Annotated in this window: 48 protein-coding genes (2 of these 48 cut by a window edge); 3 read left to right on the forward strand and 45 right to left on the reverse strand. The window is 48.9% G+C overall.

The window, feature by feature from the left end:
* From tssE to M2403_RS19920, 42 genes are all read right to left on the reverse strand, one after another.
* A protein-coding gene (gene tssE / locus M2403_RS19720) for a type VI secretion system baseplate subunit TssE (RefSeq protein ID WP_165062102.1) crosses the window boundary here: on the reverse strand, positions 1-383 show its 5' portion. The gene continues 43 nt to the left of window position 1, outside the view; the window shows 383 of its 426 coding nt (coding positions 1-383); its start codon is at positions 381-383; its stop codon lies beyond the left edge, outside the window.
* Positions 384-385: 2 nt separating this feature from the next.
* Complete coding sequence (gene tssJ, locus M2403_RS19725; RefSeq protein WP_254302895.1) at positions 386-922, reverse strand: type VI secretion system lipoprotein TssJ; 537 nt, start codon at positions 920-922, stop codon at positions 386-388.
* Positions 903-2,000 carry a type VI secretion system baseplate subunit TssG gene (tssG, locus tag M2403_RS19730; protein WP_217152331.1) on the reverse strand — a complete coding sequence of 366 codons (1,098 nt, stop codon included), beginning with the start codon at positions 1,998-2,000 and terminating at the stop codon, positions 903-905. Before tssG ends, tssJ begins: the two co-directional genes overlap by 20 nt.
* Positions 1,964-3,727: a type VI secretion system baseplate subunit TssF gene (tssF, locus tag M2403_RS19735; RefSeq protein ID WP_217152332.1), complete on the reverse strand. Its 1,764-nt coding sequence runs from the start codon at positions 3,725-3,727 to the stop codon at positions 1,964-1,966. Before tssF ends, tssG begins: the two co-directional genes overlap by 37 nt.
* Positions 3,728-4,163: 436 nt before the next feature.
* Positions 4,164-4,613, reverse strand: coding sequence for a DUF6396 domain-containing protein (locus tag M2403_RS19740; RefSeq protein ID WP_405047842.1), 450 nt, complete (start codon positions 4,611-4,613; stop codon positions 4,164-4,166).
* Between the two features lie 41 nt (positions 4,614-4,654).
* A complete protein-coding gene (locus M2403_RS19745) occupies positions 4,655-5,299 on the reverse strand; it encodes a DUF2931 family protein (RefSeq protein ID WP_259230620.1) in 645 nt (214 codons plus the stop codon).
* Between the two features lie 41 nt (positions 5,300-5,340).
* The gene (locus tag M2403_RS19750; RefSeq protein ID WP_259230621.1) at positions 5,341-6,003 is read right to left on the reverse strand and encodes a DUF2931 family protein; all 663 of its coding nucleotides are present in this window, start codon (positions 6,001-6,003) and stop codon (positions 5,341-5,343) included.
* A gap of 41 nt (positions 6,004-6,044) precedes the next feature.
* Positions 6,045-6,689: a DUF2931 family protein gene (locus tag M2403_RS19755; RefSeq protein WP_259230622.1), complete on the reverse strand. Its 645-nt coding sequence runs from the start codon at positions 6,687-6,689 to the stop codon at positions 6,045-6,047.
* A 41-nt stretch (positions 6,690-6,730) separates the two neighbouring features.
* Positions 6,731-7,375: a DUF2931 family protein gene (locus M2403_RS19760; RefSeq protein WP_259230623.1), complete on the reverse strand. Its 645-nt coding sequence runs from the start codon at positions 7,373-7,375 to the stop codon at positions 6,731-6,733.
* A complete protein-coding gene (locus M2403_RS19765; RefSeq protein ID WP_259230625.1) occupies positions 7,372-7,956 on the reverse strand; it encodes a hypothetical protein in 585 nt (194 codons plus the stop codon). The genes M2403_RS19760 and M2403_RS19765 overlap by 4 nt, the downstream gene beginning before the upstream one ends.
* A 66-nt stretch (positions 7,957-8,022) precedes the next feature.
* Positions 8,023-8,955: a DUF2235 domain-containing protein gene (locus M2403_RS19770; protein WP_259230626.1), complete on the reverse strand. Its 933-nt coding sequence runs from the start codon at positions 8,953-8,955 to the stop codon at positions 8,023-8,025.
* 29 nt (positions 8,956-8,984) lie between these two features.
* Positions 8,985-10,025, reverse strand: coding sequence for a DUF2345 domain-containing protein (locus tag M2403_RS19775; RefSeq protein WP_405047843.1), 1,041 nt, complete (start codon positions 10,023-10,025; stop codon positions 8,985-8,987).
* Positions 10,026-10,172: 147 nt separating this feature from the next.
* Entirely contained in the window at positions 10,173-10,709 is a 537-nt protein-coding gene (locus M2403_RS24960; RefSeq protein WP_405047844.1) for a hypothetical protein, read from the reverse strand.
* A 63-nt stretch (positions 10,710-10,772) separates the two neighbouring features.
* Positions 10,773-11,972, reverse strand: a complete 1,200-nt coding sequence (locus M2403_RS19785) for a sel1 repeat family protein (protein ID WP_259230627.1) — start codon at positions 11,970-11,972, stop codon at positions 10,773-10,775.
* An 89-nt stretch (positions 11,973-12,061) separates the two neighbouring features.
* Complete coding sequence (locus tag M2403_RS19790; RefSeq protein ID WP_259230628.1) at positions 12,062-13,948, reverse strand: phospholipase D-like domain-containing protein; 1,887 nt, start codon at positions 13,946-13,948, stop codon at positions 12,062-12,064.
* Positions 13,945-16,677 (reverse strand): type VI secretion system Vgr family protein, encoded by a 2,733-nt coding sequence (locus tag M2403_RS19795; RefSeq protein ID WP_259230629.1) that lies wholly within the window; start codon positions 16,675-16,677, stop codon positions 13,945-13,947. The genes M2403_RS19790 and M2403_RS19795 overlap by 4 nt, the downstream gene beginning before the upstream one ends.
* Positions 16,678-16,703: 26 nt before the next feature.
* On the reverse strand, positions 16,704-18,305 hold the full coding sequence (gene tssA / locus M2403_RS19800) for a type VI secretion system protein TssA (protein ID WP_259230630.1): 1,602 nt from the start codon (positions 18,303-18,305) through the stop codon (positions 16,704-16,706).
* Positions 18,305-21,718, reverse strand: a complete 3,414-nt coding sequence (locus tag M2403_RS19805; RefSeq protein WP_405047845.1) for an ImcF-related family protein — start codon at positions 21,716-21,718, stop codon at positions 18,305-18,307. Before M2403_RS19805 ends, tssA begins: the two co-directional genes overlap by 1 nt.
* Positions 21,702-22,862: a hypothetical protein gene (locus tag M2403_RS19810; protein ID WP_259230633.1), complete on the reverse strand. Its 1,161-nt coding sequence runs from the start codon at positions 22,860-22,862 to the stop codon at positions 21,702-21,704. Before M2403_RS19810 ends, M2403_RS19805 begins: the two co-directional genes overlap by 17 nt.
* A 3-nt stretch (positions 22,863-22,865) precedes the next feature.
* Entirely contained in the window at positions 22,866-23,132 is a 267-nt protein-coding gene (locus tag M2403_RS19815) for a PAAR domain-containing protein (protein WP_217152346.1), read from the reverse strand.
* Between the two features lie 165 nt (positions 23,133-23,297).
* A complete protein-coding gene (locus M2403_RS19820) occupies positions 23,298-24,278 on the reverse strand; it encodes a formylglycine-generating enzyme family protein (RefSeq protein WP_259230634.1) in 981 nt (326 codons plus the stop codon).
* 33 nt (positions 24,279-24,311) lie between these two features.
* Complete coding sequence (locus M2403_RS19825; RefSeq protein ID WP_259230635.1) at positions 24,312-25,292, reverse strand: formylglycine-generating enzyme family protein; 981 nt, start codon at positions 25,290-25,292, stop codon at positions 24,312-24,314.
* 34 nt (positions 25,293-25,326) lie between these two features.
* Positions 25,327-26,310, reverse strand: a complete 984-nt coding sequence (locus M2403_RS19830; RefSeq protein WP_259230636.1) for a formylglycine-generating enzyme family protein — start codon at positions 26,308-26,310, stop codon at positions 25,327-25,329.
* Between the two features lie 479 nt (positions 26,311-26,789).
* Positions 26,790-27,470: a DUF2931 family protein gene (locus tag M2403_RS19835; RefSeq protein ID WP_259230637.1), complete on the reverse strand. Its 681-nt coding sequence runs from the start codon at positions 27,468-27,470 to the stop codon at positions 26,790-26,792.
* Entirely contained in the window at positions 27,467-29,032 is a 1,566-nt protein-coding gene (locus M2403_RS19840) for a DUF2235 domain-containing protein (protein WP_259230638.1), read from the reverse strand. Before M2403_RS19840 ends, M2403_RS19835 begins: the two co-directional genes overlap by 4 nt.
* Before the next feature lie 156 nt (positions 29,033-29,188).
* A complete protein-coding gene (locus M2403_RS19845; RefSeq protein ID WP_259230639.1) occupies positions 29,189-31,549 on the reverse strand; it encodes a type VI secretion system Vgr family protein in 2,361 nt (786 codons plus the stop codon).
* A 296-nt stretch (positions 31,550-31,845) separates the two neighbouring features.
* Complete coding sequence (locus tag M2403_RS24965) at positions 31,846-32,079, reverse strand: contractile injection system protein, VgrG/Pvc8 family (RefSeq protein ID WP_405047849.1); 234 nt, start codon at positions 32,077-32,079, stop codon at positions 31,846-31,848.
* A gap of 505 nt (positions 32,080-32,584) precedes the next feature.
* On the reverse strand, positions 32,585-33,346 hold the full coding sequence (locus M2403_RS19850; protein WP_259230640.1) for a hypothetical protein: 762 nt from the start codon (positions 33,344-33,346) through the stop codon (positions 32,585-32,587).
* Entirely contained in the window at positions 33,339-33,632 is a 294-nt protein-coding gene (locus tag M2403_RS19855; protein ID WP_259230641.1) for a hypothetical protein, read from the reverse strand. Before M2403_RS19855 ends, M2403_RS19850 begins: the two co-directional genes overlap by 8 nt.
* 85 nt (positions 33,633-33,717) lie before the next feature.
* Positions 33,718-34,077 (reverse strand): hypothetical protein, encoded by a 360-nt coding sequence (locus M2403_RS19860; protein WP_259230642.1) that lies wholly within the window; start codon positions 34,075-34,077, stop codon positions 33,718-33,720.
* Positions 34,078-34,196: 119 nt separating this feature from the next.
* Entirely contained in the window at positions 34,197-35,177 is a 981-nt protein-coding gene (locus M2403_RS19865) for a formylglycine-generating enzyme family protein (protein WP_259230644.1), read from the reverse strand.
* A gap of 18 nt (positions 35,178-35,195) precedes the next feature.
* A complete protein-coding gene (locus M2403_RS19870; protein WP_259230646.1) occupies positions 35,196-37,337 on the reverse strand; it encodes a hypothetical protein in 2,142 nt (713 codons plus the stop codon).
* A 122-nt stretch (positions 37,338-37,459) separates the two neighbouring features.
* On the reverse strand, positions 37,460-37,801 hold the full coding sequence (locus M2403_RS19875; RefSeq protein WP_259230648.1) for a DUF2345 domain-containing protein: 342 nt from the start codon (positions 37,799-37,801) through the stop codon (positions 37,460-37,462).
* Between the two features lie 967 nt (positions 37,802-38,768).
* Complete coding sequence (locus M2403_RS19880; RefSeq protein WP_259230651.1) at positions 38,769-39,410, reverse strand: hypothetical protein; 642 nt, start codon at positions 39,408-39,410, stop codon at positions 38,769-38,771.
* A 28-nt stretch (positions 39,411-39,438) separates the two neighbouring features.
* Entirely contained in the window at positions 39,439-42,081 is a 2,643-nt protein-coding gene (gene tssH, locus M2403_RS19885; RefSeq protein WP_259230653.1) for a type VI secretion system ATPase TssH, read from the reverse strand.
* 168 nt (positions 42,082-42,249) lie between these two features.
* Positions 42,250-42,741, reverse strand: a complete 492-nt coding sequence (locus M2403_RS19890) for an Hcp family type VI secretion system effector (protein ID WP_165061641.1) — start codon at positions 42,739-42,741, stop codon at positions 42,250-42,252.
* Between the two features lie 32 nt (positions 42,742-42,773).
* Positions 42,774-44,468 carry an OmpA family protein gene (locus M2403_RS19895; RefSeq protein WP_259230654.1) on the reverse strand — a complete coding sequence of 565 codons (1,695 nt, stop codon included), beginning with the start codon at positions 44,466-44,468 and terminating at the stop codon, positions 42,774-42,776.
* A gap of 3 nt (positions 44,469-44,471) precedes the next feature.
* Positions 44,472-45,125, reverse strand: a complete 654-nt coding sequence (gene tssL, locus M2403_RS19900; protein WP_165061647.1) for a type VI secretion system protein TssL, short form — start codon at positions 45,123-45,125, stop codon at positions 44,472-44,474.
* Positions 45,122-46,459 (reverse strand): type VI secretion system baseplate subunit TssK, encoded by a 1,338-nt coding sequence (gene tssK / locus M2403_RS19905; protein WP_217152284.1) that lies wholly within the window; start codon positions 46,457-46,459, stop codon positions 45,122-45,124. Before tssK ends, tssL begins: the two co-directional genes overlap by 4 nt.
* A gap of 10 nt (positions 46,460-46,469) precedes the next feature.
* Positions 46,470-48,017, reverse strand: coding sequence for a type VI secretion system contractile sheath large subunit (gene tssC / locus M2403_RS19910; protein ID WP_152325390.1), 1,548 nt, complete (start codon positions 48,015-48,017; stop codon positions 46,470-46,472).
* A gap of 31 nt (positions 48,018-48,048) precedes the next feature.
* Positions 48,049-48,543, reverse strand: coding sequence for a type VI secretion system contractile sheath small subunit (gene tssB / locus M2403_RS19915; RefSeq protein WP_152325391.1), 495 nt, complete (start codon positions 48,541-48,543; stop codon positions 48,049-48,051).
* An 899-nt stretch (positions 48,544-49,442) separates the two neighbouring features.
* Positions 49,443-49,919, reverse strand: a complete 477-nt coding sequence (locus tag M2403_RS19920; RefSeq protein WP_152325392.1) for an Lrp/AsnC family transcriptional regulator — start codon at positions 49,917-49,919, stop codon at positions 49,443-49,445.
* A gap of 131 nt (positions 49,920-50,050) precedes the next feature.
* On the opposite strand from M2403_RS19920, the gene M2403_RS19925 reads away from it, so the two are divergent.
* A complete protein-coding gene (locus M2403_RS19925) occupies positions 50,051-50,467 on the forward strand; it encodes a DUF2000 domain-containing protein (RefSeq protein ID WP_152325393.1) in 417 nt (138 codons plus the stop codon).
* 60 nt (positions 50,468-50,527) lie between these two features.
* Here M2403_RS19925 and M2403_RS19930 read toward each other — a convergent pair whose 3' ends face one another.
* From M2403_RS19930 to M2403_RS19940, 3 genes are all read right to left on the reverse strand, one after another.
* The gene (locus M2403_RS19930) at positions 50,528-51,712 is read right to left on the reverse strand and encodes a sugar transporter (protein ID WP_259230657.1); all 1,185 of its coding nucleotides are present in this window, start codon (positions 51,710-51,712) and stop codon (positions 50,528-50,530) included.
* A 166-nt stretch (positions 51,713-51,878) separates the two neighbouring features.
* Positions 51,879-52,427 (reverse strand): D-alanyl-D-alanine carboxypeptidase family protein, encoded by a 549-nt coding sequence (locus tag M2403_RS19935; RefSeq protein WP_259230658.1) that lies wholly within the window; start codon positions 52,425-52,427, stop codon positions 51,879-51,881.
* On the reverse strand, positions 52,424-53,254 hold the full coding sequence (locus tag M2403_RS19940) for a gamma-glutamyl-gamma-aminobutyrate hydrolase family protein (RefSeq protein ID WP_152325396.1): 831 nt from the start codon (positions 53,252-53,254) through the stop codon (positions 52,424-52,426). Before M2403_RS19940 ends, M2403_RS19935 begins: the two co-directional genes overlap by 4 nt.
* A 482-nt stretch (positions 53,255-53,736) precedes the next feature.
* On the opposite strand from M2403_RS19940, the gene M2403_RS19945 reads away from it, so the two are divergent.
* Both M2403_RS19945 and M2403_RS19950 read left to right on the forward strand, forming a co-directional pair.
* On the forward strand, positions 53,737-55,071 hold the full coding sequence (locus M2403_RS19945; RefSeq protein WP_165061679.1) for an MdtA/MuxA family multidrug efflux RND transporter periplasmic adaptor subunit: 1,335 nt from the start codon (positions 53,737-53,739) through the stop codon (positions 55,069-55,071).
* On the forward strand, positions 55,068-57,671 hold the 5' portion of the coding sequence (locus tag M2403_RS19950) for an efflux RND transporter permease subunit (protein WP_165061682.1). Its footprint extends 591 nt past the window's final position; 2,604 of the gene's 3,195 nt are visible here — the first part of the coding sequence; its start codon is at positions 55,068-55,070; its stop codon lies beyond the right edge, outside the window. Before M2403_RS19945 ends, M2403_RS19950 begins: the two co-directional genes overlap by 4 nt.

Here is a 57,671-nt window from a genome sequence, read left to right on the forward strand (position 1 = left end):
CCTTCCGGCATAAATTCTGTACCAAATCGAATTAAACCGAACTCTTTAAGCTCTGCGTCAATGGCATATTCCAACTGACCTGGCCGGGATTGGGGCAATAATATGACGTTAATTCTCTTTACCCGAGGTTCGTATTTCAGCAGTGTTTCTGACAGAACGTTCATCAGGGAATGTGCTGTGCCGGGCATTCCCTGCAAAATCTTACTCATGTCCGGTAAGCCGTAGTCGGGTAAATGACTGAGCGTGCCTGCGCGGCAGTTAAGGATGCGCTGCATATTGTCGAGAACCGAGAGAATCACCTGATTCTTTTCGCTCACATGGTGAAGATCGAGGCCGCCGGCGAAATTGCCCAGCAGCATTTCGTAAAGAGAAGGTTGAGACATAGTTAGTCATCCTTGAGAGGGAGAAGCGTGAGTCCATGATTGTTCAGCTCAATATCACGAGCTTTATCCGGATCAAGATCTTCACGGCTCAGCACCACGCGCCAGGTATTGTTAGCAATATCGGGTGCCAGGAAAAGTCCGGCGATGGCGACGAACTCAGTTTTTTCATCCATTGGAACATCAATCGTAACGGCAGCGCCGGGACGAATTCGGATATCTTTTTCAGAGATCAGATCGGCTTTGATTGCCTGGCTGTCTTCAGCGAACAGAGAAGGATAATCCGTGCCGTCGAAGACTTTTCTGTCCTTTAACTGATAAATACGCACCACAGTTGCCAGCGGAGCACCGCTGTCATTGTTGTTGATGGCATCCCGTGCCCTGATATCCAGGTGCAGAGTTTTTATCTGTTTGTAGAAAATAGATTTGGTCATGGACACAGTGCCATCGCTGATTTTTTGTGTCAGCCCGCACCCGCTCAGCATTGAAATTGTTGCAAGTGTCAGTAACGCTAAGCGGGTTTTACCAGCGGTAATCGCCATGTTCATCGGTCTCCCTTCGGTGAATATTTTCCTGAATGCGCTGATAGCGGCCAAGATTAATTGTGATCATTTCGGTTTTGATTTGCAGCGCTGAACGAGTTCGCAGCGAACGCATCACTGCGGTTCTGCCAAGCAAAATGCCAGAACTTTTGGGCTGGCAAGAAAGCCGGGCATCAGGTAATAAAGTTCGCAAAACGGACAACTGTAAACGTACATGTAACCGTGATCCCAGATACACCTGCAATAAAGCCAGTAAGTCGGTATGCAATTGCCCGCCAGGCAACCACTCTCTTGATTCATCGGGGTTATCAGTTTTCAGTTGTAGTAATACCTGACTGTTAACATCTGTCGCATGATTGCCCATCACCGGACTGTTGCTCATATTTACCGGTTGACGCGCGCACATAGTCAGCGGTTTATGCAGGGGAATACGGCAGTGGTCATGGGGTATGACTTTGGCCTCTGTATCCGGTGCCAGCAACTGCACCAGCGCGATAATGCCTTCGCTGGTTCGGGTGGGCAGCCTCATCATGCTGGTCAGCGCCAGAAAACGTGAGACGGGTGTAGCAATGTTATGCGCACAACCCTCAATACCCAGGCCACAAAGGCTGAGCAGGTATTTCGACGTTTTGTCCGTACCGCCAGTGGTGAAACTCGCCGGGTAAGAATACTTTCGCCAAATGCGGTAGTACTGGGTGATCAGACGGTGGTTAAAAATATCTAAAAAATCGCTGACGGCCTCATACCCTTCGCGGCGCTGAGTTATATCGTCGATATACGATGTCGGAAGCGGCGATTCCACACCATACAGCCCCATAAATGTGGTCCGGATAGTGGGGGGAAGATGCGGTTGATCGGGTATTTCGACCCGTTTGAATTCACTGGCGGGAAATCCCATTCCCGGATGCGGACGAAAACGGATCGGATCATGCCGGACCTGCCAGTGGCTGCCCAATGCGGGTGCTTCTGGCTGACTTTGCTCAATCAACTGGCAGAAGCGATAAAATTGAGTGTAAGGGAGCGAATCTTTCAGTTGTTCGATCAGCCTGGCAGGCGCTGATTGTGGTTCTCTTTCCATCGGATACATTTCCCGGCAGGCTGGACAATGAGGGTTAACTGATTGAATAAATGAATATCAGCATAAAGAGCGAAGAAACGGTTGAGCATTTCGCCGAACAGATGGATATCGCCATCGCCGGTAAAACCATTTCCGTCCAATGTGATTTCGATATCGATACCGCGCAGCAGAAAACCTTTTTCAAAACGTTGGATCTGGTGATGCTGCACATGCTGGATGCCATCCAGGCGGCGGTTATTCATTTCGTCGCCTTGCCAGTTATACAGTTCAAGTGTCCCTCGCAATACTTCCGCGCTGCTCATCAGATTGAGATAACTGGAACCGAGGTGACTCAGTACACGCCACTGGAAATGATCTTCGGCGGGCGGGTACGAGGGCAGTGTTGGCTTGCAGAGATTGCGCACTTTTAAGGGAGTCTGGAGCACCATTTCACACCGGTCGAGCAGGGTGCTTTGCAATGCTTTACGGGGTAACTGACCGTTGGTGCCCGTAATTTTGAGCGAAACCGCCTCACGTGCAAAGAGTCTGTCAGCTTCCCATTGCTGCCCGCCCAAAATCAGCCAGGTATCGTGCAATCCTGTTACGCCACGCTTCACGCGGGTATGAAAAAAGCGCTCGGGTGCATGGCGTCTTTGCATGCCGCCGCGGTGACGGAAACTGGTAAATGGGACATAAGTAGCGTCTGCCGTACGTTGCGATCCGATTACTGAGTCTACGGAATAGATTTCGGTGTGGCCGTCCTGCAAACGGCGCGGGCGAAGCAGATACTCATTTTCCAACCCGTTTACAATCAGCGGATCAGCTTCCAGCGTGAACAGGTTTACGACCGGTACGCAGTGCAGCTGAAGGGCATCGTCAGTCACCGGTAAATCGCTTTGCCACTGATTGTTCAACACAACTTCGACATCAAAATAAGGGATGCCGGCAGGCAACGTTATGTCTTCCAGCCCGTTAAGGTGTACAAACATAAACTTTTCGCGGAAGGTGAAATATTCCAGCAGTAACTGATAGCCGCTGAATGCACTATCACCTTTTGGCCACAGCAGATCCTCGTCGGCAAAACCGCCGGGAGCGAACCAGCCATCCAGTTTTATCCGGTCATCCTGATTGGGGAGGCGCAGATAAAGTGCCGCCTGGGAGCGGGTGAGCGCCAGATGCAGCGCACTGCTGACCGGCGCATCACTTGCCAGATAAAAACACAGGTGTCGCAAATCGACCTGTGACCAGTCGGCCTGTGAACTGCACGTCAGACGCAGACGGAGTACAGAACGCCCATCAGGTTCCGTTGCCATCGTTACTTTAGAAACAACCAGCGGATTAAGTACGACGTCGCGTGTCGTTCGATACTGACAGACAGTGTTTTTGGGCCCGACAGGGCGGGAGTAAACCTCCATGCCGACGGGAACAATCTCGTCCATTTTCATTGCGGGGACATCAGGCGTAAGTGCCACGATAGAAAGTGAGGGAATGGTGCGCAGATAGTGCGGCCACAACATGCTCACCAGTCCTTCGGTAAACTCCGGCAAGTCGTCATCAATTTTTTCGCGTAGTCTGCCCATCGAAAAGGCAAAACCTTCGAAGAGACGTTCTACGTAAGGATCAGGGATTCCGGGTTTATCGAGATCGAGCATCGCCGCCCGGTCAGGATGAGTTTGTGCAAACTCTTTAGCTGCATCACGCAAATAGCGCATTTCAGCATCGTAATAACGCAGGGTTTGATCTTTCATTTTATTCCAGAATAAATTGATTTCTGTTGCGACTGATAAGTAAATGGCCAAAGTCGCATCGGATTACTGAATGATTAAATAGGCTAATGGTCTTATAAAAAATTATGTGTGGAAGTGGGTTTTATTTTAACTTGAATAAATGAAATCTTTTCAAATTATCATTAATTCATTGAGTAAATTACCTGTCGTGCAATTCGCTGTTTATCTATTTTCTGAATTGCTTATTGCTCCTTGAGTGAAATGGGTCATTGGTTTTTCTATTACCTATGTTAGGAGGTTCTTTTATGATATGGACCGCGCAATGATGTCTTTTTATTCCGAAATATTTCTCCCGTTAGTCAATGAATGAGTGATTTTTTTTATTTATTCATCATCTGCTATTATTTTTTTTGGGCGATAATTAAGTTCTCGATATTTATATATGCTCGCCATTGTTTTACCCAATATTGAGGAGGTCATACCCGCTGAAGGCAGGAATGGCGTTCTGGCTGAGTCCTTCACGCGGCAGCCATGCAATCTGCCAGTAGCCGCTTTTCGGGCAGGGTTCACCGGTTTTACACAGCAAATGTAAGGCAGCGGTTTTATTAAAATCCGATGAGGTCGTCAGCGGCCTGCCGGTTTCAGGGTTGAGCTGTTTATCTTTAGCCAGTTGCTCAATCAGGGCTTCGCCGGGTTTAGTGGGCGGTACATTGGCTTCACGGGCTTCGACCCATTTCAGCTTACCGTCCCAGGCGGGCAACGGGGCAGGTGGCAACGGGACGATATCGTTGATTTCAGGCACTTTGGGGTGAGCGTAGGAGTAACGACTCAGGGTAAGTGTCTGCGTCTGTGCATGACCGCTGTAGCCTGCCAGCAACAGCGATAACAGACCTGTTATTATGTTCATGCCTCTTCTCCCTGCATAATCTGTATACATTCGATAATGACTCACCAGCTTCCGTAGGGATATTTTTTGTCTTTTATAAATGATTTCATACCCTCACTATACTCATACCCATCAGGAAAATTTGTTTCGCCTTTACACATATCCAAATCTTTACCTGAAACGGTGGTTATTTTTGTATTGCTCTGCAATAAATTAGGTCTGCCATTATTCTGCAACCACACCCGAACTTTCCCTTCTGGTGCCAGACCAATTACCATATAACGGAAATAATAAATTTCTTTCGCGTTATACCAGTCCGGCTCTGTACTGATCATTTTATTCTGTGTGTCAGGTGAGAAGAATAATGTTGTTTCATAGACCTTCTTATCGATAATTGAATCCCAGCAAAATTTTATCATTTGCGGTGGCGCTTTTGCCTTATTAAACGGAGAGAAACCCTTCCCAATGTATTTGCTCCAGGCTCCTACGCTTTTCCCCTGCGGCTGGTCTATGGTCTGGAAAACATAGCCATAGCCATCAGTATCCAGCAGTTTCACCAGTGTGACCTGGGCAGGCAGAGCCTTGGGGGTTGAAAATGTGAAATACCATTCATCCCAGGGGGCTTTAAAATTCCCTTTCTGCGTCTGTGCATGGCTGCTGCAACCTGCCAGCAGCAACAGCGATAACAGACCTGCTATTATGTTCATGCTTCTTCTCCCTGTGTAATCTGTATACATACGATAGTGACTCACCAACTTCCGTAGGGATATTTTTTGTCTTTTATAAATGACTTTATACCCTCACTATACTCATATCCATCAGGAAAATTTGTTTCGCCTTTACACATATCCAGATCTTTACCTGAAACGGTGGTTATTTTTGTACTGCTTTGTAATAAATCAGGATTACCATTATTCTTCAGCCACACCCGAACTTTCCCTTCTGGTGCCAGACCAATCACCATATAACGAAAATAATAAGTTTCTTTCGCGTTATACCAGTCTGGCTCTGAACTGCTCATTTTATTCTGTGTGTCAGGCGAGAAGAATAATGTTGTTTCATAGATCTTTTTATCGATAATTGAATCCCAGCAAAATTTAATCATTTGCGGTGGTGCTTTTGCTTTGTTGAATGGTGAAAAACCCAGGCCATTATGTGAGTCCCATTTGCCCACGCTATCACCTTGCGGCTGATCGATGGTCTGGAAAACATAGCCATAGCCATCAGTATCCAGCAGTTTCACCAGTGTGACCTGGGCAGGCAGGGCCTTGGGGGTTGAAAATGTGAAATACCATTCATCCCAGGGGGCTTTAAAATTCCCTTTCTGCGTCTGTGCATGGCTGCTGCAGTCTGCCAGCAGCAACAGCAGCAACAGCAGCAACAGCGATAACAGACCTGTTATTATTTTCATGCTTCTTCTTCCTGCGTAATCTGTATACATACGATAATGACTCACCAGCTTCCATATGGATATTCTTTATCTTTTATAAAATCGGGCGTATCGCCGTAGTAAATATACCCGTCCGGGTGTTTAGTCACTCCTTTACACATATCCAGATCTTTACCTGAAACAGTGGTTATTTTTGTATTGCTTTGCAATAAATTAGGTCTGCCATTATTCTGCAACCACACCCGAACTTTCCCTTCTGGTGCCAGACCAATTACCATATAACGGAAATAATAAGTTTCTTTCGCGTTATACCAGTCCGGCTCTGTACTGATCATTTTATTCTGTGTGTCAGGTGAGAAGAATAATGTTGTTTCATAGACCTTCTTATCGATAATTGAATCCCAGCAAAATTTTATCATTTGCGGTGGCGCTTTTGCCTTATTAAACGGAGAGAAACCCTTCCCAATGTATTTGCTCCAGGCTCCTACGCTTTTCCCCTGCGGCTGGTCTATGGTCTGGAAAACATAGCCATAGCCATCAGTATCCAGCAGTTTCACCAGTGTGACCTGGGCAGGCAGAGCCTTGGGGGTTGAAAATGTGAAATACCATTCATCCCAGGGGGCTTTAAAATTCCCTTTCTGCGTCTGTGCATGGCTGCTGCAGCCTGCCAGCAGCAACAGCGATAACAGACCTGTTATTATTTTCATGCTTCTTCTTCCTGCGTAATCTGTATACATACGATAATGACTCACCAGCTTCCGTAGGGATATTTTTTGTCTTTTATGAAGGCTTTGATATCGTCATCGTAATCATAGCTAAAATCACTTTTAGTCACTCCTTTACACATGTCCAAATCTTTACCAGAAACGGTGGTTATTTTTGTACTGCTTTGCAATAAGTTAGGTTTGCCATTGTTCTGCAACCACACCCGAACTTTCCCTTCTGGTGCCAGACCAATCACCATATAACGGAAATAATAAGTTTCTTTCGCGTTATACCAGTCCGGCTCTTTACTAATCATTTTATTCTGTATGCCAGGTGGGAAGAATAATGTTGTTTCATAGACCTTTTTATCGATAATTGAATCCCAGCAAAATTTTATCATTTGCGGTGGCGCTTTTGCCTTATTAAACGTAGAAAAACCCTTCCCAATGTATTTGCTCCAGGCTCCTACGCTTTTCCCCTGCGGCTGGTCTATGGTCTGGAAAACATATCCATAGCCATCAGTATCCAGCAGTTTCACCAGTGTGACCTGGGCAGGCAGAGCCTTGGGGGTTGAAAATGTGAAATACCATTCATCCCAGGGGGCTTTAAAATTCCCTTTCTGCGTCTGTGCATTGCTGCTGCAGCCTGCCAGCAGCAACAGCGATAACAGACCTGTTATTATTTTCATGCTACTTCTCCCTGCATATTCCATACGGCACGAACCCACCCCGGATTGGGGCGATTGACAAAGCCAAACAGCTCAGTGGTTTTTGCCGCGCCATATATGACTTTTACGTTGTTCCCGTCGAGCCAGACATCTTTAAATGCCACCGCATTCCAGTTGGCTGAACAATGTAGGTATTTACCAATCAGTTTCATTTCATCCGGGGAAAAAGGAGCGGGCGTTCCTCCAACTACAACCTTTTTTGCCTGGATAACGGCTTTTTGGCAAAGAGGTTCCAATTCTGGTGGCAATTTCAAATCTGTATTCGTATTACGAATAGGATCAAACGCACATCCAGCGTCCTGCGCAGTATCAAACATTACCCGTAAGGTGATTTTTGACCAGTCATTCGTGACCACCCGTTCCAGAGTGACCGCTGCACCAACACGCTTTTCAGTAATGCCGGCCCGTTTCTTATCCGGATTAACCAGGTAGTCATACCATGTTTCGACCTTTACCACTCCCGAAGGAATAACAGAGCCCAGATTTGATAATTTCTGTAAATCCGGAACTTCAGCTTCGCAATGACGGTAAATATCCGTCATCTCAGCAGGAATATTTTCACTGACGGTTTCAAATTCAGGTTTGGTGAGAAACAGATATTCTTTTTCTTACGGGTTATAGCCACCGCCAATATCGGAATGCACGCCGGGCAGGGGAAGCTCAGGCCAGGATTCTTTAACACTGTTAAGACTAAAGTTATAACGGCATTCGTTCATTGCCGTAATCTGAAACACGTTTTGTGCAATATCCTTCGGCAGTGCCAGCTCAATACCGGGATTTACTCCACCGTGGATGTCCAGCATGTTTTTTACACCGCCAACTGCACACACAGTATCGAATAGCCCAAGGAAACGAACTTCTCCTGCGGGTTTTCCATGCTGATTTCTACCATCAAGCCCTTTCGTTATTGCTTCCTGAATGGCCTGATCGCCGTTTCTGACGCGGTTTGCGAAGTGACGGGCAGCAGCAGCACCGCGGCTAAAGCCGAAGATATCAAACTGAATTTTTTCTATAGCGCATGTAATACCGTCACTTTTTTTAAGCAATAAACTAATTTCATTTGCTATTTGTGCAATACCTTCATCCGTTTTATCTACGACCCCTTCAAACAATACCCCTAAACCCATACCTATAGGGCTGTCATCCTTATCCTTTTGGGTGCCTATTCCCTGGATGTAAACTGCTCGTTGATATAATAACTGCTCTTCAACTATTTCATCATCAATCGAATAAAGAGTATTCAACCAATGAATATTCGAATAATACCCAAGATAACTCCCTGCACCATTACCGCTTTTACCCAGTTTTTGGGCACAGGATGCCGCGTCTTCAGTATTCATTCCCACATCCATATGGGTGCAGGTCTCAAGGAGGCGCTTGTCTATATTGAAAACATTATTACCAGTGCCATCAAAAAACATGCCGATGGTGAGCGTGATGCCGGGCACTTCTTTACGCTTACAAATCACGATTTTTTCTGAAACTTTTACGTCAGAGGTATGCTGACCATCACTGGCTTCCCATGTATTACGTTGTGCCATTCTGCAATTTCCTTGAATTTAATATCGTCCTATTTAGTGCCCAGAATTTCTATATTCATCCTGTCCGGAGCCGCGGTATAGACTGGCGCTGTCTTACCGTTTTTATCAGAAACGCCTGTATAAATTGTTCCTTCTGCCGTTGTTATGCGGTATTCAGTGAGTGGAATAGCTTTTCCTTCTTCATCCTGCAACACATAAACTGCACCGTAGCCTTCCGGCAACGTCACCGGAGGAGTATTCAGACTCGCCGGCCCCATCTTTTGCCAGTTGGCCGACTTAAACAGGATGTTTTGCGGATCGGCAATCTCGATATTCCCGCCGCTGAGTTTGATGTAGCCGCCGCCGCAGGTCAGGATCAGCTCTTCCGAGGCGGTGACCGTGATTTTTCCTTCTGCGCTGGTGACGGTGATGTCGTTTTTCGCCAGTGCGGACAGTTCGTCGTCCTGCGCCTGAATTTCCACTTTCCCTTTACCGGCAATGAGTTTCATCCCGGCTTTTTGTGCCAGCAGGCTGACGCTTTCGCCCGCCGCGGCGGTGAAGGATTTGCCGCTGCTGATATCGGTATTGCTGCACGACATCATCCCGACGCTTTCGCTGCCTGACGCCACGCGCACGGCTTTCGGGCTGACGATGCCGATGCCCTGCGGCGCGGACATCAGAATGCCCGCCGCTTTCAGTTTTGCCAGCGAGGCGTTCAGCGCTTTCTGGCTGCCGGTATCGCCCGGCGTCGCTTTGGCAATCTGCGCCGCTTTCGCCAGCGTGCGTGCCAGCGTCAGCGCCTGTTCAAGCTGCGCAATAGCGTCATCCATTTCCAGCTGTTTGCCGCTGGCGGCGGGCAGCGGGGCAGGTGGCAACGGGACGATATCGTTGATTTCTGGGACTTTGGGACTTGCATAAGAGGCACTCGATAATACTTTCCAGATTGCCTTGTAGCGCCGAACTCGCTCAAGATCTTTCTGCTGACCCAAATAATACAAACCATTGGTCGGCTCAGAGTCGTCAAACCCATGCTCTAAGAAACTGGAAGCGCTTTCATTACCTGCCGCTACGCCCAGTTGAAATGCCTCCATCGCCTCCTTATATAATCCATCAATTTGAAGATCGATCCCAAGAGCCTGTGCAGCTTCACCATTACCCTGTTCAGCTGCACAACGGCGCATCTGACGAGCAATTTCCGGTGACATTTTAACTGGAGCAAGCCTATGACCTACATAAGCTTATGCTTGAGGGTTTCCTTCATCCGCCGCTTTGCGGTAGTAGCGCAGTGCCATGTCCGGATTTTGCTGTAATCCGGCCGCACCGCGTTCAAGATATATAGCGATAAAGTAGTAACCGGTCGCCACTTTCGCTTCAATCAGTTTCTGGCTCATTCGCAGACGTTCGTCTGAACTAAGATTGAACTGGCCTCGTATCGCGCCATTTTGCAGGTTGATACTGGCTTTAACATGCCCGTTTGACGCTGAAATGCGGTATAAACGCTCGGTTTGTGCATCTGTCGCTTTGTCTTGCTTAAGCAGATTGTTTTTCTGTAACCAGCGGGCGTATTTAAACAACACGTCGGCATCAGCGGAAGCCTCCGGGATGGTTTCGTGTTTGCAGTTAAAGGCCAGACGGGCGTTGATAGTGGAAAGCGGATCCATCGCCGGACTTTTATTGACTGATGCCGGGGCTTTTCCCTGATCACAGCCTGCCAGCAGCAAGCAGAAGAGCAGCAGGAGGCGGTGCATCCGTGGGGTGGCTTTGTAGATATTCATTATCTGCATTCCTTGCTTTATATCCGTTGAGGGGAACTGCTGCTGACCTGTCACGAAGGGAAATTACACCTCGCCTACGAACCGCCACTCGACGTGCTGGTCCTGCTGGACATGTTTGTCGCTAAGCGGCCACATGCGTGGGCGGTAAAAATCCACCCGATCAGTGGGCATAATGTCACCTTCGCGGAACGCGATAATGGCGCTCTGGCTGAGCCCTTCACGCGGTAGCCAGGCAATCTGCCAGTAACCGCTTTTCGGGCAGGGTTCACCGGTTTTACACAGCAAATGTACGGCAGCGGTTTGATTAAAATCTGGCGAGGTCGGCAGCGGCCTGCCGGTTTCAGGGTTGAGCTGTTTATCTTTAGCCAGTTGCTCAATCAGGGCTCCGCTGGGTCTTGGTGGCGCTATATTGGCATCATCTGCTTCGACCCATTTCAGCTTACCGTCCCAGGCGGGCAGCGAGGCAGGTGGGAGCGGGACGATATCGTTGATTTCAGGGACTTTAGGGCTGGCATAAGAGGCATTCGATAATACTTTCCAGATTGCTTTATAGCGCCGGGCGCGCTCAGGGTCTTTTTTCAGCGCTAAATAGTCTAGTGTATTGGTCGGTTCGGGGCCGGAAAATGCAGCACTTAACCAACCTGCAGATGTTTCATCACCTGCGGCAACGCCTAATTGAAATGCTTCAAGAGCTTCCTGGTATCGCCGCAAACCTTTTAAATTAACGCCCAGAGAACCTGCAGCCTCCCCATTGCCTTGAACAGCGGCACAATGGCGCATCTGTCGACCAACTTCTGGAGCTATACCTAATCCTCCAGCCATCTTCTCACCGACAAAGGCCTGACCTTCTGGATTACCTTCATCTGCTGCTTTGCGGTAGTAACGTAAAGCCAGTTCCTGGTCTTCCTGTAATCCGGCTGTGCCATGTTGAAGGTAGATGGCGAGAAAGTAATAACCAGTCGCAACTTTTGCATTAACCAATTGCTGGCTAAAACGTAGACGTTCATCTGCGGTTAGGGAATATTGTCCACGCATTGAGCCATTTTGCAGGTTGATGCTGGCTTTATAATGACTGTTTTCAGCTGCAATTCGGTACAAGCGTTCGATTTCTTCATCTACGACTTTGTCTTGTTTCAGAAGATTATTTTTTTGCAGCCAGCGGGCATATTTAAACAACACGTCGGCATCAGCGGATGCCTCCGGGATGGTTTCATGCTTGCAGGTAAACGCCAATTTAGAATCGTTATCGGAAAGTTGGGCCATAGGGACTTCCTTGGTTCCTGAATTTTGGGAAGGAATACTTTGATCACAGGCTGCAAGTAGAAGAAAAGAAAACAATAAAAACCGGGGCATCAGTCCTGATCCTTTAGCGTTGGTTCGTTATATAAGAACTTAACCAATGAAGCCTCAGGGGCTGCTTTGGTTGCAGGTTGTTGGTTATCTTCGTTCTGTTTGAGGATCCTTTCCCACGACAAAAAAGCTTCAGCAGGGTCATCCTGCATTCCCACCCCGTTAGTATGTAATTTCCATAATCGCTGTCTCAAAGATTTAGTCACATCACCCCAATCGTGAGCGATGTTCATTTCGCTGTCGGTTTCCATACTGCGGGTATTGATATTGGCCGAGCCATGCGTGGTAAATACATCATTGATAATCATTATTTTTGAGTGAACATATACTGGCATCCATTTATCTGCCGGAGAGTCCGGGGCTACCAACGAGCAAATATGCGTTTTTAGGCCTGGGATGGATATTGGTATGATCTGACTGTCTTTTATTTCCTTAATTTTTTCATTATTTTCAGATTGCTGTTTAAGCATGTCCTGAAGGTATTTATTCGTATCAGTCGGATAATCGCTACTGCCTCCCATTTGAAGGTTAACTTGTTCAATTTTACGCTGTTTCGTCACTTCGGGGATTGTATCTGCACGGCCAAGGCTTTCGAGCATACGTTGAGTATTTATGGTACCTGCCCCGATACCTTCATCCGTAACGTTTGACACCACAAACAGATACAAAGGGTCATATTTTTTTGGATCACGCCCGGCCTCAATCTGCGCGGAAACCGTCTTTTTAATCGCTTCAGCCAGCGGTGGCCAGCGAAAGTACTGGTTCTCAATGTAGATATACTGCGTTGCGTTATTCACCGTTTTCAGATAAAGCTTTTCGATATCGCGCTTACCTTCCCGCAACTGCGTACGAAGGAGCTGGGCCATCACCGGAGTACCGTTGTCCGCCCGTGGTTTGAGCTTTTTAGCGGCGGCTTTGGCATCACGTGACAGAAGCAGATTTTCCTCGGTTTCCCTGTTCCAGGCGCGGGCAAAATTTTGATGAAGGTGTTCGAGGATCGGGCCAGTCACCCTGCAGGACATATCCTGCCGTGGCCATTTACCACGCGGCCCTTTATCAGGCTCGCATGTGTCTTCATCCTTTAGCCATTTACCTGTATCTGATGGACGACGCTTCGCTGAGTGCGCATCTGTATCCCAGTATTCGTCCAGCATGTTATGTCCCATCACGAAACCAACAGCATCTTCCGGTAATTCATAATCTACCAGCACGGTCTTCTGATGATGGGTAGGGGCGACTGTCATAGCAGCCGCTGACAAAAAGGAGAGGCCACTGTCAACGCTGAGCAACATTTCCCGGTAAGCAATTTCGGCGCGCTCAAGTAAGTCAAACCCGCGCCCGACAAATACAGGGGTGAGGGTTGGGGAATTTCGTGCAGGTTCGCTGGGGCTAACGATGGGGCCATTAATTGCTTTTTTCAATTCACCAGAATTTGAAAACATTTTGAACCACTCCCGGTCATAAGCATGTTGTTTATCGGTAGCGGTTTGGCCCTCCCTGTCACCAATCCTGATGATATCCTTACCGGGTACATTAGACTCACCCGCAGCTGCCCCGCCGGAGTTGAAAGGTGATTCCCACCCCAGAATACGGACCTGAATGTTTTTATCACGGGCAATGTTGATGAGTAATTCACCAATGCAGGGTTCTTTGCCGTCACGGATAAAGTACATCGAGGGCTGAAACCCCCAGCAGATGATATCGACGGTCTTCTTTGCATTAGCGATGGCTTCATGCACCGCCCGGAAGGCTTCTTCACCGTTGACCAGCGGCAGGTAAGTGGCTTGCGTGGGATGATATTCAGTTTCTTCAACAAACCACGGGGGAATGATTGTGCACTGGTCCGTATCAGACAGGGCAATGGGAGACACTATGTCATGTTGGCTCATTCGCTTTCTTCCTTATCGCTGAGGCCTTTCAGAAGTTCGTCATACACATTACGGAGTTCAGTGTGTGAGGCCGGTTGGTTCACGTCCGGGCTGGTGTCCGGGCTATGATTCTGCAGACCGCGGTTCGCCATCTTCCCTTGCTCCGCGTTGCGGTAAGCACCGACGACGGGGATCTGATAGCTGATACCGTTTGCCATTTCCATACGGTAGTTTTTGGTGGTTGTCTGGTGCTCAATGTCCAGATGGCCGGTTTTGTCCAGCACCCCTTTCTGGAACAGTGCACCATCGGCATACAGGGTGTAAGGCATGCCAGCCCAACTGGAGTCCGGTGCGTTCGGCGCTTGCGGAACACTGATGCGCAATGGCTGCGGGGTAACGTCAGGATCGGCGATAAACATCTCACTGTTCGGCATTGGAGGCGTAGATGGGTTTAAACTCGCCGGCCCCATCTTTTGCCAGTTGGCTGACTTAAATAAGATGTTTTGCGGATCGGCAATCTCGATATTCCCGCCGCTGAGTTTGATGTAACCGCCGCCGCAGGTCAGGAGCAGCTCTTCCGAGGCGGTGACCGTGATTTTTCCTTCTGCGCTGGTGACGGTGATATCGTTTTTCGCCAGTGCGGACAGTTCGTCGTCCTGCGCCTGAATATCCACTTTCCCTTTACCGGCAATGAGTTTCATCCCGGCTTTCTGTGCCAGCAGGCTGACGCTTTCGCCCGCCGCGGCGGTGAAGGATTTGCCGCTGCTGATATCGGTATTGCTGCCCGACATCATCCCGACGCTTTCGCTGCCTGACGCCACGCGTACGGCTTTCGGGCTGACGATGCCGATGCCCTGCGGCGCGGACATCAGAATGCCCGCCGCTTTCAGTTTTGCCAGCGAGGCGTTCAGCGCTTTCTGGCTGCCGGTATCGCCCGGCGTCGCTTTGGCAATCTGCGCCGCTTTCGCCAGCGTGCGTGCCAGCGTCAGCGCCTGTTCAAGCTGCGCAATAGCGTCATCCATTTCCAGCTGTTTGCCGCTGGCGGCGGGCTGCGCATCGGCGCTGATGAAAATGCCTTTTCCGGCACGCAGTGCGCCCCATTGGTCGGTGCGCAGTTCGAAACCCTCACCGCGCTTTGCCTGCGTGGCATCCACGTTGTGGCCGAGGTTGAGCTGCGTTTTGCCGCCGTATTCGGTGCTGAGTTTGATATGTTCTTCACCGCGCCTGTCTTCCATCCGCAGTTTGTTATTTGCCGGTGTGCGGATGACGTTGCGGGTATTATTCGTTTCGGTCACGTGGTCGACGTGACGTGAATCGTGAAGGGCATGGGCAATGTATGGGCGGTCAGGATCGCCGTCGTGGAAGGCAATGGCGACTTCCGTGCCCTGAATCAGCGGGAAGTGAATGCCGTATTCGTCGCCACCGTACGGCTTCGCGAAGCGCACCGGCATGCTTTCCTGACCCTGCGCTTTATCGTCCTGGTCGGCATCGAATTTCACGCGATATAAACCTGACGCATCCTGCCAGGCATAGATATCGTTCGGTTTTGCACTGGTTACGCGGGCCATCATCGTGCCGCTGACTTTCGGACGCGGCATGAGCGCGGGGCGCCAGCACAGCGTTTCGCTGAAGGGCACGGCGGCGAAGGTGACGCTCAGTGCCTCTTTGCGGCTGGCGGTAAATCCGGTGCGCAAAATCACCATCGGCAGCGATAACTGTTCGGGCAGCGTGGACGGAATGCGGCCGTCGGTCACCGTGAGCACCTGCGCCGTGTGCAGCGTTGCGTCGGTGCTGTTGCCGGTAATCAGCGTCTGTGCGGCCAGAAAACGCTCATGGTCGAGTTGCGCCATGAAGTTACCCGTTTCGGCGGCCGCGTTGGTCTTCGCACCGGACTCCAGATGGCGGGGTTTATAGTGATAGACGTCACCATAATGCATCCCTTCACCGTCGCCGTGCGTCATGTCGGCTTTGGCGGACTGATTGACCTTTTGCGCTTCGCGGAAGTTATAGTCTTTGGCGGTGACGCTGGCCTGCACGACGTTGTGCTGGATGCTCAGCCCCCAGACCGACTCCGCACCGCTGTCGCTCATGCCAGACGGACTGTTCAGCGGCAATGTTTTCCCGAATTCATAGGCGCTTTGCTTATCGGCAAAGTGCACGACTTCAGTTTGTGTGTCCGGTTGCAGGCTGAAGAAATAGAAAATTCCGACTTCCGAGAGCAGGCGTTCGATAAAGGCCAGGTCACTCTCCTGATACTGGTTTATCTGCTCACGCACCGGGTAAGTCTGCCTGAGATTAAATTCATATTCCCAGCCTTTGAGGGCATGCTCCTGAAGCACCTGTTCGACCACGTCCCGCACGGATTTATTGACGAAAAAGCGATGGGTGCGGAACTGGTTACCCAGCATTGCCAGGAAAGGCTCAAGGGTAATCTGAAATCGCGTCTGGTCGGCAGAGCCTGAAATACGCTGGAAATCCGTGATAACGCCGTGGACAACTTTTTGGGCGGTCAGGTTTTGCAGCAGTCCGGTGCCCATCGTCAGCGTGACCGGTTTACGCAACATTTGAGCGGCGTCGATATCGCGGTCGGTGCTGGTGAATGTGATGGAGTAGCGATATGTCCGGCTTATGCCCTCGTCACCGCGCAAGCTTTCAACGTCGAGCGGTGACGTACAGGAGGGAATATCAAGGCGGTAACGGTTCGGCGTTGTGGCGCTCAGGGCCGCCACCGCATTTTGAAGAATATCCATGGTTTGGGCATGTCCTTATGTATGATTTAACCGCACAACACCGCAGCACGTGCCGGATCGAGGGCGATAAGTCCGGCGAGTAAACTTTCCATTTCACCGTATAAACGAGGTTTATCTGTATCCGCGCGGCTGGCTTTCATGCGCAGCAGTTTCAGACGGCGGGCTTTCACTTCAAACAGCAGTTCGGGTTCCCATTGCGCGAGCGTCAGCAGGGCTCCGTTGCCATCCAGTTCACCGAGAAGATGCAGCGCCATATCGTTCTTGCCGTACTGTTCGGCGACGCGTGCCATCAACAGGCGGATTAGCCATTGATGACGTGGTGTTCGGGTGCCGGGGCGGTTTTGCAGCCAGTTCAGTGCCGCTTCGATCCCATCGCTGTCGGCCTGAGCCAGTGCTTCCGGCTCCAGTTGCAGAATGTCGTCATCACCTGCTGCATTGGCAGAAGCTGAAGGTTCGTTACTCCAGTTTTCAGACGAGGTCATCACCTGCTGGTGAATCCAGTTCACCGTGACTTCATCGGCGAATGGAGTGCCGTCGCTGAAAGCCAGCCCTTCGAGGCCCGGTAGTCGGGTTAACAAGCCGTTCAGGTCCTGTTGAATAATGTCTGCCCAGCGTTCATAAGGCGCGCCGGCTTTCAGCAACGCCTGATGGGTATACCACTGTAAATCCAGCCAGAGATGGTTCACGCCCTGTGAGAAAAGGCTGTCGGCTTGTTCTAACAACTCCAGCCAGCTTTGTTGCAGATAAAGACGTTTGAGCAGCGCACGGTTTTCCGGTTTTGGCGGAGCGAGTCGGGTGCGCGAATCGGCAGCCAGCGGTGGCAATTCATGCAACGTATCCAGACGAATGCTTTTCATCAGGTGATGGCCTGAGAGCCAGCCGTCTGGCTGGTCGCGCAGGTATTTCGCCAGAAGTTTGGCCTGTTCAAGTAAATCGCGTCCGGAAGAGACAGGTTTAAGCGTGGGTGAGTCTGCTGACGTGTTTCCCGTCGGATAGCTTGCCGAAGTGCTGTTTTGCGGGACAACGGCGTCAAAGCCACCGGACTGCGCGAGACGGTTTTCCAGCACAGCGTATAGTGCACCCAACTGCGGTCTGGAAGACTCTTCCCAAGTGCTTAACCTCTGTTCGATGAGTGTCAGCGCGCCCACGATGCGGGAAAAATCAGCGCTGTTAACCTCCGGGAACAGTGACAAGCTATCCAGAACGCGCGATCCCGAAAGCCATTCAAGTGCCGTTTTTCGGCTGTTTGCGCGCTGTGGGTGCAGGGTTTCACCAAAACGGGTAATCAGCCCGGCCAGCAGGGAAAGTGCGTCCGCCAGCCCGGTTTCGCCGTCGCGATGCAGGCGTGCCCAGATGTAGTAAGTGGCAACGCGCACATCTTTGCAGTGCGACGTGAGCAGTTTTTCGGCCAGTTCACAGGTCAGTGTGGTATCTGCGCCAGAGAGTTTATTGACTTCTTCACGCATCTGCTGGAAGTCATCATCGTAGCCGGGGTCTTCGCCAGCAGGCATTTCTGTGGTTACCGGCTGAAGCCAGTTTTCCCAAAGAGCGGTCTGTTGTTGTGCCTTCTCAAGCAGTGACTCCGGGTTTGCAGAACAAGCGTTTTGCAATGTGATTAATGTGGCCATTACTGTTCCTCAGCGATTGCGTCGGGATCAAAAGGTTTTTCAGCCGGTTCCAGCGCTACCGCCTTTACCTGAAAAATTTGTGGAGGCAGTTTGAAGTTACGCAGTTTCAGCAAGGCCAGCGGGCCTTCTCCGGCTTCGGTGCGCAAGGTGTAATTTAATGGCCTGCCATCGGGTGCTTTCCAGGTAATGTTAAAACTACTGCTCACACCCTGATATGGCGTAACAGACGCTTTATCGAGCAGGCGGATTAACCCCCATGCACCCGGCAGGTCAGCAAACTGGCGTGTCCCTGCCTGCGTACTGATCCAGCTCAGACTGGCGCCCGGCGCTTCGGTATCATTTGGCCAGGTGAAGCGTTTCCATACGGGCAGTTGGTTGTAATAACTGAGCTTCTGGTTATCGATAACCAAATCCGTTTGCATGACATCTTTGGCTGTGCCGGGACGCAACTCAAAGTGCATACCCGCTTCACCGTTGGTGAACACCACATCAGACAGGGAGCTCAGCGTATCCATGGCATCCAGGAATGTCTGGCTGAAGCTCAGACCCTGCGCATTGATGCTGTCCGGAACCCAATGACTTCCTTCTTTATGCAGAACACCGTTCAGGCGGGTTTGCAGGAAGAGGGCAATGCGCCCGCTGTCGTTGTTGAGGTAGCGTGCCATCAGCGGCAGTGAGACTTCACTGCCGGTATCTTTTAACGGGTAGCGACTTCCAAATGCACTGTTCCAGTCATTGACAATCGCCGTCTGCCATTGTGCGTTCAGGCTCTCAGCGGCCGGTGCCAGAACCTGTTGCCACGCCTGTTCCATGGGTTGAACAAATATCGTTTGTCCGAACCCGCTCCATTCCTGACCCAGACTTGCCGCCACCAGACTGCCGTAATCACGTGTTTCAGTCAGATCCACGGCTTTGCCCTGGAATACGGTCTGCGCTAGGGTTTGCGTCATAGCCTGCGGGTCGGCGGCATTAACGACCTGCTGGAGTTTCAGGCGAACCTGCGTGACACGGGTCAGGAAAGTTTGCAGACTCAGAGTGGTATTCCCACCTGACTTACTGTCTGTCAGGGCAATCACCGGGCCGAAAGTCGCATCAAGTGGCCCACGCGCACCAGCCTGCTGATCGATAACCGGTTGTTCATCGCGGTTTAACAGATTTTTGGCCGATTTCACCAGTGAGTCTGAGAGCGCCTCATTGGTTTGCCCGGTTTTGCCCTGAATGCTCAGGGTATTCATTAACGCCACCAGCGGTGACTGACGCACGTCCGCCATCAGGGTCAGTTGATCGATAGCATCTGATAATGTTTGCGCCGGTTGCCAGTGCAGACTGTTCAGGAAGTCCAGCCAGCTGGAAGAGAAATCTGCGAAGTAACGTTCTTTCAACCGCGCCTGCAGAGCTTCCGGAGAGTTCTGCTCCAGCACAGCCGTTTTGCTGTCACTCAGAACCCAGTCCATTTCTTCACGGCGGTCACTGACCACTTTTTCAATTGCCGGTTTTACCGATTCTTCCCAGGCTTTGCGGGTGAACATACCCGGCACAACTTCTTCGGTGGTGAAAATACGTGATGAATCGGTGTCGCCGGTCATATCTGACAGGCTCATGTCGGCATACTGATGCGCAACCTGACTCAGCATCTTCTGATAAAGCGACGATTCGCTGTTGCGCGCGCCCATCATGCGGATCAGAAGGGTGCGCGCCTGATTAACCAAATTTTCATCGGGCGTCAGACGCCAGCTGGGATGTCGGGGAAGATTACGGGCATAAAAATTGAGCAGGGCGGGCCCGTTGCCTTGCCAGACGCCATCGGGTACGCCGGTACGTTGCGGCCAGTCACTCAGCAACGTTTTGCTAAACCATGCAGCATCCATTTTTTCGGGGCGTACCAGCATCAGATACATTTTCAACTGGTCATAAGCCGGGCGCATCAGTTTTTCGCGCAGCGGGGAATTTGGTGGAAGCTGTGTCAGGGTCTCAAGCTGCGCCGAGAGATGCTGCGCGGTGGCATCGCGCAGCAAAGGCAGAGCGCTTGCGCCGTAGTGCGGCCAGAGTGCTGCCAGTAACGTATCATTCTGGCTCATACCAAAGCGGTTATACCAGGGCGTACCGTTGATTTGGCGGAACTGGAGTCTGTCCAGCGTATGTTGTAAATCAAGCTGAGACTGAAGGCGTGCAGGAAGAGGTTGCTCTGTATTTGCCGCCAGTTTCACTTGTGATTCACTGGTATTGATGGTGTTGCGATTGACCATAAAAGCCATCACCATTCCGGCCCCCCACAACACCATCGCGCCGGTTGTGACTATCGCCAGCAATCTACCCCAGGCAAATCCCAGTTTTTTTGGGGCAAGACCTGCAGGCAGTGAAAGCAATGAGCCAATCAACAAATCCCAGCGGTTATCCTTCGCCCAATGGTGTTTCACCGAACGCTTCGCATCGACTGACGCAGGGCTGAACATCACACCGGTCAGCGGAGAAGGGCGGTACGGATTTAACAGTGCGGCCAGCGGCCCGGCGATTGACTCCGGCAGATGTGTTAACTGGTCTGCCAGTTGTAATAAAAAGGAATGACTGATTTTTGCGCCAACCTGCTGCGTACCTTGTTCAATCAGGACAGGGATCAGCCCGGCAAGCTGAGTGCTTAATTCATCGGGCTTGCATCCGGCAGGGAGCAAACACCCCACGGGCTGCGTGATGCGGTCTTCCTGATCTTTTATGCTGGAATACAGTGACCATACGTACAGCGGCAACCGCCAGCCCAAAAGTTCGAAGCGGGCTGAGAAGGCTTTTGCAACGCTGTCCATCATATCCGCAGATAACGTATTTTTGTTTTCAGGCACACCGACAGTTGTAGTTCGAGCCAGCGCAGATGTCACCCAGACTACGCCATCCAGCGGACGGCGGCGGATACTCCGCAACGCGCTGAGCCACGCTGAATCTGCCTGTGCACCTAAATCACCGCCCCACAGCAATACGGTGCCGCTGTCTTCCTGCCAGTACTGTGACGTCAGGCCGGGAGTGAGTAGCTCCACATCAGCCGCACTACCAGTGAGCAGTAAAATACGGACTTTACGGAACCAGAAGCGTCCGTAAGTTTGGCGTAATGCCTGACGGATTTCAGTCACGGTGACATGGCGCGGTGGGGTTTGTTCAACCCTTGCTTCTTGCTCAGGATATTCCTGCGCTTCTCGTCCCTTTTGTTGGTGCTTTTTCTGACGAATAAAACTAACAAACTGAGGTGCAATCCGGAGCACTATAATAACGAGGACAGCCAGTAAACCCACCGTGATTTTCTGCGCACGGCTATCCAGGCCAATGTGGTTACCATAGTGCCAAATAAGCCAGCCTATTGCGCAGGCGATTGTGACCAACAAGGCAGCTCCGCTGCCTAATCGCCAAGGGTTACTGAACAATCTCATTATGACTCCCTGATAAAACTGTACTGATAAACCAGTGTTGCTCTGTACGTGCGAACACCAGATAAGGTGATGAGTAATGAAGGGCTAAATCAAGCCCTAGCCCGGCGGTCAGCCAGGCAGAGGAAGGACCAGGAATACCGGTAAACCGTTCCTGAACCAAAATAGTATCCGTTGTAAGTGGTGTGCCAAAGGTTTCCGCCACGGGGAGAAGCTGTGAGGTGAGGTTGGTCAACTCCACACTGTCTCCGATGAGCCCTAATGCTTTTTGCGACAACACTTGTGTCTCCATAAACAGCGATAAATCTGGCTGAATGGATTTGGCTTCTGTAGTCATGGGTCGTAAGAGGCGCCCTTTTAACGACAACAGGTACTTTTGAGCCACGTCATCGGTCGTCAGGAGAAAAATACCCAGCCCGTCGGAATACATCTCCTTGCCGTGCTGCTGCAAAATTACCAACAGGTCTGCTGATTCCCCCCCCTCTTTTAATCTGTCATCGAGAGTGCCGTAGGATAATGATGTCCTGACATTGATGTTCTCGGGGGCAGGGCGTTCTTTCAACAGGGATCTCCAACTCGCCGCAAACGCCTGAAGTTGCTGCTGCTGAATCTTCTCTGTGGCGTCAGTTAAAAGAGTGATATTCAGCTTAAGTTCTGGCGGCAGCACCTCCAGCGCAGGGGCGATGCTTTGGAGTAAAACTGATATTTCATCTTGATCAGGCAGATAACAAATACGCCTTGTCAGAGAGTATTGCGGTGGGAAATTTTTAGGGACATTAGCTATAAATGAAGATGTTATTTTATCCGGCAGTAAAATCGTGTGTGCAATGACGGCGATATAACGCTCCGCCCAGTTTTGCCATTGCTTCTGAGCATTTTGTGATTCTGCATTCAAAAATTGGTTTTCGTTTAAAGCCCGTCCATATAAAAAGCTACATAGGCATAAAGAAATTACCCAGAAGACGATTGGTACACTGGTTATGACCCAAATATTTATTTGTTGCAGAAAATAAAGTTTTTCTGATGCATGCAGTACAAATAACAATATGCTGAAGACGATGGAAAAAATAGCCGCCAAAAACCAACTCTTTATCAAAAGAGGCTTAGGGGGATCCGGGATAATGTTTTTCTTACGTTCCCAAACCATATTTTATCCTATAGCGCAATCAGGTGAGCTGGAGATGACCTGGCATCCACACTGACACCGACAGCCATTAACAACAATTGCCTTGCCATCAGACATCCATTCCGGAGACCCTTCGATAATGGCGTTGATACCATGGAATGGTATAGGGCAACTTATTTTATCACCCAACAACGCCACCTTTTTTCCATTGACGAGCATCGTTGACGTTGCAGATATAACCTGCCCGCCGTGGGTTGTCTTATCGCCGAGTAATACGAAACCTTTAGACATAGGTACTCCAGTAAAATGTGGGCTGTGTTTGTTTTAGAAGCGGACGTCAGATTTATGTAGGGAATGAAAAATCCACAAGGTATGTGCGAGATTTGTCCTTGGAAATATTTATTGCTGTAATTGATTGTGTACCTAAAAGAGAATTATGGTAGTTGAAAAATGATATTAATGAAGGTATTTGTCAGGCAATGATTGTGCATTAATGACGCAACAGAAAGTTATTCCGGGAGAAAATCCTCGCTTTGCAATTTCATAGGGATTATTCCCGGTATCAGCTGCTCTTGCTTTATCAAAATTCCCATTATATTTATCCCACAATCCAGGTGGAACGCCTTTCAGCAATGGTTCTTTCCCTGTCCTAAACATTGTTGTTGCAGTGGGTGCCGCATCATCAGCCCTGTTGTCATCTGGCGGCATTCCCCTGAGCGATTTTTCAGTTCCTTCATCGGGCCCGGTTGGGTTATTTTTCGGGCTGTGCTGATAATAGCTTTTACTGTACCAGTCCCGCATCCACTCCTGTCCGTTTGTCCCCATATCGAATAATCCTAGGGGTGTGGCAGGAAATTGGCCAACGGGCAAAAGTCCGGCACCTAAACCCGAGTAATTTTTTTGCTGTAGGTAAGAAGGGGCATTGACGCCCACTTTAAAATGGCCGTCATTAGTTCCATAATGAACATCTTGCCCGCGATTACGGGCAGCATATTCCCACTGTGTTTCAGTAGGTAAATCGAAAGGTAATCCCGTTTTATTACCGAGCCATTGGCAGTAATCTCTGCTTAGTTGCCAGTTGGCAGTCGCGGGGTTATTAGAGTCCCTTAGTTTCGGGTAATCACGTGAATATAGTTTTTTAATTTTAAGGTCAGGCAACCCCTTGTTTTTTGTAAAAAGGTCGTAGTCTTTATATGTTGTTTTATATTTGGAAATAAAATAACTATCGAGTGTGATGTTATGAACTGGAAAACTGGCACCCTCGTTGGCAAAGGTGCAAGGCTGCCCGTATTCTTTCAGGCATATATCTCCCATTTCAAAAGTGCCACCTTGCACAAAGACCATATTCTTCATAACTTGAGTGACGGCCTGATCACTTTTGTTGCAACCTGAAAGACAAACAGATAAGGCTGTCAAAATTGATATCCTGAAGATCATTTTTTCTTCCTTGCACCATTTCAGTTACTCAAATTATTTAAGATATTTCATCGGCAATGACTGCGCGTTGATTACGCAGCGGAAAGTTACATTCGGAATAAATCCTCGTTTTGCAATTTTATATGGGTCATTCTCTGTGTCTGCTGCTTTTGCTTTGGAATAGTCTTCATTATATTTTGATCCAAATTCCGGCGGTATGCCTTTTAATAACGGTTCTTTCCCCATTCGAAACATTGTTGTTGCCGTAGGAGCACTGTCATCTGCCCTATCATCTTCGGTTGGCATTCCTCTAAGCGATTTTTCTGTGCCATTTTCTGGCCCTACTGGATTGTGCTGTGGGCTATGCTGGTAGTATGTCTTACTGTACCAATCGCTCATCCATTCAGGGCCATTGGTCCCCATATCAAATAATCCTAGTGGGGTAGCGGGATATTTTCCTACGGGTAAGAGCCCTTCTCCCACTCCTGAATAACTTTCTTGTTGTTCATAAGACGGAGCATTAATGCCCACTCTGAAATGTCCATCGTTTGTTCCGTAGTGAACATCCTGACCCCGATTACGGGCAGCATATTCCCATTGTGCTTCGGTAGGTAAATTGAAGGGCAACCCTGTTTTATCACCGAGCCATTGGCAGTAATCTCTGCTCAGTTGCCAGTTTGCCGTTGCAGGTAAGTCTGGGCTTCTTAATTTTGGATAGTCTTCTTGAAAACCAGCATCCATTTTTAAGTCAGGTAGACCTGTATTACGCGTATATCGTTCGTAGTCTTTGTATGTCACTTTATATTTAGCAATATAAAAGCTATCCACCGTTACGGTATGTACCGGAAAACTTGCACCTTCGTTGGCAAAGGTGCAAGGCTGCCCATATTTTTTCAGGCAGGTATCACCCATTTCAAAGGTGCCACCTTGCACAAAGACCATATTCTTCATAACTTGAGTGAGGGCCTGATCACTTTTGTCACAACCTGAAAGGCAAACAGATACGGCAATGAAAACTAATATCCTGAAGTTCATTTATTCCTTCCTTGCGTCATTTCAGCTGCTCAAATTATTTAAGATATTTCGCCGGCAATGACTGCGCGTTGATTACGCAACGGAAAGTTTCTCCAGGGGAGAAACCACGTTTAGCAATCTTATAAGGGTCATTTTCTGTATCGGCAGCTGCTGCTTTTTCAAAGTCCCCATTATATTTATCCCACAGGTCTGGAGGAAAATCCTTTAACAGTGGTTCTTTGCCCATTCTAAACATAGTCGTTGCTGTCGGCGCAGCATCATCTGAGCGACTGTCTTCTGCAGGCATTCCCCTAAGCGACTTTTCTGTACCGTCTTCAGGTCCGGTTGGATTATTTTGTTCACTATGCTGATAATAGGTTTTACTGTACCAGTCACGCATCCATTCCTGACCATTAGTCCCCATATCAAATAGCCCTAATGGGGAAGGGGGATATTGGCCAACTGGTAGGAGTCCAGCTCCTAAACCAGAAAATTTTTTTTGCTGCTGGTAAGAAGGGGCGTTAATACCTACCTTAAAATGACCATCATTAGTTCCATAATGAACGTCCTGGCCACGATTGCGGGCTGCATATTCCCACTGTGCTTCAGTCGGTAAATCGAATGGTAATCCTGTTTTCTCACCAAGCCATTTGCAATAATCCTTGCCCAGTTGCCAGTTTGCTGTAGCTGGATTATTACTATTTCTAAGCTTTGGATATGACTTCAGTAAAATTTTATCTATTTTTAAGCTGGCTAAGTATTTATTACTTGTATAGAAGTCATAGTCTTTGTAGGTGACTTTATATTTCGCTATGTAAAAACTATCTACGGTGACTGTGTGTACAGGAAAACTGGCACCTTCATTGGCAAAGGTACAAGGTTGCCCGTATTCTTTCAGGCATATATCTCCCATTTCAAAAGTGCCTCCTTGTACAAAAGCCATATTCTTCATAGCTTGAATGATGGCCTGATCACTTTTGTCGCAACCTGTTAGCGCCAAAACGCTGAAGCATAGTGCGATTTTTTTTGATTTTTTCATAGGTAGCCCATTTTATTTAAATCAATCTTTCACTTGCGTCGTAATAATTTTTGTTTAAAGGGTTTTTGAATAGCGCGTAATCAAGTGAGTCATTCGATGTAATAGAAAAACCTGGCATAGGTAGTTCGCTTAATGAATTATAAATTTTTTCGAAAGCAGCTCCATATCCGCAACAGTCAACTTTCGTGCCAGACATCCAGTTATCTCCAGCGTTTGTTGAATAATTTTTTTCAGGAATATCTAAAAGATTATGTGTCCTAATTCGGCACTTATTTACGTTCTCGGGGAACAGTTCAGGATAAATGAAGTTAAAAATACACTCTTCAAAATATGATTAATATAGTATTGAATTAATTACTTTTCCCGAGGTGCTTAAAGTTATCATGTTAAGAATAAAATAATAAACCCCATGCCTAGCATGCTAATAGTTTTGCGGTATTAAAGACTCTAGACAATAATATAATGTTGCACATCTAAAATCACCATACACCATAAGGATATTTTTTGTTTTTGATAAATTCAGAAGTTTCACCATAATACTTATATCCATTGGGATGCTTAGTTTTGTCCTTACAAAAAGTTAGATCCTTCCCGGATACAGTTGATATCTTAGGAGTTGTAAGTAATAGATCTTGCTTTCCGTTATCCTCAAGCCAAACACGAGCCTTTCCCTCCGGCGCTAGACTAATAATCATATAGCGATGATAATAATTTTTACTCTTATCACTCCATTCAGGTTCAGGTGTAATCATTTTTAACCACGTATCGCTATAAAATGTAATTTTTGTTTCGTATGTTTTTTTATCAATAACAGAGTCCCAGCAGAAACGAATATACTGTGGCGGGTTTTTAGCTTTATTAAAAGCTGGTGTTCCATAGCCATTGCGTTCATTCCATTTACCAATGCTTTCACCTTGCGGCCAATCAAGCGTTTCAAAATGATAAGCTATGCCATCTGTGTCAAGTAATTCTAAGTAAGTAGGAAGGGCAGGTAAAGATCTAGGTATAATAAAACTAAAATACCACTCCTTATAAGGTGATAAGTAATCAGTATCACTTTTTTGTGATTTTTTAAGATTAAGTGATGATTTATGTTCATCACAACCGCATAAAATCGTGCATACACAGATAATTACTTTAAGGTAACTTGTAACTTTCATAGGGCAACTCCTTGCATATTATACATGGCGCGCTGCCAGTGTTTAGCTGGTCTGTTTGTAAACTGGATAGTAAGAGCATATCCTTTATCAATAGTATTTCCTTTTTCATCAACAGCAACACTATCCCAACAAGCAGAGCAATGAATATACCTCCCGAGAATTTCGATTTCACTTGTAGTAAACTGAGTTGCCACTCCTCCACTACGTATCGCTTGACCTTGCTGTATAGCCTTTTGTGTCAAACTTTCAAGTTCAGGGGGTATTGCCATATCAGGATTTTCTTTATCTATTTCTTGAAGTAATACGCCAGCCTCTTTTGCAGCATCGTACATTACATACAATATTGCTTTGGACCAATCATTAGTTATGGATCGTTTAATATATCCTGCCGCTCCCAAGCGAACAGACATACCGGTTGCACTATCCCGGCGCCCAAACCAATGCTTGACCCCAATTTCATTTGTAGTTTTGATAATAGGGGCAATGCTTGGATAACGTTCTAGTTTGTTTAATTCTTTTTTGGCTCGACGGTATACAGCTGAGTTTTCAATATCGACTTCTCCCATGAATGATATTGTGTCAAAGTCTGGTTCGGTAACATATAAATTCTCATATTCCTCTGGATTATAACCACCACCAATATCAGAATGGACTCCAGGAAGCATCAGTTCTGGCCAAGTTTCTTTGATGCTATTCAAGCTAAAATTATAACGGCTTTCGTGCATAGCTGTGATTTGAAATACTCTTTCAGCTATTTCACCTGGAAGATTTAGCATAACATCTTGATTATCTGGGCCATGTGGGTCTAATGCATCAGAAAGACCGCCAATTGCAGCCACAGTATCAAATAACCCTAGAAAACGAGTTTCACCCGCAGGCCTACCATGATGATTTATGGCAGAAAGCCCATCATCAATGGCATCAATCAGTGCTCTCTCTTGTAATAAAACTCGATTTGAAAAATGGCGGGCAGCGGCAGCTCCACGGCTAAATCCAAAAATATCGTACCGAATTTTCTCGATTGCAAAATGCGTGTCTTTATTCGAGTTAATGAAGTTTCGAATTTCATTTTGCATCAATTCTATTGCGTCATCTGTTTTGCCAATAACCCCTGTTTTGTCGGTACCAATACCTAGCCCCAAAGCAGAATCTGAATCTCCTGATGTAGTCCCAATACCCGAAATATACACTGCAATCTGAGCCTCTAAATCTTGCTCGGCGACTCCTCTGTCTTTTTTATACAGCAAATGTAACCAATGTACATTTGTATAGTACCCCATGTAACTATCTGTAATGAAACCATCGACACCTTTTTTTTTGAGACATACTTCATTAAAAGATGCGGCATCTTTATCACTGATATTAAAATCAGAAGGTTTACAGTTATTTAATCTAAAGTTGATGTTATCTACGTTATTTCCTGTCCCATCAAAAAATATTCCAATAGTTAGCGTAATACTTTTCACTGGTACTTTTTTTACAACAACTGTTTGTGGAGTTTGTGAATTACTCGTCTGGTGGTCTTGGCCAGAAATAATTTGATATTTGTGATACTCAGCCATTCGGATATTCCTAATTAATCTGGTGGTTAATTTATTGTTAACTTTTTACCGAACTAAGTATTTCAATAATAAGAGATGAAGGCGATACAGTGTTAACGGGTAACGTGTTACCTTTTTCATCCGTAAAACCGGTGTATATATCTCCTTCTGCGGTTGTTATCTTATACTTAGTTTTAGACATGATTTTGCCGTCTTCGTCAGTAAGACTGTAGCTACCACTGAAACCTTTTGGCAATTCAGGGGGGGGGAATTGATACTCGCAGGGCCAGCCTTCTGTACATTGGCAGCTTTTAGCAGAATATTCTTCGGCGCTCCCAGCTCAATATTGCCATCGCTTATTTTTATGTAGGCACCACCGCAGGTAAGTACAAGTTCCTTCGAAGCTGCTACCGAAATTTGGCCTTCTACACTGGTGATACTGATATCCTTTTTCGCAAGGGCTTCAATATTGTCATCCTGTGCCTGAATATCTATTTTCCCTTTGGCCGCGATTAACTTCATCCCTGATTTGCTTGCCAGCAGGCTCAAGGTTTCCCCTGCGACGGCGGTAAAGCTTTTTCCAGCACTGATGTCAGTGTTGTTTCCCGACATTAACCCAATGCTTTCACCGCCCGAGGCCAGGCGAACGGCTTTCGGACTAACGATGCCGATACCTTGTGGCGCGTGTATCAGGATTCCGGCGGCTGTTAGCTGTTCAAGAGATTTATTAAGTGTTTCCTGACTGCTGGTATCCGCTTTTTCTGCTTTGGAAATTTCGGCGGCCTTTGACAGGCTTTGTGCCAGCGAAAGGGCGTTTTCCAGCTGAGCAATGGCGGCCTGCATATCCAGCATCTGATTGCTGACATCCGCCTCATCCGCGCTGATAAACAGACCTTTTGCTCCGCGAATGGCTCCCCATTCATCCGTGCGCAGCTCAAAACCTTCACCACGTTTTGCACGTCCAGAATCGACGTTATGTCCGAGGTTCAGCTGCGTCTTGCCGCCGTACTTGGTGCTGAGTTTGATGTGTTCTTCGCCGCGCTTGTCTTCCATCCGCAGTTTGTTATTTGCAGGCGTACGGATAACGTTTCGGGTGTTGTTATCTTCCGTCACATGATCTGTGTGGCGGGAATCGTGAAGGGCATGGGCGATATACGGGCGGTCAGGATCGCCGTCGTGGAAGGCAATGGCGACTTCCGTACCTTGTATCAAAGGAAAGTGGATGCCGTAGATGTCGCCGCCGTAAGGTTTGGCGAGGCGGACGGGCATGCTTTCTTGCCCCTGGATTTTATCGTCCTGGTCAGCATCGAATTTCACGCGATACAAACCCGACGTATCTTGCCAGGCATAGATATCGTTAGATTTTGCACTGGTGACGCGAGCCATCATGGTTCCGCTGACTTTTGGGCGCGGCTTTAGGGCAGGACGCCAGCAGAGAGTTTCGCTGTAGGGGACGGCGGCGAGGGTTACTACCAACGCATCTTTGCGGCTGGCGAAAAATCCTGTGCGTATCACCACCATCGGCAGAGACAATTGTTCAGGCAACGTGGACGGGATAGCGGTATCAATAACGGTGAGCACCTGGGCGGGGTGTAGCGCGAAGCCCGTGCTGCGGCCGGTGATCAATGTTTGCTGAGATAAAAAACGCTCATGGTCGAGTTGTGCCACGAAGTTACCGGTTTCGGCGTCCGGATCGGTCTTCGAGCCGGTATCCAGATGGCGGGGTTTATAGTGATATACGTCTCCATAATTGATCCCTTCATCGTCGCCACGCGTTGCATCAGCTTTAGCTGATTGCAGTATTTTTTGCGCTTCGCGGTAGTTGTAGTCCTTGGCGGTGACGCTGGCCTGCACTACATTCTGCTGTATGTTCAGCCCCCAGACCGACTCTGCTCCGCTGTCGCTCATGCCCGACGGGCTGTTAAGCGGCAGCGTTTTACCAAACTCATAAGCGCTTTGCTTGTCGGCGAAGTGGATCACTTCGGTTTGCGTATCAGGTTGCAGGCTGAAGAAATAGAAAATCCCCACTTCGGAAAGCAGGCGCTCGATAAAGGCCAGATCACTTTCCTGATACTGGTTTATCTGCTCGCGCTTTGGATAAGTTTGCTTGAGGTTAAACTCATATTCCCAGCCTTTAAGGCCATGTTCCTGAAGCACCTGTTCAACGACGTCCTGCACGGATTTATTGACGAAGAAGCGGTGGGTGCGGAACTGTTTGTCCAGAAGTGCCAGGAAAGGTTTAACAATAATTTCATACCGAACCTGATCGCGGGATCCTGCAAGGCGCTGAAAGCTGGTGACCACGCCGTGTACCACTTTCCCTTCGGTCGGGCTGAACAGATCACCAATTCCCATGCTCAGGGTGGCGGGTTTATTCAGTAACATTTCCGGGGTAAGGTCAGGATGAAGTGTTGTGAATTTAATCGTGTAATGATAAAGCTCACTTATTTGCTCCAGCCCGTCAAAACTCTCTACGTCCAGAAGATGAGGGCAGGATGGAATAGTCAGGGTATAGCGGTTAAGCGTGGTTCCAGTCATTTTGAAATCCTTTTTTCTTTATTATTTCCTGCATTCTAGAATTACATTTTATTTGTAGAATGAATAAGCATTGAGTAATAGAGGCGACTAGTAATAGTCATCCCACCTGTTACGACAGGCGGTAGATCCAATAACCAATACAAGCTAACAGAAGTCCTGCTCCTCCAAGTAAAATCGGTTTACGTTATCGAAAACAAAAAAGTACCAAACAGAAATAGCCACACCTATAGTGCCAAATGTTGAGCCGAGGGTGCAGGCAAAGTATGAAGCAATGACCAGTGCCATTATTTTTATATTCATAATCCCTCCAAAAAATACCCGCATATTTTATTAAACTCTGCTGGATTCTGTTCCACCACTTCCGGAACTGATTTATTGAGGAAGAATCGATGTGAACGCTTCTGATTACCTAAAAGTGCAAAGAAAGGTTCAAGAGTAATTTGAAAATGCGCTTCGTCAGCAGAACCAGACTGGCGGGAAAAGTGGGTCACTACACCATGAATGACCTTGTGTACCTGAGGTACTGAAATGCCCGGAAGTAAAGTCCCGGTCGTCTAAATAGTGAGCGTGGTACTGCCTTTTAACATTGCTGGTACACTGATATCTTTGTCACTACTCGTGAAGTCGATCTTATAGCGATAGCCGGAACTTACATTTTCCTGCCCGTTAAATGATTCTACATCCAGATAGGCATCACAACCCTGAACATCGATACAGTAGCGGTTTAAACATTGCTACCTTCGCCTTCCATATGTCATTGCTTCCCTGCAGCAGGGGCATATTAATGACGTTGTAATTGGGTTCTGCAATAACGGAACCGTCGACTCAGCTGATTCTTTTTTTCAGGCATTTATGAGAAATATACCTCACTTCCAGCGGGAAGGGTTTCGTGTATTGAGAAGGGTTTTTGACTTCCACGTTAACCCATTGGGTATCGGATGATTGAGATAGCGTCTTATCTGTTGCTCTGGCACAACTACTTAAAATGAATGCAGAGATACAGATTGTCAGTATGTTTGCTTGTTTAAACATAGGTCACTTCTCGAGTTTTTTTATATCTGGATGAGTTGAACCATCAGAAATGACCGTACCATCAGGATAAATTATTTTATAGAAAGCCCCGATTTTATATTCTTTAGGCGCAACCATCCTGACTATTTTTGATTCGTCAATTTTAGGACTATAGTTCACGCTTATAGATTTAGAAATACGGTTAATCCTTTTTTGTAAGAAATCTTCTTCGCCAAATAAATTTAATGTGGTGTTTTTATTTATACGGTTATTTACTTCAATTAAAGGGTAATATTTAGGTTCAAGACTTAAATCTCCTTGAGAAAAACTAAATTGCCCATTTCGTGAAGCATCGTCATCAAAAGCAATTGTAGCGCCGACAGCTGTACCAGGTACCAGGTCTTTCCCCAGATGGGTGGCATCAATATATTCAATCCCTAAATTAAACGCACTTAATGTCCATTCGCAGGTACCACCACCGGTCATTGCTACCTTCGCTTTCCATATGTCATTGGTTCCTTGCAGCAGGGGCATATTAATGACGTTGTAATTGGGTTCTGTAATAACGGAACCGTCTACTCCGCTGATTCTTTTTTTCAGGCATTTATGAGAAATATACCTCACCTCCAGCGGGAAGGGTTTCTTGTATTGGGAAGGGTTTTTGACTTCCACGTTAACCCATTGGGTATCGGATGGTGGAGATAGCATCTTATCTGTTGCACTGGCACAACTACTTAAAATGAATGCAGAGATACAGATTGTCAGGATATTTGCTTTTTTATGCATTTTCGATTTCCTCTTCTCCATAACAGGCAAAGCGCTCGAGAATATCATTCCCATTTTTTATTGATAGCGTCGTCTCTAACGAGATATCCAGCATTTTTTCCAGATTCAGGAATTGTATGTTTCTTTTTGCTTCTTTCTCCGGCATTTGAAAGCCTTCTTCCTTCATCTGCTCTTCAAACTTTTTGACATTGTCTTTATGCTCAGTGAAATGTCTTTTCTTACTCAGGCCTTTATCATCGATTAGTTCAAGGAGTTTATTGTTTATATAGGGCATATAGGCTGTCATAAAATGGTCGCCAAACGTCAGGTCCGCTCCCCTGTCAGGGTTTTTTCCTTCAGGGAAGTACTTGGCTAAATCTTCTGGTTATAGTCTATAGAGTCATTGCGACGAAGGGGAATCCTGTCATAGGAAGATCACTTAATGAAGGATGTAAAGCTTCAAAAGCTTCACCAAAACCATCGCTGATCATAGTTACTTTACCTAAGTCGATGGTAGATGTATCTCCAAAATAAATGCGTATTGCGAGTTGCTTATGCTTTATCTTCCAGTCTGAATATTTTTTCTCACCTAAATTAAGAGAGCAATCTTGCAAGACGTTTTCATATTCTGATTTGGGCTTCACCTTCATGAGCCCAGTTATCATCACCTTCATTGGTAAAGGTACAAGTTTGCTCATATTTTTTAAGACAGTTATCACCCATTTCGAAGGTGCCCCCTGGATAAAATCCATGTTATTAATGATGCCTTGTGGTTCGGCTCTTTTTGGTCACAAACAAAAATAAGAAATAAACTTAGGGTTATGATTATTATTGTTCTGTAGGGCTAACGCGCATTCCTTCGCATTAACTGTTAGCGATACTTTTCTGGTAAGGATTGGGCGTTAATTACGCAACGGAAAGTTACATCAGGATAGAACCCTCGTTCAGCAATTTTATACGGGTCAGATTCTTTATCTGCAGCAGTTGCTTGGTCGAAATTACCGTGATACTTGGACCATAATCCAGGCGGGTTATCTTTCATAAGCGGTTCTCTTCCCGTTCTAAACATCGTAGTTGCTGTTGGTGTTGCATTATCTGATTTGCTGTCAGCAATTGGCATGCCTCTGAGCGATTTTTCTGTCCCGCTTTCTGGACCTGCTGGATTTATCTGCGGGCTATGCTGGTAGTAGGTCTTACTGTACCAATCCCGCATCCATTCCTGCCCGTTACCAGCCATATCATACAAACCCAGTTGAGTAGCTGGAAATTGGCCTACTGCGTATAGGCCTTGTGCAAATCCAGAATATTTTTTCTGTTGCTCGTACGAGGGGACATTTACTCCTAAGATGAACTGACCATCGTTTGTTCCGTAATGGACATCTCTGCCTCTATTTCGCGCAGCATATTCCCATTGCGCTTCAGTTGGTAAATCAAATGGTAATCCCGACTCTTTTGCAAGCCAATGACAATAGTCTGCGCTTAACTGCCAGTTGGCTGTAGCAGGGAAATTCTCGCCACGCAGTTTAGGATATTTGTCCAACCAATCTTCATCAATTTTCAACATGGGGAGGTCTTCGATTTTTGTATAAAAATCATAACTCTTATACGTTACTTTGTATTTTGAAATATAGAACCCATCAAGTGTGACAGTATGAACCGGAAAACTCGCATTTTCGTTAGCAAAGGTACAGGGTTGCCCATGTTCCTTGAGGCATATATCACCCATGTCAAAACTACCACCCTCGACAAAAATCATATTCTTCATGGTTTCTTTGAGGAATTGTTCTTTCTGATCACAGCCAATGAGAGATAAGATACTAATTATTAACAATGATGTTTTTCTACAGGTCATTATTGCCATTCCTCTAAATTAAACCAGTGCTTGATTAGGATAATAATCACGGTTAATTGAATCTTTTACTAACGTATAGTCTATAGAGTCATTGGGGACGAAGGGGAATCCAGCCATAGGAAGATCACTTAATGAAGGATATAAAGCTTCAAAAGTTTCACCAAAACCATCGCTGATCATAGTTACTTTTCCTAAGTCGATGGTTGATGTATCACCAAAATACATGCGTATTGCGAGTTGCTTATGCTTTATCTTCCAGTCTGAATATTTTTTCTCACCTAAATTAAGAGAGCAATGTTGCAAGACGTTTTCATATTCTGATTTGGACTGCACCCAGCGTAATATATTCATCACGCCCTGCTTCAATGATAGTCTATTTCCTTCCCATATATCTGTTAATGCATCAACAAAATCTTCCTCTGTCAACATGGCCAGCATATTACCTTTTACTTCTGGTGTAGAGAAACGACATAACTCGTTGTTGGCACTAATCTTATCTATGAAATCCAGTCTGTTTCTTTTTTGTTTGAAGTATTTTGTAAGGGCTATATCTAATTTTTGGGCTGACCCATAAACTGCTCTTACAGCCTCAGAGTCACCGACCATTGTTAATAAGTTTAATTTTAATAAATAATCGAATGCATCTTCTGCTATTATTATTGCCAGTTTCTGATAGTCAGCATCTCGCAGCAAATAGTAAACATATTTAAGAAAGTCGAAGAGATGCCCTCCATCGACCTCGAAATCAATCCCTCCACTAGCACCAACTCCCCAACAAAGACCAGCATGACAGGCTATATATATTTTACCTTGGGCGTATTTTATTTCGAACGTCGCTTCAAAACCTGCACCATTTAAGTACGATGTGCTTTCACTTATTTTTGCAATCGCTTTATAATCATCCTCTTTTGTCGAGGTCATCTTCTCGGGCTCTTTCCACATAACAGAACCTGAAACCTCTCCTTTTGCTTCGACGCCTGCAAAAGCACGAATACCACCTTTGACTTCCGACTTCTCAGTAACTTTGGTTAAACTGATTTTTCTCTCACCCGGTGGCGGAGTGGGTTGGTAGTCTGAACCGCTCCCCCTTATACCTGCCGTTTCGTCTCCATCGGGTTTCTTATTTATTGTTATCCCTAGTTCCGCAGTTAAGGACGCCCCCACGCTGCTGGTAGCTACCACTTCCAGATCCAGTCGAAAATATCCCAGCACACATTCACCGCCGCCACGCTTCGGCACTGAAGGTAACCAGCCTAAGCGGTGGGGGAACATCACTTTAAAATTTGCTTTCCCTTCCCACATGGCAAATTCAGCACTGCCACTGACTTTGGCTTGTGCCTCCATATTGACAGGGTCGAATTCCAGGCTGGCACCGACACCGGCGGTATAACGCAAAAGCTGCGCACCGGCGGAAGCATCGAAATGATCTGACCCTGACTGATCTTTATCATCATGCAGTTGAAATTTAGCTGCTTTGTTCCATTTATCCGACCAGGCGAATAAGGAGCCTGTGTGGTCAGCAGGATCGACGATATCCCAGTCTTTTTTAATTTTAACGCTGACGTCTTTAAGTTGTTTATGCAGTTCTTCTTTATCGATTTTCCCATTTTTGATAAAGCTGGCTTTCCCGCTTTCTGCCTGTTCCGGTAAGTAAGGTTCCCATCTTTTACTGTTCAGGCTCGGGCGAACATAAATAACCTTTCCTTTACCGCCAGATTTGCGTATAGGCAGTACTTCGATCAATTTTTCAGTATTTTTGTCAATTTCGCTCAATGAATGAAGTTTGTCTTCAGTATCGTCAGCAGTCTGCATGGGTTCAAGGAAGTTAAGGCCACTTTTCAGATTTTTATTGGCATCAAACAGAGTTTGTTCCAGCTGGCTGTATTTCGAGCTAAGGACCGGATCTTTTGGTGCAGCTAGGCATTGTCCCTGAATATCTGAAAAGGCTTTGGCTGCGTTGATTTGTTTCTCAACAAGTCCCTGAAGGCGGTTGTTTTCATCTTCAATCGTAGTGGCTGTTTCACCATCTACGACATAATAGTATCCGGTCGAAAGCTCGAAATAGATGACGCCTTTATCTTTGGACTTAATTTGTGCGTCTGTGCCCGTCCCCTGTGCTTTGGTCTGAGCTTCGGCAATGGGTTTATTTGAATCAGTCATGTCAACTCCCTGTTAGTCATCTTCCGTGTAGAGCTTTATGCTGCCCGGTGTTGCGCCGTATACCGTTGTTGTCTTTCCTTCAGCATCCGTTCTGCCCATTATCTCTTCGCCTTTAGATGTGATTAATTTATACAGATAGTCCGGACGGGGCTTACCGGTTTTTCATCTTTAATCACAAAGAACTCATTGAAGCCTTTGGGGAACTCAACAGGTTGTGAATTTAAACTTGCGGCCCCTATTTTTTGTACGTTTGCAGCCTTGAGCAGAATATTTCCCGGAGCTCCCCGTTCAATATTGCCGCCGCTGATTTTGATATACGCGCCTGCGCAGGTCAGTACGAGTTCGGAAGATGCCGTGACGGTGACTTTTCCTTCCGCACTGGTCAGATGAACATCTTTTTTCGCCAGCGCTTCAAGGTTGCCATCCTTCTGCAATATAAAAGGATGCTCATTTGCATCGTTCATACGTAATAGTCGCTGTATTAGTATTTTCAATACTGACGGTATTGGCAAGTTTGAAAGTTGAGTTTTGTTGCAACGATTTATATCCTTTGATTGGGGGAGAGGAGCACGTTGTTTTATTGATTTTTTATAGGTTCTGCAGAATCGATAACACAACGGGCGGTAGTTCCGGCAGGGAAATTAGCGTCCTTTATTCTTCTGGATCTGCTAAATGTCAGCCCTTCAGGGAACCCGGGTATTGAGAAATTAATACCCCGCAATGATTTCAAGTATTGACCTGTTTTGTTGTCTTTCTTTGCCATTTCAGATATATTTCCCATATGGATATTTACCTACCCCCGAAAATAATAAGATTAAATTAATTAGCTATGCTTTTTTGTTGATATTAATGGTTAGCGATAATGATCTCACTCGTCATAAATATAAGTCAGTGCGAATTTATAAAGACCATAGCCAATAAAAAAGGCCATAATACCCGCGCATCCCAAAAGGAAGTGATAAGGCTTAGGGGAAAAAAATATGCTCCAGATGGAGAAAATTGGACTAATTAGTCCCAGTAGCATTCCTGCTCCAGCCATAAGAGTGGAAATAATAATACGTAAATACTCTTTTATGCTCATGGGATCTCTAGTCAATATTGGAACTCGATCTGAAACAGATAGTTATCTGTCCATTTTTTTGTAATTAATGGGAGTGTAATTTGGCCTGTTAAATAAAACAGGGGGCTTTCCTGGTAATATAATTGGCTAGTGATAATGATCCCATTCGTCATAAATGTAAATAAGTGCGAATTTATAAAGGCCATAGCCAATGAAAAAGACCAGAATACCTGCGCATCCAAAAAGTAAATGGTAAGGCTTGTGAGAAAAAAAGAAGCACCAGACAGAATAAACCACGCTGGCAGTACCTATCATCATCCCTACCCCGGCGACAAAACGTGAAACAATAATCAGGAAAAAATCTTTGATGCTCATAAGCCGCCAAAATAATATTCACAAACTTTATTAAATTTCCCGGGGTCTGTTTCAGCCATCTCGCACGCTTTCTCGTAAGGTTTTACAATATCTTCAACGAGATAATAAAGAAGATCCAAGTCTCCCATGCGATTCAGTTTTGTATACATAGCCTGATTTTTCTCGCGTAAATATCTTGATGTGTATATAGCTCTCGAAGCTTCCGCACCAATAGCTAAAAGGGCACCCACGGCCCCTCCTGAAATAAATGATGCAAGCCCCTGAGATGTAATCGCTTTTCCGATACTATATCCGGTGATTTGTGAAAATAAAAATTTCCCAGATAGGGTTCCTGCTACGTTTTTTGCAAAAGATGCCAGTTTGTTCATGTCAATATGAGAAATGAAATCATCAATGAAGGGCTGAATAACTATTTCAATGATTTCTTTATTCAAAGTTGTTCTTTTAATCAATCTGGTCAACCTGTATTTATCATCCTGATTTTCTCTTCGGTGCTCTGTATCAAAAAAGTCCCGACCCAGATAACCGAGCCCAACAGGAAAAGAAATAAATCCTTTAGTTGCTGCCTCCAAAAAACCTGAACTATTTATATTAATTGCATCCAGCATTTCTCTGGCTATATCTTTAGCACTGTCCATAGCTGTTATCCTTTAATAAGAGCGCTATTCATTCACTAAATTCCAGCGTAATCCCTTCCTCTTCATCCCAGCCCAGCGCCAGTGAAGTGGTGCGTTGTTGCCCGCTCATGCGGCTCAGCAGTTGCTGGCTCAGCACCGGCAAGATCTGCTGGTTGAGCAGGCTGTCGATATTACGCGCGCCGGTGTCCGGCAGCAGGCAGGCGGCGACCAGCGTGTCGTAGAGGCTTTCTTCGATGGTGGTTTGCAGGCCGTAATGTTTGTTCAGGCGTCTGGCGACCTGCGCCAGTTTCATCTCAACAATGGTGCGCAGCGCGTCTGCCGCCAGCGGGCGGTAAATCAGCGTCTGGAAGCGGGCGAGCAGCGCGGGCTGGAAGTGATCGCGCAGGACAGGGCGCAGCATTTCCTGTAAATCGCTGTCAGTGGCTTCCTGTTGTTCCTCCAGCAGCTGCATGATGTGGTCACTGCCAAGGTTGGCGGTCATCAGGATGACGGTATTACGGAAGTCGATCTCGCGCCCTTCGCCGTCGCGCATAAAGCCGCGGTCGAAGACCTGATAGAACAGGTTCATCACGTCGCGGTGCGCTTTCTCGACTTCATCGAGCAGGACGACGCTGTACGGACGTTTGCGTACGGCTTCGGTCAGAATCCCGCCCTGGCCGTAGCCGACGTAGCCCGGTGGGGAACCTTTCAGCTGGGAAACGGTATGCGCTTCCTGATATTCGCTGAGATTAATAGTAATCAGGGATTTCTCGCCGCCGAACAGGCAGTCGGCGAGTGACAGCGCGGTCTCGGTTTTACCCACGCCGCTCGGCCCGACCAGCAGGAATACGCCCAGCGGACCGTTTTCCGACGTCAGGCCAGTCTTCGCAGCGCGCAGACGCTGCGCCATTTCCATGAGCGCGTGATCCTGCCCGATGACGCGCTGCCCCAGGTGATTTTCAAGTTGCAGCAAATCTGTCTGTTCGTCTTTTAACAGGCTGGACAACGGCACGCCGGTCCAGTCGGCGATCACGGTGGCAACCGTGCGCACATCGACGTCAAGAGAGAGCAGCGGCGCATTGCCCTGCAAATGGCTGAGCTGATCCTGCAGGCTGGCGATCTCTTCCTGACGGCTGATGTCCTGACGGGTCTCCAGCAGTTGCTGCGTCAGGGCTTTCTCCGCGTGGTACTGCGTGTCCAGCGCGGTGAGTTGTTTGCTCAGACGATCGGTCTCCTGTTCAATCTTTTCAAGGCGATCGCCGTGCGTTTTGTTGCCCAGCGCAATATCTTCCAGCAGTGCCTGTTCTTCCATTTCCAGCGCGGTGATTTGCGCTTTCAGACGGGTTAAATCTTCCGGCAATGTATCGAGGCTCATACGGACGCGGGCGCTGGCGGTGTCCAGCAAATCGACGGCTTTGTCCGGCAGCTGGCGGCCGGTGATATAGCGGCGCGACAGGCTGACGGCGGCTTTTACCGCTTCATCGGTAATGTGTACGCCGTGATGTCCGGCGTAGCGGGATTTCAGGCCACGCAGCATCAGGCTGGCCATCTCGTCGTCCGGCTCGTCGACTTTGACAATCTGGAAGCGGCGCTCGAGGGCGGCGTCGCGTTCAAAATACTGTTTGTATTCCGACCAGGTGGTGGCGGCGATGGTACGCAGTTCGCCGCGGGCAAGGGCGGGTTTGAGGAGGTTGGCGGCGTCCGCGCCACCGGCCTGATTGCCTGCGCCGATGATGGTATGCGCTTCGTCGATAAACAGGATAACCGGCGTCGGGGAGTGCTGGACGGCGTCGATGACGTTTTTCAGGCGTTGTTCGAATTCCCCTTTAACGCCCGCACCGGCCTGAAGCAGCCCCAAATCCAGCGTGCGCAGGCTGACCGTTTTCAGGCTGTCCGGCACGTTCCCCTCCGCGATGCGCAGCGCAAGGCCTTCCACCAGCGCGGTTTTCCCCACGCCCGGTTCGCCCACGAGGATCGGGTTGTTTTTACGGCGGCGGGAGAGGATATCGACCATCTGGCGGATTTCGTTATCGCGGCCAAATACCGGATCAATTTGCCCGGCTTTCGCTTTTGCGGTGACGTCCAGCGTGAACTTATCCAGTGCGGCTTGCAGGGCTTCGTTCAGACCGTGGCTGGAGAGATTGTCGGCTTTCGGCGTGGCAGAAGATTCATTCAGCGAGGACACCGGCATGTTCAGGCTTTCCTGTTGCTGGAGCGCTGAACGCTCTTCGGACACCGCATCCAGCATCGGTTTGAGACGGCGAAGATGTTCTTCACTCAGGCTGAACAGCGGCCACAGGCCTTCGCAGCGCAGCAGTTTAGGTTTGGCGATCAGGGCTTCGAGAAGATTCACGCTGTGGATAGTCTGATTGTCGTCCTGCAAAGAGGCGGCCAGCCACGCAGATTTCATCAGCGTCTGCAAATCATCGGAGAGTTGCGGACGGGTGCGCACGGAACGCGGCAGGGCATCGAGGTGGGCCAGCAGGCTTTGCCAGAGCGCGTCCATGTCCCATTCATAACGGCGGGCCAGCACGGTGATGTCGCCTTCGCCTTGTTCGAGCAGTTTCAGCAACCAGTGTTCAGGCGTGATTTCCGCATGTGCGCGGGTCTGGCAAAGCGTCGCGGCAGCTTCCAGCGCTTTCGCGCAATACGGGTTCAGACGACGAAGTAAAACGGCTGACTGGTGTTCCATGCTCAATTCCTTTTTTGGGTATGCTACCGCCCTTAGCCTTTCCTTTGCAGGAACCCAGGCCCATAAGGTCGATGTCCGAATTATTTGGTGTTTACGAAACCGTCCGGGAAGCAGGGCAGTTTTGGAAACAACAAAAACAGCAGACGGCGAACCGTCTGCTGTAGGGAATTACGCGGTGGTACGTTCGTTCCATGAATCGGAATGAATGATGTTGCCGTCTTTGTAAGTCCAGGTGATTTTTTCGTAACGCAGCTCAATCATTTCCAGATGGTTGTGTTTTTCCATCGCAGGATCTTTGATGTCGTGCATTTTTGGTGCGACTTTCACCAGCTTGACGTTTTCCAGTTTGGTGTTGAAATACTCCACTTCCTGGCCAGCGTCGTTGATGCGGTACCATTTGAACTCAGCAGAACGCAAGGTCTGACCGGTGGTCACTGCTTTGTACAAATACGGGCTGGAGCAATCGATCTCTTTGGTAAACAGGAACGGGGTGTGAATACGGGTACCCGTCAGTTTGCCGGTGTTGTTATCGGTCGGGATGTACAGGTTGTGATCCTGTGCAACGACTTCGATACTGCCTTCGCGATCTTTTACGTCTACGGAGCCTTTAATGTCCGCGCCGCCGTCGTCTTTCAGCCACAAATAAACAGGAATTGCCATGGGTAGTTCTCCATTTCTAGGTTGACCACGTTTCAATCATTTGAAACGTGTTGGTTTGCTGCCGCCTTGCAGGCATTGGCCTGTGGCACCAGACTGATTTCGACACGACGGTTAGCCGCACGGCCTTCCGGGGTGTCGTTTGTTGCAATAGGATTGCTTTCACCATATCCCTGTACTGCAAAGCAACTCTCAGGGACATCGCCTGTATCACGCATCCAGTCGCGAACCGATGCAGCGCGTTTGAGTGAAAGAACCTGATTGGATTTATCATCGCCAGTGTCATCGGTATGGCCTGCGACGACGATAAGCCAGTCTGGTTTGGCCTTGATCCCAACCAGTGCATTGATCAGCACCTTTGTTGACCCTGTTTTGAGCTCGGATTTACCGACGTCAAACAGCGATAAGGCATCAAGACGAATGGTTTTAGGACCTTGCACAATTTTATTGATGATTGGTGGAGGTGGCGGTGGCGGTGACCAGCTGTTAATGGCAGCCTCAAGAGGAGGGATTAGTCGCATTCCCTGGTATAACCCTAATGTCATACGCATTGGTGCGCCGCTGCGTAGCCATTCGTCCAGCAAACGCGCATCGGCGCGTAGTTGCTGCTGAGCGACAGTTTTCGGAGCCGGAGGGGTACCAGTGAGACGGTTGTACAGTGCGAGATGATCACTCACACTTTGAATTAAGCGTTGGTTGTTGATAAACGATGCGAGCAGCGCAAAAAGTAAAAATATGCCACACAGTAAGCCGGCAATTCGCAACGTCTGCATCAGACGGGAAATACCGCGGCGACGGGGTAAATAGGGTAACAACGCTTCCGGCAGCGCCAGGCAGTCCGGCATTGTCGTTGGGGCTGGCGCCAGAGTGGTAGAACCTGCAACATATTTCTGCCACAAATTGTCCTGACAGCCTGTCACAGGCGAAAAACAGACAGCCCAGATACAGGGGATTAGTGCGGGAATATCGCCCTGGCGCTGTACAAAGATGTCCTGAACATGGCTCTTAAGCCAGGGAAGAAGGCTTTCCATCCAGAAAGTGGCACTTAATCTTTCCTGTACGTTTCTGGCATCCGGTTGTTGGCTCCAGACTGACAGCGGCATTACGCCAGAACCGGCTTCCCGGACCTGAACGTCTTTCTGACCTGGAGTGACTGTGTACCAACGTTCTGTTTGCACAGATGCTACATCGGGCGGGGAAAGCCAGATGCTAACCCATACAGGGGGGATACCAGCCAGCCAGCTTTTGCATTGCACAATAGCCCGGTGCCATATGCGCAGTGACTGAATGAAGTCATCTTTGTCCTGATGCTGCTCTGGAATGATGGCCAGTAACACTGAGACCTGGGCGATCAGCGCGGGGCGTTCAGATGCCAGATGTTGAGCCATCATGGACAAGTGTTCGGGCATTGCAACCGGCAAATACCAACCCTGCTGTGTCTCATGAAAAGGAACGGACGCAGAAAATAACGGGGCACTGTCACCGCAAATAAGCACAACGGCACCCTGAAAATCTTCCGGTGGAAGAACCGTATCGGCTATGTGTGCGAAAGCAACATCATTACGATTTTGTCTGCGCCATTGAAAATAACCGGCGGTACCGCCGAGGATGATCACAAGCATACTCAGCGCTACACGGCTGCCAGTTCCCAATGGCCAAAAGCCGAGTATGAGCCACAAAGACAGGCAGGTCGCCAGAAGGAGAAGTAATAGCTGTGTTAATCCACGCATTCGCTATTGGGTCCCCGTCAGTTGAGACACCATATGCACCAGGGTTGAGTTCAGCGCGAACCACAAAGCGATCAGTACGACGATTCCTGCGACCCATGAGAACCAGTAGGTTTTACGCCCGGAACGAAGGCGAGATGATCGCGAGACTATCGGCGTATCCTGGGCCGAAATAAAGGGTGGTACTAACTGGCTCAGTTTACGCACAACGTCTTCTCGGCGTTCGTCACCTTGTTCACGGTATCGACCAGAAAACCCAAGAGTCAGGGCGCGATAGAAGCAAGTTAGTACGGCTGTATCCGGAGCGGGTTCATTAAGAACCGTGCGAATGCGCTCCCATAACTCTTCGCCGGCGTTAAGCGTATTGAAGTAACGAGCCTGGAGTGGATCTTTGATCCATTTTGCGTACCCGCTATCTTGTTTCTGACGATTCAGGACGCTTTCATCCAGTAATGCGCACTGTGTGTACAACATATGGTCGCAACTAATTTCACTGAAACCAGCCTTCGACAAAGATTCACGAGCGCAATCAATCCATTCACGTGCCCGACGGTACAACGCTTCCCCGTCTTCGATTTCCTGACCGTTACGCAACTGGCTGACCATCAGCCAGCACGGGTAAAAGATTTCATCAATAATCGATGTATTCATTTTGCTCATGAGCGAAGCACCGCAAACAGTTCAAGTTTGATATCGCCTAACGATCCTGGCGTGTAGAACGCGCAGTTACCCGCATCCAGCATGGCTTGCGCAGCAGGGCTATTGAGATCAAGGGCAAAGTATTGGTTTTCAAGACGAAGCGGAATTGCTGCCGGAACGTGCGACAAGGCTTTCATGACAACACCATTCAACGCCACGTTGACCACATCTGATACGTCTTCAAAGCTGCCTGCTTTACACAACAGCGGGAACTGAGTTTGAAGAAGGTGATTAGGAATGGAGGAACGTACAGAAAGATAGAAATCAGCTCCTTCGCGAAGACGAGCGTCGTGAAGAGAGCCTGTCCAGAACTGACCTTCATATGTCAGTTCAATAGCTATCATGCGGGACGGCAAGCTGGCTTCGAGCAGAGCATCAAGCAGAGTGAACAGAGGTGGGAAAACCTGCTCTGGCGCATCATGTTGATAAAGCGGAATGTCTTCAGCTTTATGCTCAAGAGAAAATGTCAAAAGGCTACCCGCGAGCCGGACCAGTTCGCGATAGAACAGCTCCGGGTGACGAGCGGGTGCCTGATAAAGCTCTGTCAGCACGGGCTCTGCGCTGTTCAACGCATTGAGTAACCAGAACAGAGAGACATCAGCCACGGCAAAATCAGCCATCCTTTCATTACTTTCGCGGCGCATCGCCATTAGACGGCGTCGACGCGCTTGCAGGCGATGGAGCAAATCGCCGAGTTCCGTGACGACGACAGGGCTTGCCGCAAGAGCTAACATGGGTGGGATAAAGTCATTATCCGGCATCCATTGCCCTTGGGCATTACGCGTCAGACGGGTGACAGGGCAGGTCAGATATGCGCTATTTTCCTGATGAGCAAAACGGAGTGTGACCGCATGACGCATGACTGCCAGTTCAGTTCGCTCATGACCTGACAGTTCCTGTACGGTGACCCACTCCTGTTTCCAGCGGCGCGGACGCTCGCTGTCCTGTCCGTCATCCAGATTACCGCCGTTAGCCGACAGAAGAGGAAGTGCCAACACGACATCCACGTGATCACGATCTGATACCGATGATAAATCGCAAGCTGGTGGAAGACTGTCCGACAGATCGGTATCAATGAGCGTGCCATCTGGGAAGCGGACAACCAGCCGAAGTGCATTCAGACGAAAGATGGCCAATGAGCCACTGTCGAAAGCGACATCAATGACACCCCAGGGATGAGCAAGTGTCATATTTGCCACTGTATCTGCGACAAAGGCGTCCCAGCGCGCTTGTTGTTGGAACTGTTGCGGGGCCAAAAAGGCCCCGTCATTCCATAACGGACGATAAATTTTCATCGTAACTTCGTTATGCCTTAGCCTTCGGCATCTGAGATACCAGCGACAAGTTCACGTCCATGCCTTCCACCTGGAAATGAGGAATTGCATAGAGTTTCACGCGGAAGAAGCCCGGGTTATCTTCGATATCTTCAACGGTTACTTTCGCATCACGGAGCGGGTGGGAAGCTTGCAAATCGTCGCCCGGATCGGTCATTTCAGTCACCAGCGTGCGAACCCAGTTGTTCAGTTCCAACTCCAGCAGACGGCGGTCTTTCGTCGTACCGATATTTTCACGCTGGATCAGTTTCAGGTAATGCGCGATACGTGACAGCAGGAAGATGTACGGCAGACGGGCGTTGATACGGCTGTTGGCAGTCGCTGCAACGGTGTCGAATTGCGCAGGTTTCTGTGCTGAATTTGCGGAGAAAAAGCAGGAGTAATCACGGTTCTTGTAGTAAGACAACGGGATGAAGCCAAGGTTGGCAAACTCAAATTCGCGCGTTTCCGGGATCATCACTTCAGAAGGGATTTTCACCTGATTGCCGGTGCCCAAATCGTAAAGATGGATCGGCAACTCTGTTACTGCACCGCCAGCCTGCGGACCACGGATCTGCACGCACCAGCCATTTTTGATGAAGCTTTTGATCATGTTTGCGGCAAAGGCAAACGAAGCGTTAGTCCACAGATACTTATCGTGATCCGGGCCTTTTACTTCTTCGACGTAGTTGAAGCTGCGGACAGGGACGGTGTCCGGGCCGTAAGGCAGACGGCCAAGTACGCGCGGCATCGTCAAACCGATATAGCGGGAGTCGTCAGATTCGCGGAAGTGTTTCCATTTGATGTATTCCGCACGGTCGAAGTAGTTGCCGATATCTTTAATGGCAGCCACTTCTTCCATGGAATCTTTCATGAAGAATTTAGGGCCGACGGAGCCGATGAACGGCATATGTGCCGCAGCAGAGACTTTAGAAATATTACGCAGCAACGCCATGTCTTGCGTTGAAGCATCAAATTCGTAGTTAGAAATCACAGAACCGATCGGTTCGCCGCCGGGCGTATCATATTCCTGAATGTAAGTATGACGGTACAGACCGCTCTGGATAATTTCAGGGCAATCTTCGAAGTCCTGACGCAGGTCTTCTTTAGAGATATCCAGCAACTCGATTCTGACGTTCTGGCGGAAATCGGTACGATCAATCAGGAATTTAAGACCACGCCAGCCTGACTCGATCCGCTGAAACTCAGGGTGATGCATGACTTCGTCAAGCTGACGACTGATCTGATCGTCAAGATCGGCGATGTGGTGATCGAGCAGGGTTTTATCCAGGCGTTCAACGGTCTGGCCAGAAAGTTTCAGGCGTTCCAGGAAGACCTGAACAGCGGCTGTGACGCGCTGGTCGGCAGTGACGTCCGCCAGTGCGGAAGTATCTTGAAAATCATTCAAGTCACCCAGCGAAGAGACGGGTTTGAGGTTGATTTTATCAAACAGGGAACTGTAAACAGTGTTTGCTTCAGTACGTTCCAGAACAGTAGTCTGATGGGAAGAAGCATTTTCGTTATTAACTGACATAAGCATTATCTCGCATTAATCCATTAATTGGAGGCGGTTACGCCTTCGGCGCCAGAGCATCCAGTTCATTGCGCAATTCGTTGCTCAGTGACGGATCTTTCAGGATGGTTTCGAGTTCTTTACGGAAGGTCGCGTTGTCGAGCAGATTTGATTTGAGGTCACGTAACAGATTACGCATTGACAGCATGGCGCGGAGTTGTGGGATCTGTCGGGCAACTTGCTCCGGCTCAAAATCTTTCATGTCATTAAAGTTGAGAGAGATATCTTCCTGGCTGTGATCGCCAGCTAGCGTATTTTCAACGATCAGATTCAGGGAAGGGCTGAATTCAGCCAGCACGCTATTAAAGTTATTCTTATTAATGTTGATTTTTTCGCGTTCTGATAACGGGCGAGTTTCTTTTCCGTTACTGTAATCGCCCATTACCATTAGCTTTAACGGTAATTCGGCTTTTTTTAGTAGTCCACCGGTGTGCAGGTCAAGCTTGATATTAACGCGCGCTTTCGGAATCTCATTCTGGAAGCTATTAGACATGGGTAACCTTCTGCATATTGTCTGGAGTGGGAATATCTCATTTTGCGACACGCAGAAACGTAGAGCGCTGCTTCCTGCAAGGCCACAAACGGGTTCAGTTAACGAGTTAATAAAAAGACGCAGGTAGCGGATGCATTTAAATAAGCGCCTTGTTTCGTCATGATATTCCTTAACTCAAATTAATCAATACAGAAAATGCGCTCGTTACCGAGGTTTTATCCTATTTTTCATCGATGAACAGGCCTTTTGAGTTGGCTGGCAACATTCTTTTTTCTCTTGAATCCCTTGAGCCACTGGGGGTGCAGGTAAATAGCTGCTATTGTCATTAAGGGAGGGAGATTAATTTTACCAGATGACATAATCGCATAGAAATTTGTTTTTTATATTTAACTTATGAATGAATAGGATTTTTATTTAAGATTTTTCTATGGGTTTAGGCTTTTTATTATAATAAGTGAGGGTTGCCTTCCTGTTTTTATATCTTAGGGGGGTGTTATCGTGAAAAACTTAAGTCATTTGGGATGTGGAAAGAAAATTCTGAATAATTTACAGAAAATTTCTTAAAATACTGAATGGAATGATTATAAATTCCCATTAACACTACTTACGGATACTTCCTTTGTTTTGCTATAGAAAATGTGTTTCATCGTTTGCCCCTGAGAATGTGACGCTGCCTTATCAGAGCTAAAAGCCTGTTAGCTGGCGAGGCCGGAATGATTTCCGGTAATAGTTATGTGATCTATTTATCGTTGAGAATACGCATAATGGCTGAATTATGTTTGACAGCATAAGGGCCGGGCATATATTCCTTGCCAGTCTGGGCAAAACCCGGTTGCGGCAAGGCGGTAAAAAAGCGCGTCACGTTGCGCAGGAAATAATCCGTGCCGCCGGGCAGCGGGCTATAAACCGTCCAGCGGCAATGCATCCAGCGGTTTGACTTCCCGCAGCACGAACGAAGTCTGCATCTCTTTAATCCCCGGTAAACGCCGCACGACTTCCATCGCAAAACTGGAAAAACTGTCGAGATCTTTCGCCACCACCTGCAACAAAAAATCTGCGTCACCGGCAATTGCATAACAGGCAATCACTGGCGGCAACGCGCCTACCTGCTGCTCAAAACGCTGTGCATCTTCCTCGCTGTGGCTGTCGATTTTCACGCGAATAAACGCCAGCAGTCCGAGGCCGATTTTTTTTCTGTCGATATTGGCCTGATAACCGGTGATCACGCCGTTCTCTTCCAGTTGTTTCATCCGCCGCCAGCAGGGCGACGCCGCCATGCCGGCTTTTTCGGCCAGCTCCTGGTTGGTCATGCGCCCCGATTTTTGAAGTTGCCTGAGAATGCGAATGTCTGCCGGTAAAATTTCTGATGTGGACATAATTTGCCTGTTATTGAGTGCTTTCGGAAAGGAATGACCGGATTAGGGCATTTTACAGCGATAAAAGAAAGCACCTTTCAGCCGCAGGCGGTTATGATTTTTGCATCCATAACGATGAAAAGGGCGCAAACATGGCAGACACTCTCCGGGTGGCAATTATCCTCAATCCTGAGCTTCCGCACGGTTTACTGGCGAATACGGCGGGAGTGATTGGTATCGGTCTGGCGGCAAAATTTCCGATGCTGGCAGGCCATTCGCTGTGTGATGCAAGAGGGGTGAGCACTGACGTTATCTCGAAATATCCGCTGCCAATTTTACAGGCGACGCCGGATCACATTAAGGCACTGATGTTTAAAGCGCTTGAAGCGAAAGGGGAGTGCAGTGTTGTGCCATTCCCGGTATTTGCCCGCACGATGCATACGTTTGAGGAATACGAACAAGCTTTCCCGTTGCGGGATTTATACGATGAAGTGCTGGATGGCGTCGGTTTTGTCGGGCCGGAGAAGTGGATTAAATCGCTGACAGGAAATCTGAAATTGTTACGTTAAACAAAAAAGCCCGAATGCAGGGATCGCATTTGGGCTTTTTTTTGAAACATTCTTACCGAATCAGCTCGTAATTTTCAGCTGCGGGTAGCGTTTGAAAATCGTCAGACACCAGCCAAACGCGATACACCCGAGAAGGCCACCGGCATAACCGACGTTGCTCATTTCAAGATGCAAACTCACCTGATTACCAATCAGCGCGCCCGCGCCGATGCCGATATTGTAGATGCCGGAAAGCAGTGACATCGAAACGTCGGTCGCATCGGTCGCCAGTGCCAGCACGCGCACCTGCATCGCCAGGCCGATAATCATCATTGCCAGCCCCCAGATGACGCAAAGTATTGAAATAGCGACCGGATTCATCGCCGCGACAAACAGTAACAACATGCTGAGCGTCACCATCAGAATAGGCCCGCTGAGCATGGCGGCCGGGAAACGGTTACCGAGCACGCTGAAAAGGATACTGCCGAAAATCCCTGCACCGCCGAAGATCAGCAGCAGAAACGTGGTGAAGTTTTCACCCATATTCGCGACGGTCTGGATAAACGGCTCGATATAGCTGTACGCCGTATAGTGAGCAGTCACTATCAGCGCGGTCAGGACATACATCCCTACCAGCGCCGGACGTCGGAATAACATCGGTACGCTTTTCAGCGAACCGGTATGCTCACTTGGCAGCGGCGGCAGCAATTTAATCAGGCAAATCAGCGTCAGCAGCGCGACGACGCCGATGCTCATGAACGTGGTGCGCCAGCCGAGATACTGACCAATCAGACGCCCGAGCGGCAGCCCGAGCACCATCGCCAGCGCGGTGCCGGTGGCTAACATACTCAGCGCTTGCGTTTTTTTACCGGCCGGGGCGACACGGATCGCCAGCGAGGCCGTAATCGACCAGAAAATGGCGTGGGCGAGGGCGATACCGACGCGTGACGCGACCAGACTCCAGAAATCCCAGGCGACGACGGATAAAATGTGGCTGACGATAAACAGGATAAAAATCGCGATCAGTAGACGCTTTCGCTCAACGTTACGGGTCAGCAGCATCAGTGGCAGCGACATCAGCGCGACGACCCATGCATAGATGGTGAGCATCAGGCCGACCTGCGCCGTCTGCATATTGAAACTGGCGGCGATGTCGGAAAGCAGCCCGACAGGCACAAATTCAGTGGTGTTGAAGATGAACGCGGCTATAGCCATCATCACAACGCGAAGCCATGCTGTCCTGCGCGAAACGGTATCTGATTGCATTGAAATTTATGACTTTTTAAGAAGGTGTAAAGATCAGGCCTCCGACGCGGAAGGCCTTCTGAAGGCATAGTGTGTTTTATTTGTTCTAAAAATGAAACAGAAAATTGGCCTAACAGATAAATGTTTTGGGGACAATTTTAGTTATGGCAGATGTGACGGGCGTCACTCACTTTTTTGCCGGATGCCAGCACCAGTGCCAGGGTTCGTAAATGAATCCCCACGGATTATCCGGCGGAAAGGACATCATAAAGCCAAAGCGCGCGGCGCTGGCTTCAAGCCAGCGGAAAGCATCGGTTTCACCGAAGATACCGGTGACTTCGTCGCAGCCGGGAGTGTTGATGTCCACGGCGCAGCCAGTGTGATGTTCACTGCATCCCGGCGGTGCCAGCGATGTGAAAAAGTCTTCCGGCGCGATCCCGGCAGCTTGCTTAGTGCGGATTAAACCGGCCTGATAATCAAGGCTGCGCCAGGCGGAAACCAGATAAATGTCCACGCCGTCGGCGGCGGCGTGCCGTTTCATCTCGCGCCATGCCTGAGTGGCGGGCGCGATCAGCCGGTAGATTTTACCGGTATCAGCATCCGTTTCTGCGTCCACCAGTAAGTGCTCACTGACTTCTTCAAAGTACGGCAGCGTGCGGTGCGCGATAACCGCCGGGTCGATATTCAGCTCGCGCAGCTTCTCATCGGTTCTGGCTTTCAGCGCCGCCTGATTCATGCCTGTTCGTTTCCGGTACGTGCAATCACATCGGTCATCACTTCTGTCATCGCTTTACCGGCTGAGCGCATCGCCTGCTGGTAGCGCGACGCGGCCGCGACAAACGCGTTAAGTAACTGCGTATCCTGCTGATGTTGCAGATATTCCGGGTGCCATTGCACGCCCAGGCAGAAATCATACCCTTCGCACTCAATGCCTTCGATCACGCCGTCCGGTGCATGCGCGTTGACGATGCTGCCCGGCCCGACGGTTTTCACCGCCTGATGATGTGAGCTGTTCACTTCATAATGATCACGGTCGACCGAACGGCTCAATAATGTGCCTTCAACAATTTCAACCGGATGCCGCGCGCGTTTCTTACCACCGGCATTTTCGGTATCCACCGTCGTGCTGTGTTCCAGCGCGTCGGGCAGTGCATCGGGAATATGCTGATGCAGCGTGCCGCCGGTTAAAACGGCCAGCAGTTGCTGACCGCCGCAAATACCCAGCAGCGGCATATTGCGCTGCATGGCGCCTTTGACGATGGCCTTTTCGAATTCAGTGCGGCCCGGTTTCAGGCGAACCTGATCGCTGTTTTGCGTTTCGTTAAACAACTCCGGCGGGACATCAAACGCGCCGCCGGTCACGACAATTCCGTCGCACAGCGCCAGATATTCGTCGGCCAGTTCTGCGTGATGCGGCAATGCCAGTGGCACCGCGCCCAGCCCGGCCAGGCTGCTCATGTAATTCTGACGTAACGCATACCAGGGAAAATCGGCGTAACCACCGGCGTCTTCACTGTCCAATGTGACACCGATGACCGGTCTGGATTGAAATTTTGTCTGCATTCTTCTGAATTCCTGCCATGAAGATGAAAAACAATCAGAAAAATCACCATATCAAGTCGGGGTCAGCGCAAACAATATAAATTATCAATAGGTCTAATTTTCAGGATTTACCTCTGGTTTTATCACCCGTTGAGGGGGTATGACAGGTCATTTTCTATCCTAACCCTGCGTTTTCCTGACAAAATTTCGAGATGACCTGACACTTCCTGATGCTTTTCTGTCAGCGTCTTCAATATTCATTCTCATTTACCTCTTAACATTGGGGATGCCTGGAGGCAAAATTAGCGCGTATAATTCACGCGGGCGATTGAAATGGAATTTCTTAATTGCTAACGAAATCTTTACGTTGTCCTAAAAACAGCCACCTGCACTTTTAGGGATAATGCGCTGTCACTTTTGAATGAAGTACATAAGAAAATCTCTGGTTGAAGGTCTTATTTCAGCTGTTTTCTCCTCATTAATACTGCGAAACCAAGAAATTTATGCTGCCGACTGCCTCTTCTCGTTCCAAAAAACGCACCCTTGTGTGGGTTATCGTCGCCATTATCGTTGCTGCGATCCTGGTCTGGTTTTTTGCTTTCCACCAAAGCGCGTCTGATCACACGGCAAAAAAAGGGGCGGGCGGCCGCGGCGGTATGCGGGCGATGCGCGGTCAGATGATGATGGGCATGGATACACCGGTGCAGGCAGGAAAAGCCACGCAGGCGGATGTCCCTGTTTATTTGCGTGCGCTGGGTACGGTGGTGGCGAATGCGACCGTGACGGTGACCAGCCGGGTTGATGGCCAGTTAATGAAGGTGTATTTCACCGAAGGGCAGAAAGTCGCGCAAGGGCAGTTGCTGGCGCAGATTGATCCGCGCAGCTATCAGGCGACGCTGGAACAATATCAGGGCGATCTGGCGCAGAATCAGGCGTTGTCGAAAAGTGCAGAACTGACGTTAGCGCGCTACCGCAAACTGTATGCGCAGGATTCCTTAGCGCGTCAGGATCTGGAAAGCCAGATTGCGACCGCCGGTCAGTATGCGGGCGCTGTGAAAGCCGATCTGGCACAAATCGCGGCGGCCAAGCTGAATCTTGAATTCGCGAAAATCACCGCACCGGTCAGCGGGCACGTCGGTTTGCGTCTGGTTGATCCGGGCAATATGGTCACCAGCAGTTCTACCACCGGTATCGTCACGATCACCCAAACTCAGCCGATTGCCGTCACCTTCAGCGTGCCGCAGAGCAATCTGCAAACCTTACTCAAAGCGCTGCGCGGCGGAAATCAGCTGCCGACCACGGCGTTTAATCAGGACGGCAGCGAAGTCCTCGATCAGGGCAAACTCCAGTTTATCAGTAACGAAATTGACACCAGCACCGGCAGCATCAAGCTGAAAGCGCTGTTTGATAATGCCGATGAAAAGCTGTATCCGAACCAGTTTGTGAATGCCCGTTTGCAGGTGTCCGTGCTGAAAGACGCCACGGTGATCCCGGCGGCAGCATTGCAGCTGAGCAGCGACGGCGATTTCGTTTACGTGGTGAAAGCCGATAACACCATTGAGCGCCGTTCAGTGAAATCCGGCCCGGACTTCGGTGACGATAAGGTCGCGATTTTATCGGGTGTGAATCCCGGCGAACAGGTGGTGACGACGGGGATTGACCGCCTGACCAACGGCGCGAAAGTTCAGATCGTGACGGCGAATTCACTGGATGCGGCCGCAGCGGGTGGTTCTTCAAAAGAACGTCAGCAAAGCGGCGGCGTGGATAAAGCGACCACCGGCGCTGACAACGCTGTCGCGGGTAAAAACGAAGCCGGTAAAGACAGCGGGTCTAAATGAATCCTTCACGCCTCTTTATTCTCCGGCCGGTCGCGACCATTTTGCTGATGGTCGCCGTGCTGTTGTCGGGGATTTTTGCCTACAACATGCTTTCGACCTCGGCGCTGCCGCAGGTCGATTATCCGACCATTCAGGTAACCACGCTGTATCCGGGCGCCAGCCCGGACGTTATGGCGTCGGGCATCACCGCTCCGCTTGAACGCCAGCTCGGCCAGATGGCGGGTCTGAGCCAGATGTATTCCACCAGCGCCAGCGGTTCTTCAATAATCACGCTGAAATTCTCGCTGGATCTCTCGCTCGACGTCGCCGAACAGGAAGTGCAGGCGGCGATCAACGCCGCCGACAGCCTGCTGCCCAGCGATCTGCCGAATCCACCGACCTATAAAAAGGTTAACCCGGCGGATGCCGCGGTACTGACGCTGGCGGCCACGTCCGAATCGCTGCCGCTGACCAAAGTGCAGGATCTGGTGAATACCCGCGTGGCGCTGAAATTGTCGCAGATTTCCGGCGTCGGTATGGTGACACTCGCAGGCGGGCACCAGCCGGCTATCCGCGTGCAAGCCGATCCGCGCAAACTGGCGGCGCACAACATCAGCCTGGAAACCATTAATACGCTGATCGGTAACAGCAACGTTAACGGTTCTAAAGGTGGTTTCGACGGCCCGCATCACTCGATCACTATCGATGCCAACGATCAGCTGCGCACGGCGGATGAGTACGGCAATCTGATTGTGAATTATGAAAACGGCGCGGCGCTGCGTTTACGCGATGTGGCAACGTTGTCCGAAGCACCGGAAAACCAGTATTTATCCGCTTGGGCCAACAAGCAGCCAGCGATCATTATCAGCGTTCAGCGTCAGCCGGGCGCGAACGTGATTCAGGTTGTGGATGCCATTAAAGCGCAGTTGCCGAAATTGCAGGAAGCCCTGCCGGAATCGGTCAAAGTCAGCATTTTGTCTGACCGGACGCAAACCATTCGCGCGTCGATCAGCGACGTTCAGTTCGAATTGTTGTTGTCGATTGCGCTGGTTGTGATGGTCACTTTTCTGTTCCTGCGCAATGTCGCGGCAACACTCATCCCAAGCGTGGCCGTACCGCTTTCGCTGGTTGGCACCTTTGGCGTGATGTACCTGTGTGGTTTCAGCCTCAACAACCTTTCGCTGATGGCGCTGACCATCGCCACCGGTTTCGTTATTGATGACGCCATCGTGGTGGTGGAAAACATTTCGCGGCGGCTGGAAGAGGGCGAAACGCCGATGCAGGCGGCGCTGAAAGGTTCACAGCAAATCGGCTTCACCATTATTTCCCTGACATTCTCGCTGATCGCCGTACTGATCCCGCTGCTGTTTATGGGGGACGTCGTCGGGCGTCTGTTCCGTGAATTTGCGATCACGCTTGCGGTGTCGATTCTGGTGTCAATGATTGTTTCCCTGACGCTGACTCCGATGCTGTGCGCCTATTTACTGCGCCACACGCCGGAAGAAAAACAGAGTAAGTTTTACCGCAAAGGCGGCGAGTTCTTCGACAAAATGATTGCCGCTTACGACCGCATGCTGATCGTCGTGCTCAATCACCAGAAGCTCACGCTGCTGGTGGCGGCCGCGACGTTGGTCTTTACCGCGCTGTTGTATGTGATTGTGCCGAAAGGGTTCTTCCCGTCGCAGGATACCGGGATGATCCAGGGCATCACGCAGGCATCGCAGGACGTCTCTTTCAGTGAAATGGGGCGTCGGCAGCAGTTACTGACGGCGGCAATCCTCAACGATCCGGACGTCGAAAGTGTGGCCTCCACCATCGGCGTGGACGGCAATAACACCAGCCTGAACAGCGGACGTTTGCAGATCAGCCTGAAATCTTTTGATGAGCGCAGCGAGCGCGCACCGGCGATTATCGAACGCCTGAAACAGGAAACCGCAGGCGTGCCGGGCATTGAGCTTTATATGCAGGCCTCTCAGGATCTGACCGTTGACGACCAGGTCACGCCAAGCCAGTACCAGTTCACACTCGACGACGCCGACAGCGAAAATCTGGTGGAATGGACGCCGAAGTTGCTGGAAAAACTCAGCGCGCTGCCGGAGTTCAGCGACGTGGTCAGCAACCTGCAAAATCAGGGGCAGATTGCGTATGTCGAACTCGACCGCGATGCCGCTGCGCGTTACGGCATTACGGCGTCAGACGTCGATACCGCGCTGTATAACGCATTCGGCCAGCGTCTGGTTTCCACTATCTTTACCCAGGCAAACCAGTACCGCGTCGTGCTCGAAGTGGCACCGCAGTTCCAGCAGTCTCCGGCCTCGTTTGATGATGTATATCTGGCGACCAACAACAGCACGTCTACGTCCGGCACGGTGGCCACCACGGCGACCACGGCCTCAACAACGACGTCCGACAGCGGTGCGACCACCACCAATTCCGGCGCGACCAACGGCATGATCAAGCTGACGTCGATTGCGCAAATTCATATGCGCACCGGTGCGCTGTTGCAGGCGCGTCTGAATCAGTTCCCGGCGGTAACCGTATCGTTCAACCTGAAAGACGGCTATTCGCTGGAACGGGCGCAGCAGGCCATCAAAACGACCGTGGCGGATATCGCCATGCCG

This window comes from Rahnella sp. BIGb0603, assembly GCF_024808755.1.
GTDB classification, from domain to species: Bacteria; Pseudomonadota; Gammaproteobacteria; order Enterobacterales; family Enterobacteriaceae; genus Rahnella; species Rahnella contaminans.

Bases quoted from the DNA above. Each gene is read 5' to 3' on its own strand.
- M2403_RS19920 (WP_152325392.1), bottom strand. From the start codon at position 49,919: ATGTCCACATCAGAAATTTTACCGGCAGACATTCGCATTCTCAGGCAA.
- M2403_RS19810 (WP_259230633.1), bottom strand. From the start codon at position 22,862: ATGGTTTGGGAACGTAAGAAAAACATTATCCCGGATCCCCCTAAGCCT.
- M2403_RS19820 (WP_259230634.1), bottom strand. From the start codon at position 24,278: ATGATCTTCAGGATATCAATTTTGACAGCCTTATCTGTTTGTCTTTCA.
- M2403_RS19925 (WP_152325393.1), top strand. From the start codon at position 50,051: ATGGCAGACACTCTCCGGGTGGCAATTATCCTCAATCCTGAGCTTCCG.
- M2403_RS19740 (WP_405047842.1), bottom strand. From the start codon at position 4,613: ATGAACATAATAACAGGTCTGTTATCGCTGTTGCTGGCAGGCTACAGC.
- M2403_RS19805 (WP_405047845.1), bottom strand. From the start codon at position 21,718: ATGAGATTGTTCAGTAACCCTTGGCGATTAGGCAGCGGAGCTGCCTTG.
- M2403_RS19860 (WP_259230642.1), bottom strand. From the start codon at position 34,077: ATGGATTTTATCCAGGGGGCACCTTCGAAATGGGTGATAACTGTCTTA.
- tssL (WP_165061647.1), bottom strand. From the start codon at position 45,125: ATGAGCAAAATGAATACATCGATTATTGATGAAATCTTTTACCCGTGC.
- M2403_RS24960 (WP_405047844.1), bottom strand. From the start codon at position 10,709: ATGAATATCTACAAAGCCACCCCACGGATGCACCGCCTCCTGCTGCTC.
- M2403_RS19930 (WP_259230657.1), bottom strand. From the start codon at position 51,712: ATGCAATCAGATACCGTTTCGCGCAGGACAGCATGGCTTCGCGTTGTG.
- M2403_RS19850 (WP_259230640.1), bottom strand. From the start codon at position 33,346: ATGCATAAAAAAGCAAATATCCTGACAATCTGTATCTCTGCATTCATT.
- M2403_RS19760 (WP_259230623.1), bottom strand. From the start codon at position 7,375: ATGAAAATAATAACAGGTCTGTTATCGCTGTTGCTGCTGGCAGGCTGC.
- tssG (WP_217152331.1), bottom strand. From the start codon at position 2,000: ATGGAAAGAGAACCACAATCAGCGCCTGCCAGGCTGATCGAACAACTG.
- M2403_RS19940 (WP_152325396.1), bottom strand. From the start codon at position 53,254: ATGCAGACAAAATTTCAATCCAGACCGGTCATCGGTGTCACATTGGAC.
- M2403_RS19875 (WP_259230648.1), bottom strand. From the start codon at position 37,801: ATGAACGATGCAAATGAGCATCCTTTTATATTGCAGAAGGATGGCAAC.
- M2403_RS19840 (WP_259230638.1), bottom strand. From the start codon at position 29,032: ATGGCTGAGTATCACAAATATCAAATTATTTCTGGCCAAGACCACCAG.
- tssC (WP_152325390.1), bottom strand. From the start codon at position 48,017: ATGCTTATGTCAGTTAATAACGAAAATGCTTCTTCCCATCAGACTACT.
- M2403_RS19765 (WP_259230625.1), bottom strand. From the start codon at position 7,956: ATGACGGATATTTACCGTCATTGCGAAGCTGAAGTTCCGGATTTACAG.
- M2403_RS19790 (WP_259230628.1), bottom strand. From the start codon at position 13,948: ATGAGCCAACATGACATAGTGTCTCCCATTGCCCTGTCTGATACGGAC.
- M2403_RS19775 (WP_405047843.1), bottom strand. From the start codon at position 10,025: ATGGAGGCATTTCAACTGGGCGTAGCGGCAGGTAATGAAAGCGCTTCC.
- M2403_RS19830 (WP_259230636.1), bottom strand. From the start codon at position 26,310: ATGAAAAAATCAAAAAAAATCGCACTATGCTTCAGCGTTTTGGCGCTA.
- tssA (WP_259230630.1), bottom strand. From the start codon at position 18,305: ATGGCCACATTAATCACATTGCAAAACGCTTGTTCTGCAAACCCGGAG.
- M2403_RS19945 (WP_165061679.1), top strand. From the start codon at position 53,737: ATGCTGCCGACTGCCTCTTCTCGTTCCAAAAAACGCACCCTTGTGTGG.
- M2403_RS19785 (WP_259230627.1), bottom strand. From the start codon at position 11,972: ATGGCCCAACTTTCCGATAACGATTCTAAATTGGCGTTTACCTGCAAG.
- M2403_RS19815 (WP_217152346.1), bottom strand. From the start codon at position 23,132: ATGTCTAAAGGTTTCGTATTACTCGGCGATAAGACAACCCACGGCGGG.
- M2403_RS19825 (WP_259230635.1), bottom strand. From the start codon at position 25,292: ATGAACTTCAGGATATTAGTTTTCATTGCCGTATCTGTTTGCCTTTCA.
- M2403_RS19795 (WP_259230629.1), bottom strand. From the start codon at position 16,677: ATGGATATTCTTCAAAATGCGGTGGCGGCCCTGAGCGCCACAACGCCG.
- tssF (WP_217152332.1), bottom strand. From the start codon at position 3,727: ATGAAAGATCAAACCCTGCGTTATTACGATGCTGAAATGCGCTATTTG.
- M2403_RS19835 (WP_259230637.1), bottom strand. From the start codon at position 27,470: ATGAAAGTTACAAGTTACCTTAAAGTAATTATCTGTGTATGCACGATT.
- M2403_RS19865 (WP_259230644.1), bottom strand. From the start codon at position 35,177: ATGACCTGTAGAAAAACATCATTGTTAATAATTAGTATCTTATCTCTC.
- M2403_RS19750 (WP_259230621.1), bottom strand. From the start codon at position 6,003: ATGAAAATAATAACAGGTCTGTTATCGCTGTTGCTGCTGTTGCTGCTG.
- tssJ (WP_254302895.1), bottom strand. From the start codon at position 922: ATGGCGATTACCGCTGGTAAAACCCGCTTAGCGTTACTGACACTTGCA.
- M2403_RS19890 (WP_165061641.1), bottom strand. From the start codon at position 42,741: ATGGCAATTCCTGTTTATTTGTGGCTGAAAGACGACGGCGGCGCGGAC.
- tssH (WP_259230653.1), bottom strand. From the start codon at position 42,081: ATGGAACACCAGTCAGCCGTTTTACTTCGTCGTCTGAACCCGTATTGC.
- M2403_RS19855 (WP_259230641.1), bottom strand. From the start codon at position 33,632: ATGACAGCCTATATGCCCTATATAAACAATAAACTCCTTGAACTAATC.
- tssK (WP_217152284.1), bottom strand. From the start codon at position 46,459: ATGAAAATTTATCGTCCGTTATGGAATGACGGGGCCTTTTTGGCCCCG.
- M2403_RS19880 (WP_259230651.1), bottom strand. From the start codon at position 39,410: ATGGACAGTGCTAAAGATATAGCCAGAGAAATGCTGGATGCAATTAAT.
- tssB (WP_152325391.1), bottom strand. From the start codon at position 48,543: ATGTCTAATAGCTTCCAGAATGAGATTCCGAAAGCGCGCGTTAATATC.
- M2403_RS19935 (WP_259230658.1), bottom strand. From the start codon at position 52,427: ATGAATCAGGCGGCGCTGAAAGCCAGAACCGATGAGAAGCTGCGCGAG.
- M2403_RS19755 (WP_259230622.1), bottom strand. From the start codon at position 6,689: ATGAAAATAATAACAGGTCTGTTATCGCTGTTGCTGCTGGCAGGCTGC.
- M2403_RS19895 (WP_259230654.1), bottom strand. From the start codon at position 44,468: ATGCGTGGATTAACACAGCTATTACTTCTCCTTCTGGCGACCTGCCTG.
- M2403_RS19745 (WP_259230620.1), bottom strand. From the start codon at position 5,299: ATGAACATAATAGCAGGTCTGTTATCGCTGTTGCTGCTGGCAGGTTGC.
- M2403_RS19770 (WP_259230626.1), bottom strand. From the start codon at position 8,955: ATGGCACAACGTAATACATGGGAAGCCAGTGATGGTCAGCATACCTCT.
- M2403_RS19845 (WP_259230639.1), bottom strand. From the start codon at position 31,549: ATGACTGGAACCACGCTTAACCGCTATACCCTGACTATTCCATCCTGC.
- M2403_RS19870 (WP_259230646.1), bottom strand. From the start codon at position 37,337: ATGACTGATTCAAATAAACCCATTGCCGAAGCTCAGACCAAAGCACAG.